Below are 57671 nucleotides of genomic sequence, written 5' to 3'. Positions count from 1 at the left end.
CGAGCACAAACCGGCCGTGCTGCTGGTCACCCACGATGTCGACGAGGCCATCGCCCTGGCCGACCGCGTGCTGGTGCTGAACAAGGGCAAGATCGCCGCCGAGGAGCACATCACGCTGGAGCGCCCGCGCGCGCCGGACGCCCGCTTCCAGGTCATACGCCGTCGCCTGCTCGGCCACCTGGGCGTCGAAGCGCCCGTTTCTCTGCAAGAGGCCCCGCACGAGGGCGCCCTGATCGCCTTCCCGACCGGCGAGGCCGTGCAGTGAGCACCGCCGCCGCCCGCCGCCTGGAGCCTTCCCCGCGCCTGCCCGACCTCGACGCGGTGCTGCCGGGCCTGACGCAGGCCTTCGCCGCCACCGCCGGCCGTCACGACCGCGAGGCCAGTTTTCCCTTCGCCAACTTCCAGGCCCTGCACGAGGCGGGCCTGCTGGTCCTGACCGCGCCCGCGCGTCTCGGCGGCCTGGAAAGCGACCTGCCGACCGCCCTGAAGGTGGTCTCGGCCGTCGCCCGGGGCGAGCCGGCCACGGCCCTGGTGCTGGTCATGCAGTACCTGTTCCACGCCTCGGTCGAGGGGCGTTCGGGCTGGCCCGAGCACCTCAAGCAGCGGGTCATCGGCGACGCCATTGACCACGGGGCCCTGATCAACGCCCTGCGGGTCGAGCCCGATCTCGGCACGCCGGCCCGCGGCGGCCTGCCGGCCACCATCGCCCGCCGCACGCCGGAGGGCTGGCGGATCAGCGGCCGCAAGATCTACTCCACCGGCTCCAGCGCCCTGACCTGGTTCGTGGTCTGGGCCCGCAGCGACGATGCGGAACCCCTGGTCGGCGGCTGGCTGGTGCGCGCCGACAGTCCCGGCGTGGTCATCGAGGAGACCTGGGACCACCTGGGCCTGCGCGCCAGCGCCAGCCACGACGTGGTGTTCGAGGACGTGCTGGTCCCGCTGGACCACGCCCTGGACCCGCAGCCCCCGGGCGCGCCGCCGCCCTACTCGGCGGTGTTCGGAACCTGGTCGTCGGTGCTGACGGCGGCGATCTATGACGCCGTCGCGCGCTCGGCCCGCGACTGGCTGGCCGACTTCCTGATCAGCCGCAAGCCGGCCAACCTGGGCGCCAGCCTCTCGACCCTGCCCCGCTTCCAGGAGGCCCTGGGCGAGATCGACGGCCTGCTGCTGTCCAATCGCGTGCTGCTGGACAGCGCGGCCAGGGGCGACACGGCCGCCGGCGAGAGCGGCCTGGTCAAGCACCTGGTCACCGAGAACGCCATCACGGTGGTCGAGAAGGCCCTGAAGCTGACCGGCAATCCGGGCCTGACCCGCGCCAATCCGCTGGAGCGCCATCACCGCGACGTGCTGTGCGGCCGCGTGCACACGCCCCAGGCCGACGTGGTGCTGACCGGCGCCGGCAAGCTGGCCTTCGCTTCACGGGAGACCGTGGCATGAGCCGTCTCGTCGTCGCCAGCCAGCTGCCCGAGGTGTTCAACAGCGTCTTCGCCCAACATGCGACCGACGCCGAGATCATCGCCGTGCCGTCGGGCCTGACCGCGCCGCTGCCGCCTGCGGCCAAGGTCCTGGTGGCCGCGCCGTTCCGCAAGGCCGGCGGCGTGCTGCCCAAGACGCCGCCGCCGGGCTGGCCGTTCGACGTGCGCTGGGTGCAACTGGTCTCGGTGGGCATCGACTTCTATCCGGACTGGCTGTTCGACGGCCCGGTGGTGACCTCGGCGCGCGGCTCTTCGGCCGTGGCGCTGGCCGAGTTCGCCCTGGCGGCGATCCTGGCCGAGGCCAAGCGCCTGCCGGAGATCTGGATCGACAAGGCCGAGCGCTGGACGCCGCAGCCGCTGAAGCTGATCTCCGGCACGACCCTGGGCCTGGTGGGCTTCGGCGCCATCGGCGAGGCCCTGGCCCCGCGCGCCCAGGCGCTGGGCCTGAACGTCATCGCCACGCGCCGCTCCGACAAGCCGATCCCGGTGGCCGGCGTCGAGCGGGTGGCCGACCTGAAGACTCTGTTTTCCCGCAGCGACCACGTGGTGCTGGCCGCTCCGGCGACGCCGCAGACCGAACGCCTGATCGGCCGCGAAGTGCTGGCCCACGCCAAGCCGGGCCTGCACCTGATTAACATCGCCCGCGGCGCATTGATCGACGACGACGCCCTGCTGGCGGCGCTGGAGGACGGCCGCGTGTCGCGCGCCAGCCTGGACGTCACCTTCCCCGAGCCGCTGACCGACGGCCACCCGTTCTACGGCCACCCGAAGGTGCGCCTGTCGCCCCACACCTCGGTGCACACGCCCGACACCCGCATCAACCTGGCGACCAGCTTCGCCCAGAACCTCGCCCGCTTCCGCGCCGGCGCGCCCCTGGCCGACGTCGTCGACCTGTCGCGCGGCTACTGAGAACAAGGACCCTTCGCGATGACCGCGATCCCTGCGCCCCGCGGCTTCGCCGCCACGGGCCCCCACCCCGCCAAGATCGAGACCGTGCTGCCGCCGTTCGGCGCGCGCGAGATCCCCCAGCAGCCGACGCTCGAGCTGGAGCGGCTCTATCGCAAGCAGCGCCTGGCCGCCGGCTATCGGCTGTTTGGCCGCCATGGCTTCGACATGGGCGGCGCGGGCCACATCACCGCGCGCGATCCCGAACTGACCGACCACTTCTGGGTCAATCCGCTGGGCGTGCACTTCTCGCGCATCAAGGTTTCGGACCTGATGCTGGTCAGCCACGCGGGCGAGATCGTGCAGCCGCCCGAGAGAGCGCCGGCCCGCCTGAACCGCGCCGCCTTCGCCATCCACTCGCAGCTGCACGAGGCGCGGCCCGACGTGGTGGCGGCGGCCCACTCGCACTCGCTGTACGGCAAGGCCTGGTCGGCGCTGGGCCGGCTGCTGGACCCGCTGACCCAGGACTCGGCGGCCTTCTACGACGACCACGCCCTGTTCGAGGAGTTCTCGGGCGTGGTGCTCGACACCAGCGAGGGCCAGAAGATCGCCAAGGCCCTGGGGCCGAAGAAGGCGGTGATCCTGCAGAACCACGGCATCCTGACCGTCGGCCAGTCGGTGGAGGCGGCCGTCTGGCGCTATCTGGCGCTGGAGAACGCCTGTCAGGCCCAGCTTCTGGCCGAAGCCGCCGGCCCGACCAAGCCGATGCCGCCGGAGGTCGCCAAGCATACCGCCAGCCAGGTCGGCACGGAGCTGGGCGGGATCTACGCCTTCCAGCCCTACTGGGACATCGTCACCGAAGAAGAGCCGGACCTGTTCGACTGATGACCGGCCTTTCCCTTTCCCGCCGCGACCTTATGTCGGGCGGCCTTTCGATCGCGGGCCTCTCCATGGCCGGCCTGACTACCGTCAACCTGGCCGCCTGCTCCCCAAAGGGCGACGACAAGGCCGGCTCGCTGGACGACCTGACGCTGCGGGTCGCCACCTATCGCGGCAATCCCGAAAGCTTCTTCGGCGAGGCCGGGATAGAGGCCCCGCCCTACAAGCTGGCCCGCACCCAGTTCGCCGGCGGCAACCTGATCGCCGAGGCGATCAATGCTCGCGCCCTGGACTTCGGCGGCATGAGCGAGATCCCGCCGATCTTCGTCGCGGCCCAGCCCGGCAACCAGGTGCGCATCGTCGGGGTGTTGCAAGGCGACGTGAACAACCAGGTGGTCCTCGTGCCCAAAGGTTCGCCCACCAGGGACTTCAAGGACCTGAAGGGCAAGCGCGTCGGCTATGTGAAGGCCACGACCTCGCACTACATCCTGTTGCGCCTGTTGCAGGAGGCGGGTCTGGCCTGGAGCGACATCCAGCCGGTGGCGCTGAGCCCGCAGGACGGACTGGCGGCCTTCCAGAGCGGGGCGCTGGACGCCTGGGTGATCTATGGCGTCATCGTCTACCAGGCGCGAGAGGCCGGGGCGCGGGTGCTGCGCACGGCGCTGGGGATCCTGTCGGGCAACTATCTGATCACCGCGGCCAAGGAGGCGCTGGACGATCCCGTCCGCTTCCAGGCGCTGGGCGACTATGTCAGCCGCTACAAGCGGGTGTTCGACTGGATCAACGCCGACGGCGACCGCTGGGCGCGGGTGAGGGAGAAAGCCACGGGCGTGAAGGCCGACTACTACGCGCAGGAGTTTCGCGAGAAGTCGTCGCCGAGCATCCTTGGCCCGATCAGCGAGGCGGCGATCGCTTCGGAGCAGGCAGTGGCCGACACCTTCGCCGCCGCCAAGATCATCCCTTCCCGCGTCGACGTGCGCCCGCTGTGGGATGATCGCCTCTCATCATTCCTGAAATAATGTCGAGCGCCGCAAATATATCCGATGACTTCGGACGATATGAGCAGAGCTATCCGCTCGATCATTTTATATTCGTTGAGATAAGCGGCCTCACGACGACAAATCCCCATCGAACAAGTCGGGGATAAAGACGTGCAGACCTTCAAGCTTCAACTTCTCGCCTTCACTTCGGGCCTCGCTGTCGCCGGCGGGGCCTTGGCGGCCGAACCGGCGCCGGCCGTCAATACCGACGACAGCGGGTCCGCCGCCGTCGAGCAGGTGATCGTCACCGCCGAGCGCCGCGCCACCGACCTGCAGAAGACCGCCATCGCCATCTCGGCCTTCGGCCCGCAGGTGCTGGCCGACCGCAAGGTCGACAACATCCGCGACCTGGCCGGCCAGATCCCGAACCTGTCGATCAGCCGCGTCACCATCAGCCACACCACCCAGACCTATGCGCTGCGGGGCGTCGGCGAGGCCGATCCGATCCAGGAACCGGTGCTGGCCGTCTATGTCGACGACGTCTACGTGCCCCGCCAGATCGGCTCGATGATCGAGTTCAACGACCTGGAGCGCATCGAGGTGCTGCGCGGCCCGCAGGGCACGCTGTACGGCCGCAACTCCAGCGCCGGCGCCCTGCGGATCATCACCCGCGATCCGGGCGACGCGTTCCGGGCCAAGGCCGAGGTGGGCCTGGGCAGCTACGGCGCCGTCGACGTCCGGGCGCTGATCGAGGGCCCGATCGTCGAGGGCAAGCTGGCCGGCAGCCTTTCGTACATCCACCACAAGCGCGACGGGGTGACCTTCGACCCGACGCTGAACCACGACGTCAACCGCATCGACCTGGACGCCTACCGCGCCAAGCTGCGCTGGACCCCGACCGAAAAGCTGGACGTGCTGTTCACGCTGAACGCCCTGCGCGACCGCAGCGACACCCGCAGCTACATTCCGGTGAACCAGCCGGGCGGCGGGTTCGACAAGCGCCGCTCCTATTCCGAGGTCGAACCGACCCAGGACCTGGACCAGATCAGTGGCTCGATCCGCGTGCAGTACGCGCTGAACGACAATCTGAAGATCAAATCGATCACCGCCTATGGCGGCTTCAACCTCAACCCCGTCAACTACGACAACGACGGTGAGGCGGCGCTGATCCAGAAGAACCTGATCCACTACAACGACCAGTACGTCACCCAGGAAGTCCAGCTGAACGGCGACTACGGCCGCCTGACCTTCACCAGCGGCCTCTTCTACCTGCACGAACGGTTCTTCGTGGAGCGCGACGGCTACAGCCGCCGCAACGCGCAAGCGACCAATCCGGTGACCACGCCGGGCAACTACAACTTCGCCCGCGCCCACAACATCACCAACACCGACGCCTACGCCCTGTTCGGCGAGGCGACCTATGCGGTGACCGACCGCTTCAGCCTCACCGGCGGCCTGCGCTGGACCAACGAGGAGAAGGAATTCACCTTCGACAACAAGGTGCTGAACCTGGCGGGCCAGGTGGTCGGCCAGTCGATCGCCGGCACGGCGAACAAGACCTGGTCGGCGATCACGCCCAAGCTGACGGCCCAGTACCAGTGGACGCCGGACGTCTCGCAGTACGTCAGCTATTCCAAGGGCTTCAAGTCGGGGGGCTTCGACAACCGGGCGACGCGCCTTGATCTGGCCACCCTGCCCTTCGCCCCCGAGGACGTGACCACCTTCGAGGCCGGCCTGAAGACGCAAGCCTTCGACCGCCGGCTGCGGGCCAACCTGGCGGCGTTCTACAACGACTACCAGGACCTGCAGGTGTCGTTCTACGACCCGGCCTATGTGGGCAGCCGCCGCGGCAACGCCGGCCAGGCCCATACCTACGGCGTTGAGCTGGAGACCGAGGCGCGGCCGACCGAGCGGGTGGGCCTGAACTTCAACGTCGGCTGGCTGTACGCGGTCTATGACGACTACAAGGGCGCCGGCGGCGCGGGCGTCAACGCCGACGGCAACCGCCTGCTGAACTCGCCGCGCTGGAACCTGTCGGGCGGGATCACCTGGGACGTGCCGGTCGAGATCCCCGGCGCCGTCCGCGCCGGCCTCGACGCCCAGTGGCAAAGCGGCGTGGTCAGCAGCGCCACTCCGGCCGCGGGCGGCCAGAACAACATCCCGTCCCAGGGCTTCCTGAACGGCACGATCACCTGGACCGCGCCGGATCCGCACTGGGCCGTGCAGCTGTCGGCGCGCAACATCCTCGACAGCGACAAGCCGGTGACCTCGACCTACACGCCGTCGACCGGGGTCTACTACCTGAACTTCCCCGATCCGCGGACCTGGCTGGTCACGCTGAAATACGCGCTGTGACGTCATGAGCGGCGCGCCCAACCTTCCCCGCCTAGCCAGGTTCGTCGGAGACCTCGGCGCCCTGCTCGACCGCACGGGCGAGGAAGCCGAGATCCTGCGCGAGGGCCAGGCCCTGCTGGCCGACCTGATCGCCCAGGACGACTGGCTGCCGGACGCCTACGCCCAGCCGAACCCGGCCCGCTACCAGCAGTACCTGCTGCACTGCGACAGCCGAGAGCGGTTCAGCGTGGTCAGCTTCGTCTGGGGCCCGGGCCAGGCCACGCCCGTGCACGACCACACGGTCTGGGGCCTGGTGGGCGTGCTGCGCGGGGCCGAGCTGTCGCAACCCTATCGCCGCGACGGCCAGGCCCTGGTTCCCGACGGCCCGATCCATAGGCTGGAGCGCGGAGAGGTCGAGGCCGTCTCGCCCACGGTCGGCGACGTGCACCAGGTCACCAACGCCTTCGACGACCGCCCCTCGATCAGCATCCACGTCTACGGGGCCAATATCGGCGCGGTCCGCCGCGCCACCTACGACGCCGAGGGACGCAGCAAGCCCTTCGTCTCCGGCTACTCCAACGACACCCTTCCCAACCTGTGGGACCGGTCCCGGCCGGTCCCCGCCGAGGCCGCGCCATGACCCTGCCCGTCGTCACGCCCCGCGAAGTCCGCCAGGACCTGATCGCCCGCCGCGAGATCGCCCTCCTGGACCTGCGCGAAGAGGACCCCTTCGCCAAGGCCCACCCCTTGTTCGCCTCGCAGCTGCCGCTCAGTCGGCTGGAGGTCGAGATCCTCGACCGCGTGCCCCGCAAGGAGACGCGGATCGTGCTGTACGATGACGGCGAGGGCCTGGTTTCGCCGGCCGGCAAGCGGCTGGCGGCGCTGGGCTACACCAACGTCCGGGCGCTGGCAGGCGGGCTGCAGGGCTGGACGGACGCCGGTTACGAGCTGTTCCAGGACGTGAACTCCTACAGCAAGGCGTTCGGCGAGCTGGTCGAGGCGCGGCGCCACACCCCGTCCCTGCCCGCCCAGGAGGTGCAGGCCCGCATCGACGCCAAGGCCGATCAGGTGATCCTCGACGCTCGCCGGTTCGAGGAATACGCCACCATGAGCATCCCCGGCGGGGTCAGCACCCCGGGCGCCGAGCTGGTGCTGCGGGCGCGGGAGCTGGCGCCGGATCCCGCCACGACCATCATCGTCAACTGCGCGGGCCGCACCCGCAGCCTGATCGGTGCCCAGTCGCTGGTGAACGCCGGCGTGCCCAACCCGGTCTTCGCCCTGCGCAACGGCACCATCGGCTGGACCCTGGCGCAGCAGAACCTGGAACACGGCCAGAGCCGCAAGTTCCCGGACGTCTCGACCCAGACCCTGGACGAGGCCCGCGCCAAGGCTCGCGACGTGGCCTACCGCGCCGGCGTGCGCCGCATCGACGCCGATGGGCTGGCCGACCTCGCCACCGACCGCAAGCGCACCCTCTATCGCTTCGACGTGCGCACGCCCGACGAATACGCGCGAGGTCACCTGCCCGGCTTCCGCAGCGCGCCGGGCGGCCAGCTGGTGCAGGAGACCGACGTCTTCGCCCCGGTGCGCGGCGGCCGCATCGTGCTGGCCGACGACCTGGGGCCTCGCGCCGACATGACCGCCTCGTGGCTGGCCCAGCTGGGCTGGGAGGTCTATGTGCTGGAGGGCGGGTTCGAGGGCGAACTGGCGACCGGCGCCTGGCGGGGGACCGAGCCGCCGCACCTGCCGGTGGTCGAGACCATCCTGCCGCGCGCCCTGGCCGAAGCTCTCGCCGACGAAGCCGTGGTGGTGCTGGACCTCGCCCCCAGCCCCGCGCACCGCAAGGGCCACATCCCGGGCGCCTGGTTCGCGATCCGGGCGCAGCTGGCCGAGGCGTTGGAGCGGATTCCCGAGGGCAAGCCGATCGTCCTGACCTCGCCCGACGGGGTGCTGGCCCGCCTGGCCGCGCCGGAGCTGGAGGAGATCGCCGACCAGCCCGTGCGGGTGCTCGACGGCGGTACGGCCGCCTGGATCGCCGCTGGCCGGGCGCTGGAGACGGGCCTGCCCCGCGCCGCCAGCGACCCGACCGACATCTACAAGCGCCCGTACGAAGGCACCGACAACGCCGCCGAGGCCATGCAGGCCTATCTCGATTGGGAGTTCGGCCTGGTCGACCAGCTGGCCCGTGACGGGTCGCACGGCTTCTACGTGATCTGAGGTCCCGCCATGACCCTGACCCTCTACATCGCCCCCGGAAGTTCCTCGCTGGCCCCGCTGGTGGCCCTGGAAGAGATCGGCGTCGCCTATGACGTACGCCGGCTCGATCTGGCCGCCGGCGACCAGCGCAGACCCGAATACCTGCGGGTCAATCCCAAGGGCCGGATCCCGACCCTGCTGGTCGGCGCAGAGCCGGTCACCGAGGTGCTGGCGATCCTGACCTACCTCGCCCACCGCTACCCGCACAGCGAGCTGCTGCCGCTGCTGGAGCCGCTGAAGCTGGCCCACGCCTACGAGGTGATGAGCTGGTTCGCCAGCACCGTGCACGTGGCCTTCGCCCAGATCGCCCGGCCCGAGCGCTACGCCGACGACGAGGCGGTGAAGGCCGCGCTGGCGACGCCCGGCGAGGCCCGCTTCGCCCGCACCCTGGCCGACATCGAGCGGCTGGCCCAGGGTCCGGGCCCATGGCTGCTGGGCGAGCACTTCAGCGCCGTCGACGCCTACGCCCTGGTGATCTGGCGCTGGGCCGAGCGCCGCCAGATCGACCTTGCCGCCTATCCCGCCTGGAGCGCCAAGGCCACCCGCGCCTTCGCCCGCCCCTCCGTCGTCCGCGCCCTGCGCAGGGAGACGGCCCAGGCGCCGACCCACGCCCACTGATCCCTTTCATCCGCACATCGAGGAACATCCCATGAGCGTCGAATTCATCGGTATCATCCACACCCAGAACGTCTCGGAGATCCATCCGCCGGCCGGCCCGGTCATCGACGTCGACTATGTCGAGAAGATCGCCCGCGCCCATGACGAAGGCGGCTTCGACCGCGCCCTCGTCGCCTTCCACTCGACCGGCCCGGAAAGCCAGCTGGTGGTGGCGCACGCGGCTTCGGTGACCAAAAACCTGAAGTTCATGATCGCTCACCGGCCGGGCTTCACCCAGCCGACCCTGGCGGCGCGGCAACTGGCGACGCTGGACCATTTCACCGGCGGCCGCGTGGCGGTGCACATCATCACCGGCGGCTCGGACGAGGAACTGGCCAAGGACGGCGACCACCTGACCAAGGACGAGCGCTACGCCCGCACCAGCGAATATCTCGACATCGTCCGCGCCGAATGGACCAGCGAAAAGCCCTTCGACTACAAGGGGCAATACTACCAGGTCGACCAGGGCTTCGGGGCCGTGAAGCCCCTGCGCACGCCGCAGATCCCGGTCTATTTCGGCGGCTCTTCGGAAGCAGCGATCCCGGTCGCCGGCAAGCACGCCGACATCTTCGCCCTGTGGGGCGAGACCCAGGCCCAGGTGGCCGAGACCATCGCCCGGGTGCGCCACGCCGCCGCCAAGCACGGCCGTCAGGTGAAGTTCTCGCTGTCGCTGCGCCCGATCATCGCCGACACCGAAGAGGCCGCCTGGGCCCGGGCCGACGAAATCGTGGCCCGCACCAAGGCCCTGCGCGAGGCCGCCGGCCTGCCGACCAGCGGCCACCGTCCGCCCAACGCCGGCTCGCAGCGCCTGCTGGACGCGGCCGCGCAAGGGTCGCGCCTCGACAAGCGCCTCTGGACCGGCGTCGCCGCCGTCACCGGCGCGGCCGGCAACTCGACGGGCCTGGTGGGCACGCCGCAGCAGGTGGCCGAGGCCCTGCTCGACTACTACGACCTGGGGGTCACCACCTTCCTGATCCGCGGCTTCGATCCGGTCGAGGACGCCATCGCCTACGGCCGCGACCTGCTGCCTCTGGTGCGCCAGCTGGTGGCCGAGCGCGAGGCGCAAGCCGTAGCGGCGGCGAGCTGACGCCGTGGCTCCGTTCGACGCCGGCGCGCCGGTCCCGCAGCCGGAGACCGATTTCCGCGACGTGCTGGCCCATCTGGCCAGCGGCGTCGCCATCGTCGCCTGCTGGGACGGCGAGGCGCCGAGGGGCCTGCTGGTCAGCTCGATCACCGGCCTCTCGGTCGCCCCGCCCCGCTTCCTGTTCTGCGTGCGCAAGGAGGCGGGGTGCCACGATGCCCTGCTGCGGCGTCCCGATCTGTCGGTGGCGCTGCTGGGCGCGGGCGACGAGGAGGAAGCCCTGCGCTTCGCCTCGGGATCGCGGGCCCACGAGCGGTTCGACCCTGGCCGCTGGCGGCTGCATCGCCCGACGCCGCCGGTGTTCGGCGGCGGCGTGGCGCGGGCCGTATGCCGGGTGGACACGGTGGTCGACGCCGGCAGCCACTCGATCTTCATCGTCGAGACCGAACACGTCGGGTTCTCGCCGGGGCCCGCGCTGGTGGCGTGGAACCGAGGGCTGACGACGGTGGGGTGAGAGCTTCGAAATGCTCCCCCTGAAGGGGGAGCTGTCGCGGAGCGACTGAGGGGGAAGTGATGGCTGGCTTTGAGGCGCACTTGTCTCTTCAGACACTTCCCCCTCCGGCCCTTCGGGCCACCTCCCCCTTCAGGGGGAGGATCTCTAAGCCGCCGCCCGGATCCTGCGCAGCGTCGCAATCGCCCCCAGGCACGCCGCGGCGGCTTCGCGGCCCTTGTTGGCGGCGTCGTCGCGACTGCGGACGATGGCCTGGTCGTCGTCGTAGGTGGTCAGCACGCCGAAGGTGATCGGGGTCTCTGTCGCCAGGCCCGCCTGCATCAGGCCGATGCTGGCGCCCAGGCTGATGAACTCGAAATGGGCGGTGTCGCCCTTGATCACGCAGCCCAGGCAGACGACGCCGTCGTAGCGGCCGGTGCGGACCAGCGCCTGGGCCAGCAGCGGCAGCTCGAAGGCGCCCGGCGCGTCGATGACGTCGCTCTCGGCCACGGGCGCGCCGCCTTCCTGAAGCTGCGCCAAGGCGCCGCGCAGCAGGCCGCCGGTGACCTCGGGGTTGAAGCCGCTGACGACGATGGCGATGCGGGTTTCGGGTTGGGTCATGAAGACATCCAGGTCAGGAGGCGCGGGCCAGGCCGTGGCCCAGCTTGTCGCGCTTGGCGGCGAGATAGGCGGCGTTGTGCGGCGTGACGGGGGCCAGCAGCGGAACCTGCTCGACCACCTCGATCCCGCCGGCGCGCAGGGCGGCGGCCTTGCGCGGATTGTTGCTGAGCAGGCGGACGCCGCCCACGCCCAGCGCCTTCAGCATGGCCACGGCGGCGGCGTAGTCGCGCGGGTCGTCGGCGAAACCCAGGGCGTGGTTGGCTTCGACGGTGTCGAGCCCCTCGTCCTGCAAGGCATAGGCGGCGATCTTGTTGGCGAGGCCAAGGCCCCTGCCCTCGTGGCCGCGCAGATAAACGAGCGCCCCGCCCTCCTCGCCGATGCGGCGCATGGAGGCCTGCAACTGGGCGCCGCAGTCGCAGCGCTGCGAGCCCAGGGCGTCGCCGGTCAGGCATTCGGAATGCACCCGCACCAGCGGCGCGTCGCCCAGCGGCCCTTTCAGCAGCACGATGTGCTCGACGCCGCTGGTCCGATCGCGGAAGGCGCGGACCTCGAACTGGCCGCCATGGGCGGACGGCAGATGCGAGCTGGCGACCGGCTCGACCGCCTCGCCGCGCAGGTGCTCGACCAGCTCGGCGATGGTCAGGATCGGCAGGTCATGACGGGCGCCGAAGACCTCCAGGTCGTCGCGGCGGGCCATGGTCCCGTCGTCGTTCATCACCTCGCAGATGACCGCGGCGGGGGTCAGGCCGGCCAGCTTCATCAACTCGACGGAGGCCTCGGTGTGGCCGGCGCGGGCCAGCACGCCGCCGGGCACGGCCCGCAGCGGGAAGACGTGGCCGGGCGAGACGATGTCGGCGGGCCGCGCGTCCGGCGCCACGGCCGCCTGGATGGTCAGGGCCCGGTCGAAGGCCGAGATGCCGGTGTCGACGCCAACCGCCGCCTCGATCGAGACGGTGAAGGCGGTGCTGCGCCGGGTCCTGTTGTCGGCGACCATCGGCGGCAGGCCCAGGCGGTCGACGGCGTCCGGCTCCATGGCCAGGCAGATCAGGCCGCTGGCGGCCTTGGCCATGAAGGCGATGGCGGGAGCGTCGGCGAACTGGGCGCCGAGCACCAGGTCGCCCTCGTTCTCGCGGTCCTCGTCGTCGACGAGGATGATCATGCCGCCGGCCTTCAGGCGTTCGAGGGCGTCAGATAGGCGTGACATAGCCGCTCCACGTATTTGGCCAGCACGTCGACCTCGACATTGATCGGGTCGCCGAGCGCGGCGTGCTGTAGGTTGGTGTGGGTCCAGGTGTGGGGGATGATGGTGATCCCGACCGGGAAGCGTCCCCCCTCGTCGGCCGGACCGACGTGGTTGAGGGTCAGGCTGATCCCGTCGAGGGCGATCGAGCCCTTCTCGACGCAGAAGGCCCGCAAGGCGCCCGGCAGGCTGAGCGTCAACCGGCGCGAGCCGCCGTCGTCGATCACTTCGGAAAGGCGCGCGACGCCGTCGACATGGCCCTGGACCAGGTGGCCCGACAGCCGGGTCGACAGGGTCACCGCCCGTTCGAGATTGAGCACCGTTCCGGCGACGGCCGCGCCCAGGCTTGTGCGGGCCAGGGTCTCGGGGCTGACGAAGAAGTCGGCTCCGCCGTCCGGGTCATGACGCACGACGGTCAGGCAGACGCCGTTGACGGCGACGCTCTCGCCCAGGACCAGATCCGGGAAGCCGGTAGCCAGGGACAGGCGCAGGGCGCCGTCCTCGGGAGCGACGGCGACGACCTCGCCCAGGGTTTCGATGATGCCGGAGAACATGGGGCTCCTTCAGGCGGCTGGGCGGACGACCGGGACGCGCAGGGTCGTCTCGACGGTGTCGGGATCGCCGGCGCGGGCGGTCTTGGTGATGACGACGCGCTCGTCCCAGAGGCTGGCGGCGAGGAAAGCGGCCGACAGGGTCGGGCCGGCCTCGACCAGGGCTTCCAACGCCCCGCCTTCGGCCAGGCCGGCCAGCAGCGCGGGGATGTCGGCATGGACGGAAGGATCGAGGCCTCGCGCACGGGCGGCGGCAAGGTAGGCGGGCGGCACGCGGCCGCGACGGTCGAGGATGGCCAAGCGACGCGGCGCGCGGCGCGGGTCGGCCACGCGGCGGACGGTCAGCAGCGGGGCGTCGGCCAGGACCGTGCCCGAGCCGGTGATCACCGCGTCGGCGCGGCGGCGCAGGCCGTGGGCGAGATCCAGCGACGCCTCCGAGGTGAAGGTCCTGGCGCCCGGCGGCGGGATCATCGAACCGTCGGCCGTGAAGGCCTGCTTCAGGGTCAGCCAGGGCCGCCCCTGCGTGGCGTACATGGCGAAGGGAGCGATCAGGCGGGTGGCCTCGTTGGCCAGGGGCCCAGCGACAAAAGCGACGTCGAGGCCGGCTGCCGAGAGCCGCCGCGCCCCGCCGCCGGCGACGGCCGGATTGGGGTCGCGGGCGCCGATCCAGACGGCGCGGGCGGGGCTGGCCAGGATCGCCTCGCTGCACGGCCCGGTACGGCCGTGGTGGTTGCAGGGCTCCAGGGTGACGACCAGGGTATGGACCGCCTCCCAGCGGTCGCGGCAGGCGGCGAGCGCGGCGGCTTCGGCGTGCGGCAGGCCCGCGCCCTCATGCGCCCTTACCGCCAGGACGGAGCCGTCGGCGGCCAGCACGGCGCAGCCCACCGGCGGGTTGGGCGCGGTGGCGCCGGCCAGGGCGGAGGCGGCGTCGAGGGCCAGGCGGAAGGCCCGGGCAATGGCCGGCGGTGGAGGCGAAAGAGCCGTCATGCCAAGCAGTTAGGCCGCGCTCCTCAGCCTCGCCAAGCGTTGGTCGCTTTTCGAAACTCTTACATGTTAGAGCCCATGGGAAATGACGGCGGCGCGTTTTGCGCCTACGAGCGTGAGCATGCGCGCGCAGCCCCCGAGCCGGCCATGAAGGGCCCCCTGAACAGCGTCGAGCCCCATGGCGACTGGGCGCCGGGACTACAAAAGGCCCGCCTCTACGAGCTGATCCTACAGGACATCATCCTGGGCGAGCTGCCGCCGATGCAGGTGCTGGAGGAGAAGGCCCTGGCCGCCCGCTACGCCGGCGGGGTGGCCGGGGTGCGCGAGGCGCTGGGACGGCTGGCGATCGAAGGCCTGGTGGTGCGCCGACCGCGCGTGGGCACCATCGTCGCGCCGATGGACGTCACCGAGATCGAGCACGCCTTCGAGGTGCGGCGGATGCTGGAGGGACGCACGGCGGCCCTGGCCGCCCGCAATCGCCGTCCGGCCGACCTGGTGGCGATCACCGCCGCCTTCGAGGGGGCGGAAGCGGCGATCGAGGCCGGCGACTTCCGGGCCATGCTGGCCATGGATCACGCCTTCCACCGCGCAGTGGCCTTCGCCGCCCAGAACCCCACCCTCGCCCGCTTCGTCATCGCCCTGCAGAACGTCGCGACGCGGTTCTGGATCTGGCAGATGGAGAAGCAGACACCGGAGGAGCAGATGGCCGACGTGGTGCTGCACCGGGCGCTCGCCCAGGCCATCGTCGACCGCGATCCGGCCGCCGCCGAGGCCATCTGCGCCCAGCTGATCGGCGAGCCGCCCAGCGCCCAACGCGCCTGACATCACCCATGATGGGCGAAAAATGGGCCGACTACGGGTTGCGCATTGTTACGTTATAACATAGTTGACCTTCGACTATTATTAGATGGGGTCAGCGTTCCATGCAACTTCGAAGCATCCTTCTCGCCGCCGGCAGCCTGACGGCCCTGGCCGCGCCGACCTTCGCGCTCGCCGCGCAGTCGGGCCCCGGCGGGACCGACGTCGAGGGCGTGGTGGTGACCGCCGACCCGCTGGGCCGCTCGGGCAAGGAGGTGATCTCCAGCGTCGCGGTGCTGACCGGCGAGGAGTTCGTGCAGCGCCGCCAGGCGACGCTCGGCGAGACCCTGAACGGCCTGCCGGGTGTCAATTCCGACACCTTCGGCGGCGGCGCCAGCCGGCCGGTGATCCGCGGCCAGACCGCTCCGCGCGTGAAGGTGCTGAGCGAGGGCGCGGCCCTGATGGACGCCTCCGAGGTGTCGCCCGACCACGCCGTCTCTGGCGAGCCGCTGCTGCTGGAGGGCGTCGAGATCCTGCGCGGTCCCAGCGCCCTGCTCTACGGCGGCGGCGCGATCGGCGGCGCGGTCAACCTGATCGACCGCAAGATCCCGACGCAGGTCCCGCCGCTGGGCGGCGACGGCGTGGCCGAGGTGCGCTTCGGCTCGGGCGACAACGAGCGGGCCGGCGTGCTGGGCCTGACGGCGGGCGTCGGCCAGTTCGCGGTGCGGATCGAGGCCGCCGGCCGCAAGACCGACGACTACGAGGCCCCCGGCTTCGACAGCTCGACGGTCCCCGGCACCTTCAACCGCACCTCGACGGCGACCCTTGGCCTGTCGTGGATCGGCTCGCGCGGCTATCTGGGCGCGGCCTACACCCAGCAGGACAGCAAGTACGGCCTGCCTGGCCACAGCCACGAATACGAGTCCTGCCACCCGCACGGGACGACCCTGCACTGCGGCGGCCACGACGATCACGGCGACGAGGACGACCACGATCACGACCATGAGGGCGAGGAGCACGGCGCGCCGGTCGTCGACCTGCTGAGCAAGCGCGTCGACGTGCGCGGCGAGATCAACGACCCGTTCGCCGGCGTCGAGCGCGTCCGCCTGCGGGCCGGCTATACCGACTATCGCCACCACGAGATCGAGGACGGCGCCATCGCCACCACCTTCGGCAACAAGGGCTACGACGCTCGTGTCGAGGTGCAGCACGCGCCGATCGGCGGGGTGCGCGGCGTGGTCGGCGTGCAGGTGGGCAAGAGCGATTTCTCGGCCGTCGGCGAGGAAGCCTTCATTCCGGAAAGCCGCACCGAGACCCGGGCGCTGTTCGTGGTCGAGGAGTACGTGGCCGGCGACTGGCGCTTCGAAGGCGCCCTGCGCCAGGAGTGGCAGGACGCCAGCGCGCAGGGCCGGGTCGACACCGACCACAAGCCGTTCTCGGCCTCGGCGGCGGCCAGCTGGACCTTCACGCCGGGCTATGTGGCCTCGCTGTCGGTGGCCCGCTCGCAGCGCGCGCCCAGCGCCCAGGAGCTGTATGCCCGCGGCGTGCACCTGGCGACCAACACCTACGAAATCGGCTCGGCCGGCCTCGACGTCGAGACCGCCGCCTCGGTCGAACTGGGCCTGCGCAAGACGCAAGGCGCGACGACCTTCTCGGCCAGTGTCTATCGCTACGCGTATGACGGCTACATCTATGCCGACACCCTGGACCGCTACGAGGACTTCCGCCTGGTGCGCTACAGCCAGGACGACGCCCGCTTCACCGGCATCGAGGGCCAGGTGACCCAGAAGCTGAAGCCCTGGCTGTCGGTCACCGCGTTCGGCGACTACGTGCGGGCCAAGCTGAAGGACGGCGGCGGCGACCTGCCGCGCATCCCGGCCGGACGCCTGGGCCTGCGCAGCGACGCCAAGAGCGGCGCGTGGAGCGGCAATGTCGAGTACGTGCGGGTCTTCGACCAGGACCGCATCGCGGCCTTCGAAAGCGAGACCGCGGGCTACGACATGGTCAACGCCACGCTGGCCTACGACCTGCCGATGGGCCCGGTGATCGGCCAGGTGTTCCTGCGCGGCACCAATCTCCTGGACGAGAAGGCGCTGAACCACGCGTCGTTCGTCAGCACCTCGGCGCCGCTGCGCGGACGCAACGTGGTGATGGGTCTGCGGGCGCTGTTCTAGCCAGCCGCCAGCTTGAAGACGCCATCCCCTCCCCGGCGTCTCCGAAGGTTCGTCATCCCGGCCGCAGCGTAGCGGAGAGCCGGGACCCAGGGGCGGCCGCGTTGCGCGTGGCCCCTGGGTCCCGGGTCTGCGGACCGCTTCGCGGTCCTTCGCCCGGGATGACGAACTATTTGTCGACGCCCGGCGTGATCCGCACGCTGTGCACGGCCCACATCGGCTCGATGGCCTTGCTGGCGAAGGTGAAGCAGATGTCGCCCTTGCCGCGCGGCGGGGCGTCGACGACGATCTCGGTCAGGGCCGAGTTCTTGGCCGCCTGCGTCAGCGGCACGGTGGCCAGGCGCGGCCCCTTGCAGCCGAAACGCACCTCCAGCTCGCCCTCGGGCCGCGACGGCGGACGCACCGGCAGCGGCTCCAGCTTGTTGCCGAGCTGGAAGTTGAACGGCAGCTGGCCGACCGTGACCGTCAGCCTGGCGCCCGCCGAAAGGTCGGCGTCCTTCCAGATCCAGCACGGGTTGAGGATGTCGAGCAGGAAGGTGGCGCGCTCGCCCTTATCGTTGGCGCCATCGTCCTCGAGATTGAGGATCAGGCCCTCGGTGCAGCGGGTCAGCTGGTGCGAACGGCGCGTCAGGGCCGTATCGGCCGTAACGTTCCAGGCGCGTACGCGGCCCAGCGGATGCTTGCCCTGGAAGGTGCGGGCCTTCAGCTGCGCCCCGGCGCGCAGCTTCAGCGGCGCGGCGTAGCGCGGCGAGGCGGCGGTCGGCTCGGAACCGTCGGTGGTGTAGCGCACCTCACCGACCTGCAGGCCGGTGTCGAGGCTGGCGCCGATCTCGCCGCCCTTGGGCCAGTCGAACGCGGCCTGCGGCTCGAACGGCACCGTGTCGTAGGCCAGGCCCAGGTCGGACAGGCGGCCGAGCGTCGCCGGCAGGCGATCCTCGAAGCCGGCCCAGCCCTGCTTGTCGCGCGGTGTCCAGGCGTTTTCGGCCAGGGCCGCCAGGCGCGGGAACAGCATGGTCACCGCCCGCTCGTCGGTGCGGATGTGCTCGCTGAACATCGTGGCCTGCATGCCCAGCACGTGCTTGTGCTGCTCGGGCGTCAGCTCTGACGGCTCGGCGTCGAAGGCGTAGACGGTCTTCAGCGTCGAAAGCTTGCCGCGGCCGGGCGGCTCGTCGGGCGAGGTGCTCTGGCGATGGTCGAAATAGAGCACCGGCCCCGGCGCCAGCACCGTGTCGTGGCCCTGCCTGGCGGCGGCGACGGCGCCTTCCAGCCCGCGCCAAGACATCACCGTGGCGTTGGGCGCCAGACCGCCCTCGAGGATCTCGTCCCAGCCGACCAGGCGGCGGCCCTTGGCGTTGAGGTGCTTTTCGATGCGCTGGATGAAGTAGCTCTGCAGGGCGTGCTCGTCGGCCAGGCCCAGTTCCTTCATGCGGGCCTGGATCTTGGGGCTGGCTTCCCACTGGGCCTTCAGCGCCTCGTCGCCGCCGACATGGATGTATTCCGACGGGAAGATCGCCATCACCTCGTCGAGCACGTCCTCCAGGAAGGCGAAGGTCGCATCGTCGACGTTGAAGATGTCGGGATAGACGCCCCAGTCGGCCATCACCCGGTCGGCGGCCGGGCGCGTGCCCAGCTGCGGATAGCTGGAGATCGCCGCCTGGGCGTGGCCGGGCATCTCGATCTCGGGCACGACGACGATGTTGCGGGCGGCCGCGTAGGCGACGATCTCGCGCGCCTGATCCTGGGTGTAGAAGCCGCCGTAGCGGACTTCCTCGCCGGAAGCCTTGTAGCCCGCCGCCCCGGCCGGACGCCGCCAGGCGCCGTGGTCGGTGAGGTTGGGGTATTTCTTGATCTCCAGGCGCCAGCCCTGGTCGTCGGTCAGGTGCCAGTGCAGCGTGTTGAGCTTGAGGCTGGCCATGCCGTCGATGATCCGCTTGATCGTCGGCAGGCTCTGGTAGTGGCGCGTGCTGTCCAGCATCAGGCCGCGCCAGGAAAAGCGCGGGGCGTCCTCGATGCGCACGGCCTGGACGCGCACCGGCGCGCCGGCCTTCTCCTGACCGGCCAGCTGCCACAGCGACACCGCGCCATAGAACAGGCCCGCCTTGTCCTTGGCCCGGATTTCGGCGCGCTGGGACGAGACGTCGAGGGCGTAGGCCTCGCCCGCCGGACCGCCGCGCGACAGCACGACGCCGCCCGAGCCGGTCGGCGCGCCTTCCTTGATCGCCAGGCGCACGCCGCGCGTGGCCGCCAGGGTGTCGACCAGCCACTGGGCCGCGGCCCGCGCCTCGGCGTCGCCCGGCGCGACCCAGACGGCGTCGCCGGCGCGCAGGGTCAGAGCACCTTGCGCCGGCGCGATCTTGGCCGGGGCCGGGGTCACGGCGAAGGCCTGGGCGGCCAGGGCCGGCGCGGGCAGCACGGCGGCAAGCGCGACGGCGGCCAGGGCGGGTCGAAGGGTGAAAGGCATGGTCAGCTCCCAGCGGCCTCTTTTCAGAGGCTCTTGATCGTTATGTTTGAAATCCGGGCCGCGAAGCCCTTGCCGGCCGGCGAGGCGGCCATGACGCCGAGGTCCACAGCGTCCGGCATCGGCAGGTGGCCAAGGCGGGTGTCCACGAAGGCGCCCTCCCCCACGGCGTGAGCGCAGAACAGGGTCTGGCCCGAGCGCCGCAGCTTGACCCGCACGGACGGCGCGGTGGGGATCACGAGCGACGAGCCGTCCGACCAGTCGCGGGTGAAGACGGTGGCCGAGTGCAGCTCGCCGCCCAGCCGCTCGACGCCGGTCTTCATCCAGAGGTCGGGACCAAGGCGCAGCATCAGGCCGGTCTGGTCGGCGTCGGCGGCGTAGTCGCCCGCCAGCACGGCGGTCATCTCGAAGTCGCCGGACTGGCGGCGGAACCAGAAGTGGCCGTTGTCGATCAGCGGGCCGCCAGCGGTGCGCCGCCAGAAATCGGTTCCGGCCCTGGCGTCGCAGGCCAGGGCGTCGCCCTTCCAGGCCCAGGTGTCGGGCGTGTTCAGCCAGGACCAGCCGTCGGCGGCGCGGGCCAGGGCGGGCGTGGCGACGACGGCGGCCGCTCCGGCCAGGACTCCGCGACGATGGATGAGGCGATCAGACAACAAGGCTGAGCCCCAGCACGCAGATCAGGCCGACGACGCCGACGACGCTTTCCATCACCGTCCACGACAGCAGGGTCTCCTTCAGCGACAGGCCGAAATACTCCTTGAACAGCCAGAAGCCCGGGTCGTTGACGTGCGAGAACATCAGGCTGCCGGCGCCGATGGCCAGGACCATCAGGTTGGGGTCGACGCCGGTGGTGGCCATGACCGGCTGGATCAGGCCCGCGGCGGTAAGGCCCGCGATGGTGGCCGAGCCGAGCGCGACGCGGATGACCATGGCGATCAGCCAGCCCAGCACCAGCGGATGCAGCGGCAGCGAGCCGAGCCAGCCGCCGAGCGTGGCGCTGACGCCGCTGTCGACGAACACCTGCTTCAGGGCCCCCGCCCCTGCCAGGATCAGCAGGATCGAGGCCACGTCCTTGAGGGCGTCGCCATAGCGCTGCATCTGCACGGGGACGCCGATCCCGCGCAGCACGCCCAGGCTGAAGGTGGCGTAGATCAGGCAAAGGGTCAGGACCACGGCGGGGTGGCCGACGAAGCCGATCAGGTCGTGGGTCGGCGACGGGTTCCTGAAGGCGACCAGCAGCGCCGTGGTGGCGGCGATCAGCACCACCGGCAGCAGCGCGGTCGTGAAGCTGTTGATCGGCCCGGGCGGCTTGGCGTCCGGGGCCTCGTCGGCGGCGAAGGGCGAGTCCGCGGCCGGGCCGCCCAGCGGCAGCAGGTTGACGCGCTTGAGCACCAGGGTCAGCAGCGGGCCGCCGACCATCAGGGCGGCGATGCTGACGATCAGGCCGTAGCCGAGGGTCAGGCCCGTGTCGGCGCCGAACAGGGTGACGAGGGCGGCCGGCGACGGGTGCGGCGGCAGGTAGCCATGGGCCACCGACAGGCCCGACAGCAGCGGCAGGCCCACATAGACCGGCGGCAGGTCGGCCCGCTTGGCGATCGAGAAGATCAGCGGGATCATGACCACGAAGCCGACGCTGTAGAACAGCGGGATGCCGACGATCAGGCCGGTCATGGCCATGGCCAGCAGGATGAAGCGCAGGCCGACGGCGCCGATCAGGGCTCGGGCGATGCTCTGGGCGGCGCCGCTGTCGGCGATGGCGCGGCCGAACATGGCCCCCAGGCATATGATGGCCACCAGGCCGCCGAGCATGTCGCCAACGCCCTTCTCCAGCGACTTGGGGATCTGGGCCAGCGGCATGCCGAACAGCACCGCGCCGCCCAGCGCCACGACCAGGAAGGCCAGGAACGGCGGAACCTTGCCCCAGGCGATCAGCACGACCAGCAGCGCGATCAGCGCGACGACGGCGAGCACTATCATGGTCGGACCACCCTAAGCCCCGCGGACGACGTTTCGCTCCGCGGGTGGAAGGAAAGAGCGATTCCCCGGCGCCGTGGGGTTCGACGTGGCGCCGGGGAATCTAAAGCCGGACAAGGCAGGGGATCCGCCTTGGGGCTGAGGCCCGGCCGCTTACCGGGGAGGGAGTGGCTTCGCGGCCGGTGGTGGGCGCGCTCGCAGAAGCGCGCCCGAGCACGGCGATCAGAACCGCAGGCGCACGCCCGCGCGGTACATCCGACCGATGGTGTCGTAGAGGTAGGGGTTGACGCCCGGGCTGACGTTGGTGGTCGGCGCGGCGACCGGATCCTCGTCGAACAGGTTGTCGACCTTGAAGTAGGCGGTGACGTTGTCGTTGACGTCGTAGGTGCCGCCGAGGTCGACGTAGGTCGCCCCCTCCATGTGGTTGTTGTCGATGGTGCGGCGCTGCACGGTCGAGACCGGGCAGTTGGTCTGGCACTCGATGTATTCGTTGTTGTAGACGCCGTCGCTGATCCAGCGCTGGTAGAGGGTCAGGCTGAGGCGATCGAGCGCCCAGGTCTGGCTGAAGGTGGCCTTCCAGTCAGGGGTGTTGGACAGGTTCACGCCGGCGCTCTCGACCGGGATCGTGCCGAGCACGCCCGAGGTGGTCTTGAAGCTCATGACGTGGGTGGCCAGGGCCCGGATCGACAGCGTGCCCGGCAGGCCCCAGTCTTCCAGGTTCTTGCGGTAGATCGCCTCGAGGTCGACGCCCTTGGTGCGCATGGTGGCGACGTTGAAGGCCTGCACCCGCACGAAGTTGGTGTTGGGCTGGGTGCTGGTCAGCAGCATCGCCCCGCAGATCTCCTGGTTGCCGGCGACGCACAGGTCGACCAGGTCCTGGGCGGCCAGCGAGTTGATGGCGCCGTCGACCTTGATGTCGAAATAGTCGGCCGAGAAGCTGAAGCCCGGCAGCCAGGCCGGCTCGGCCAGGACGACGCCGACCTCGGTGTTGCGGGCGATTTCCGGACGCAGGTTGCTGTTGCCGACGATCTCCTGGAGGACGTTCACCGCCGTGCCGCGATAGAGGACGGTGGCGTTGGTCACCACCGGCGGCGCGAACAGCTCGCCCAGGTTCGGGGCGCGGATGTCGCGCGAGGTGACCGCCCGCAGGCGCAGGCCCTGGACCGGAGTCTTCCAGACGCCGCCCAGCTTCCACGTCGTGACGTTGCCCGAGGTGCTGTACTTGGTCTGGCGGACCGCGCCGTTGATGTTGGCCTCGCCGAGGGTTTCGGACTGCAGCACCGGCACGTTGGCTTCGAGATAGCCTTCGGTGACGCTGTAGGAGCCGTGGCCGCCGTGATAGTTGCCGGCGTACCAGTTGTTGCCCGCCGTGCGCAGCAGCGGATCGGCCTTGTAGTCGTCGGTGTAGCCGTTGTCGGCCGTCGCGCCGTCGCCATAGGGGTCGCCGATGGTGCGGTACTTTTCCTCGCGCCATTCCAGGCCGGCGGCGATGGCCACCGGGCCGGCCCACGACTGGAAGGGCTCGCCGGTGACGTTGAAGGCGGCGACGGACTCGTTCTGCTTGGAGCGCTGGCGCGGCCCGTTCTTGGGCATGACATAGGCCAGGGCGGCCGGGTCCTGGGCGACATTGCCGATGATGTTCAGCGGCACGCAGCCGGCGGCGCGGGCGATCGGATCGCGGCAGATCACCGTGCCGTTCGGGCCGGCGATGGCGTCGATGGCGGCGTTGTAGCGCGGCGTCAGGGTGATGTTGTCGACGTCGATGCTGATGCGGTTGACGCCATAGGCGTAGTAGGCGTCATAGCTCCACGACGTGCCCAGCACCTCGCGGCTGCCGGTCGCGCCCAGCACGAAGCGTTCCTGCTCGCGCTTGACGTTGACGTCGATGGGACCGAAGGCGCCGTTGCTGGTGCCCATCTGGAAGCTGGTGATGTTGTTGCTGACGCAGGCCGAGCGGATGGCGGCCGGCACGAACGGGTTCTCGCACTGGATGGTCAGGCCCGTGCGCTCGGCGCCGACGTTGGGCTGGTTGAGCGAGTTCACCTGGGCGAAGTTGGTGGTCAGGTAGATCTCGTCGTCGTCGCCCCACTTGTAGCTGACGCGGCCGTAGGCGACCTTGCGCTTGAGGCGCGCGGCCAGGGTCGGCGAGGCGCCGATGCCGCCCGACAGGTCGCCGCCGACGCAGAACGGGGCGAAGCAGCCGGTGACGCCGCCGGCGCCGTTGGGCGTGCCGCCCGAACCGTACTGGAACTGGTAGGGCGCGCCGCCCGGACCGAAGGCGATGCCTTGCAGCGGGCCGTTCGTGATCAGGCCGTACTTGGCGTACTGGATCTGCTGGGCGCCCTTGATGACGCGATACTGCGGCCGGCCGTCGGTGGTCGAGGCCAGGGGACGCACCTGGATGGCGGGGGTTTCGTACCAGTCACGGCCGCCGGCCTGCTGCTCTCCGAAACCGCCGGCCAGGACGCCGGCCTCGCGGCTGTATTCGACGCTGCCGATGACCCGCAGACGGTCGTCCATGAAGGCGTCGCCGAACGCGGCCTGGGCCACGAAGGTGTCGTTGTCGCGGTACTTGCTTTCGCCGCCTTCGAGGCGGGCCTTGAAGCCCTCGAAGGTCTTGTCGGTGACGAAATTGACCACGCCGCCGATGGCGTCCGAGCCGTACGAGGCCGAAGCGCCGCCGGTGACCACGTCGACCTGCTTGATCAGCAGTTGCGGAAACTGGCTGACGTCGGAGACGCCGTTGATGTTGGCGGGGGTGACGCGCTGGCCGTCCAGCAGGGTCAGGGTGCGGATGGGCCCAAGGCCGCGCAGGCTGAACGAGCTCAGGCCCTGCATGCCGCTGCTGGTGCTGTTGACGAAGACGGTCTTGCCGGTGCTGCCCTGCAGGGCCGGCATCTGGACGATGGCCTGGAAGACGTTGGGCTGCGAGGCCTTTTCCAGGTCCTCGGCGGTGACGGTGGTGGTCGGCGTCGGCTGGGTGAAGCCGCGCGAGGCGATGCGAGAACCGGTGACCACGACTTCCGAGACGGTGGCGTCGCCTTCGGCGGCGGACGCTTCGGCTTGCTGAGCCGCGTGGGCCATCGCCCCCCAGGACAACAGCGCCAGAGCCGAGACCGTGCCGGCATAGGTTCGGCGATTCAATTTCAACAACTTCCAGCCCCCTTGCTCAAGGAGCACGAGCCCGGGCGCACTGTTGGCGCTCACTGAACCCGACTCCAGATAAATGTTATTACTTCCCCACGAAGGCAGGGATGTTCTTTATATTTTTGAATGTCGGACAATTAGGCTCGGATACTGTTGCGAACCGGGCCACCGCCTTCAATTCCCGCCCTCTTGAGGACGCAGGAAGGATTGTCACAGGCCCTATATAACGTCAATCACAAAACATTCATTTATGTAGCAATCATAAAACGATTGCCTAAGGAGAGCGCCACACACCAGAAAAAGCCCTTGTTTTTCAGCGCACAAGGCGGCGCCCACAAATGCGGCGCCGATGAAAGATGCGCTATCAAGGCGACGCGAGCAGCCCCTGCCGCACACGCGGAGCGCATGAGACCGCTATCAAGAAAAGATCGAATTCCAAGCGCGGGAATAGGCGATATGCCGCCCCACCCAAGCATATGACGCCCCGGCGGCCAGAAGAGCCGCTCCAGCAACCGCTCGACCGGCTGAAGCCTCAGTCGCCGATGGGCTGCTGGGGCGCAATTCCGTGCAGCCAGGCGACACTGCCGCGAGCCCGACGCAGCATCTGGTGCGCCCGCTCGCCCAACGACACGGCCACGGCGTAGGCCAGCCGGTCGATGACGAACAACTGGGCGAAGCGCATCGGGTTGGGCTGGAACTCCTCGACGCCCGACGGCGACAGACCCACATGCAGGCAGACGTCGGCGTCGCGCCCCAATGGCGAATCCGCGTCGGTGATGGCGATGCAGGTCGCCTTGTAATGCTTGGCCAGCTCCATGCTTTCCTGCAGTTCACGCGGGCGACCGGTGGACGACAGGAACAAGGCCACGTCGCCCGGCGACAGGATCGCGGCCGACATGCGCTGGGCGTAGCCGTCGGTGAACACCATGGCCGGCACGTCGAGGCGGAACAGGCGGTTGTGGATCTCGCTGGCCAAGGCGGCCGAGCTGCCGCCGATGCCGTAGATCACCACGCGCGCGGCCTTGGCGATGGCCAGGGCGGCGACCTGCAAGTCCTTCTCGTTCAAGGTCTCGCGCGTGCGCCCCAGGGCGTCGATGATGGTGTCGAACAATCGGTCGGCGACCGCCGCGTCGGCGCCCAGAGGCGCCTGAGGCTCGGGCCGCGCCGGCGCCGGACGGGCCGCCCGCTCGCGCTGGTCGGTGACGGCCTGGGCGTGGGCCAGCTCCTGGATCAGGCGGAACTTCAGGTCCTTGAAGCCCTCGCAGCCGACCGTGCGGCAAAAGCGCAGGACCGTCGGCTCGCTGACCCCCAGGTCGGTCGCCACCGATTTGACGCTGGCGCGGACGAACTCGTGCGGCGACTTCAGGATCAGCTTGGCGATCTTGAGATCCGAGCGCGTCATCGCCTCCATCATCGCCTCGATGCGCGGAAGGATGTCGCCGTCGTCGACGGCGTTTTCAGACTGACTCATCCCCCGGTCCCTTCACCAAACGGCGCGCGCCCGACGACTGATACCGACAACGATGTCGCGCCGCAATCAAGGCCGCCGCCCCACCAGCATCAAGAATGATAGTTTTGCTACATTTTCGTTGACACCGCTACATCCGGCATGGCTCCTGAGCATCGGAACTCGACCTTGAGTCAGGAGAATTTCGTGTCCATCCAACGCATCGGCGCGGCCACCACGGGCACCGGCGGCAACGCCCTGCCCTTCTGCCAGGCCACGGTCGCCAACGGCTTCGTCTTCGTCTCGGGCCAGGTGCCGATGGACGAGAACGGCGTGCTGGTCGACGGCGGCGTCGTGCCCCAGACCCACAAGGTCATCGAGAACATCGTCGGCATCCTGGCCAAGGCCGGCTGCACCCTGAAGGACGTGGTCAAGGCCAATGTCTGGCTGGACGACGCCCGCGACTTCCACGCCTTCAACCGCGTCTATAACAGCTATTTCGGCGACGCCCTGCCGGCCCGCGCCTGCGTGCAGTCGCCGATGATGGTCGACTGCAAGGTCGAGATCGAAGTCATCGCCCTGGTTCCGCAGGCCTGACGCCGATGCTGTCGCCCGCCGATCTCGACGCGCTGGTCCTCGCGCCCGGAACCAAGGCCGTGCCGCTGGACGGCTCGGTGCGCACGCTCGGAGACTTCTCCGGACGCGGCCTCTCGCTGCTCGGCGGCGACATCCCGATGCCGGCCGCGGTGCTGAAGCGCGCCGCGATCGACAACAATCTGTCGGTCATGCAGGCCTATGTCGACGCGGCGGGCGCCAGGCTCGCCCCTCACGCCAAGACCACCATGTGCCCACAACTGCTGGCGCGGCAGATCGAGGGCGGCGCCTGGGGCCTGACGGCGGCGACCATGACCCAGCTGAAGCTGTGCCACGAGATCGGCGCGCCGCGCCTGATCCTGGCCAACCAGCTGGTCGGCCGCGCCGAGATCGAGTGCCTTCGCGACCTGACGACCAAGGCGCCCGACCGCCCGGTCTATGTGCTGGTCGACGGCGAGGCCGGCGTGCGCGCCATCTCCGAAATCTTCGCCGCCGCGCCCGAGGCGCCGCCCGCAAGACTGCTGATCGAGCTGGGCATGGCCGACGGCCGCTGCGGCGTACGATCGGCTGACGAGGGCCTGGCGCTGGGCCGCCTGATCCACGCCCTGCCGGGCGTCGAACTGCACGGCGTCGAGGGTTACGAGGGCCTGGTCTTCAGCGACCACGCCGTGCGCGACGCCGTCGAGGTCGACGCCTATCTCGACGGCCTGATCGGCCTGCACCACGCCCTGCGCGCCGAAGGGCTCTACGCCCCCGACGAGATGGTGCTGACCGCCGGCGGCTCGGCCTATTACGACCTGGTCGCCCGCGCCCTGGCCGGCGAGACGCCGGGCGCGACGATCGTGCTGCGCAGCGGCTGCTACGTCACCCACGACAGCGGCTTCTATCGCGAACTACTGAGCCGCATGGACGCCCGCGAGGCCGTCGGCGTCCCGCCCCGGCTGCGGCCCGCGCTGGAGGTCTGGACCCGGGTGATCTCGCGCCCGCAGCCGGACATGGCCATCGTCATGATGGGCAAGCGCGACGTCTCGTTCGACATCCACCTGCCGACGGCCCGCCGCTGGTTCCGCCCCGGCCTGCACGAGCGGGCGCAGGGCGTCGACGGGATCGTCACGGCCAAGCTGGCCGACCAGCACGGCTTCCTCACCATCGCCCCCGACGCCGACCTGGCGGTCGGCGACCTGCTCGGCTTCGAGATCTCCCACCCGTGCACGACCTTCGACAAGTGGTCGGTGCTGCTGGAGGTCGACGAGACCTACGGCGTGCTGGGCGGCCTGAAGACCTTTTTCTGAAGTGAGCGTTCCTTGAGCAGTCCGACCATGGCAAGCCCCCTCCCCGCCGCCGACATCGTCCTGAAGGGCGGCACGGTCATCGACGGAAGCGGCGGCGCGGCCTTCGTCGCCGACGTGGCCCTGGCCGGCGACACCATCGTGGCCGTGGGCGCCTCGCTGCCGACGGGCATGGCGCAGGTGATCGACGTCTCGGGCCTGGTGGTGGCGCCGGGCTTCATCGACGTGCACACCCACGACGACCTCGTCTGCATCACCCAGCCCGACATGCTGCCCAAGATCAGCCAGGGCGTGACGACGGTGGTGGCGGGCAACTGCGGGATCTCGGCCCCGATGCTGCGCTTCCACGAGGCCGTGGCCGAGCCCTTCAACCTGCTGGGGGCGCGCGAGGATTTCGCCTACGCCGCCTTCGCCGACTATCGCCGCGCCATCGAGGCGGCCAGCCCGCGCGTCAACGTGGCGGCCCTGGTCGGGCACTCCACCCTGCGCGTGCTCTGCATGGACGACCTGGAGCGTCCCGCCACGGCGGCCGAGCGCGAGGCGATGGACGCCCTGCTGCGCGACGCCCTGTCCGAAGGCGCCCTGGGCATGAGTTCGGGCGTGTTCTACGCCCCGGCCTGGGCGGCCGACATGGAAGAGCTTCAGGCGCTGGCCCGCACGGTGGCGCAGGCCGGCGGCGTCTACACCGCCCATATCCGCGACGAGCGCGAGGGCATCATCGAGGCCCTGCAGGAGGCCTTCGCCGTGGCCGCGCCCAGCGGCGCGCCGCTGATCCTGTCGCACCACAAGTGCGCCGGCGTGCGCAACTGGGGCCGAGCGGCCGAGACCCTGGGCCTGATCGACCAGACCCGCCAGAGCCAGCCGGTGCACCTGGACTGCTATCCCTACACCGCCGGCTCGACGATCATCCGCCCCGACCTGGCCGACGGCGAGGTCGAGATCCTGGTCAACTGGTCAGAGCCGCATCCGGAGATGGCCGGCCGCACCCTGGCGGCGATCGCCGCCGACTGGGGCCTGTCGCAGCCGGAGGCCGCCGAGCGGCTGATGCCCGGCGGCGCCAGCTACTTCCAGATGGCCGAGGCCGACATGCGCTCGATCCTGGCTCACCCCTGCTGCATGGTCGGCTCGGACGGCCTGCCGCACGACAAGCGCCCGCACCCGCGCCTGTGGGGCGCGTTCCCCCGCGTGCTGGGCCACTACGCCCGCGACCAGAAGCTGATCAGCCTGGAAGCGGCCGTGCACAAGATGACGGGCCTGGCCGCCGACACCTTCCGCCTGGCCGGCCGCGGCCGGGTGGCCGCGGGCATGAAGGCCGACCTGACGGTGTTCGACGCCGAGGCGATCATCGACCAGGCCACCTACGAGGCGCCGACGCGTCCGGCCAAGGGCGTGGAGCACGTCTTCGTCAACGGCGCCCTGGCCTGGAGCGACGGCGAAGTGGTCGGCCAGCGAGCGGGCCGCTTCCTGCGCTCGGCAGCCTGATCAAGGCCTCAGCGCGCGGTGTCGTGCTTGTCGCGGCGCCGCACGCCCATCAGCAGGCGCGCCTCCAGCCGCTTGCGCAGGGCCGCGTAGTAGGCGCTGAGGAAGTCGTAGTCGTCTTCCTCCGCCAGGCGCGTCCAGCCGACCTTGCCGGCGATGCGGTCGGCCACGGCGCGCATCGTCTTGCGATCGCGCTCGCGCAGCACGTCCTCGAGCACGTGAAGCTCCTTGGCGCCGTAGGCGTCGATCTGCTCCTGGGTGAAGGCGTAGCGCCGCAGGCGCTCGGCCCCCTCGTCTGCCATGTCGCGCATCAGCTTTCGCTTGGGCGCGCGCACGACCCAGGTGCCGCCGATCAGGTCGCCGGCCCGCAGCCGGTCCTTGTTGAACAGCGGAAACAGCACGAACACCCCCGCCCAGGTGATGCCCAGCAGGTACATCCAGCCCTCGACGCCGCCGCCTTCGACCCCGGCCGGGGCGAACAGCATGCTGATCGGAATGAAGATCTCCAGCTCGCGCATAGCGTTGCGGGCGAAGATCGCGCCGGGGCGCAGGCGACCGCCATCGCGGGCGGCGACGCGGATGCCCATGGCCCGCTTGCCCGGCGTGGCGGCCGCGGCGCTGAGCTCGAAGCCCACGAAGTAGAAATTGCGCAGCAGGAAGAAGCCGAGCAGCCACAGCACGGCGATGACTTCCGCCCCCTTCAGGCCGGCGGCCGCCAGGGCGCCGACGCCGATCAGGCCGATCAGGATCGAGGCGACGATGAGCACGGCCAGCATGATCGCCGCGTCCACCAGGAAGGCGCCGGCGCGCTGGCTGGCGTCGGCCAGTTGCAGGCGCAGGTCGACGCCCTCGGGCGTGACGAAGGCCCGCGTCAGCTTGAGCGTCGAGGCCTCGCTCATGCGCTGGCCCTCCGGCGCGGGGCGTAGAAGTATAGGCCCCAGATCAGGGCCGTGAACGCCGCCACGCCGTAACGGGCCGGGGTCCAGACGATCAGCTGGCGGCCAAAGCCCTCCAGCAGGCCGGCGAAGAACAGCATGACCACCACGCCGCCCATGACGGTGGCGGCGTGGCGGCCGGCCTCGGCCGCCGCGTCCAGGCGGCTGCGCTCGCCGGGGAAGGCCACGGTCCAGCCGATCTTCAGGCCGGCCGCGCCCGCCAGGCAGACGGCGAAGATCTCGGTCACCCCGTGGATCGCCAGCCAGCCGCCGGCCTCGACGCCCAGACCCCGGCTGGCGAACAGCGCGAAGAACACCCCCAGCATCACGCCGTTGTAGATCACCAGCATCGCCGTCGGCACGCACAGCGCGAAACCCAAAGCGAACGCCAGCAGCGCCACCTGGGCGTTGTGGGTGAACAGGAAGGTGGCGAACATCGAAAGGCCGCTGCCCGACTTGGCGCCGTCCAGCGTGGAGCGGAGCATCTCGGTGGTCGCGGCCGGATCGCGTCCGCCGGTCATCTCCCGGGGCATGAAGGCGTAGTACCACTCGGCGTCCTGACCAAAGAGCCAGGCGCCGACCAGGGCGCCGATCACCATCAGCCCGACACTGACCAGGGTCTCGCGCCACAGGCCGCGCACCGCCGCCGGCCAGCCGCCGGCGAAGAAGGCGCCAAGCTGGCTGCGCAGGGTCTCGCGCGAGCCGTAGACGAAGAAATAGGCCCGGGCGCAGAGCATCTCCAGATAGTCGATCATGCCTCGGTCGAGCGAAGTGGCGCGGGCCACCGACAGCGACGACAGGGCCGAGCGATAGAGCACCGGCGCGGCCAGGATCTCCTCCTCGGAGAGGCTGGCCATCGAGCCCTTCTCGACCTTCTCCATCAGCCGTTCCAGGCGTTTCCAGTCGGCCTCGCGCTCCTGGCGGAAGCGCTGGCTCTTCAGGCGGCCGTCGACCTTGACGTCGATCACAGGAGGTCCCTCCGCTTGAGGTCGACATAGGTGTTGATCAGGGCCGGGCCGATGCGGGCGGCCGGGGCCTCGACGATGTGCGCGCCCATGCGGCGCAGCCGGGCGACCACGGCCTCGCGCTCGCGCAGCAGGCCGGCCGAGACGACGGCGCGCGAGATGTCGGCCGGCTCGAACGGCTCGGCGTCGACCATGGCCTCCAGCTCCTCGTCCTGCATGACCACGAACAGCACCAGGTGGCGGCGCAGCAGATGGGCGCTGGCGTCGATCATCAGCTCGGCGGCTGTGGGATCGGTGAAGTCGGTGAACACCACCACCAGCGAGCGCCGGCCCAGCTTGGCCGCCAAGGTGTTGAGCGCCAGGGTGTAGTTGGTCTCCTCGGCGGAATAGTCGATGCGGCCGGCGGCGTGCTGCAGCTGGCGGAAGGCGTCCAGCCCGCTGACCACGCCGGTCAGCAGCCGCGGCGCGGAGTCGAACGAATAGAACCCCGCCCGGTCGCCGGCGCGCAGGCAGGCATAGGCCAGCAGCAGGCCGGCGTTTATGGCCCGATCGACCTTGGGCGCGCCGCCGACCGGCTCGCACATGGCCCGGCCGCCATCGATGGCCATGACGATGTGGTGGTTGCGCTCGGTGCGGAACTCCTTGGCCAGCAGGTGCAGGTGCCGCGCCGACTGCTTCCAGTCGATGGCGCGCGGGTCCATGCCGGTCTGGAACTCCTTCAGCGCCTCGAACTCGGAGCCCTCGCCGCGGTCGACCTGGGTCTTGCTGCCGATCAGGGCGTCGCGGGCCAGCATCCGCACGGCCTCCTCGCGCACGCCTTGCAGGTCGGTGCCGGCCGGCGCCTCGATGTCGAGTACGAAGGCCTGCTGCTTCCAGACCAGGCCCAGCGGGCCGGTCCAGCGCACCCAAAGGCGGTGCAGCCGGCCCTCCCCGCGCCGCTCGGGCGTCAGGGAGAAGTCGAAGGTGGCCGCGCGCCCCTCGACCTCGCCGCGGGCGAAGCGCGGTTGCAGGCCCAGGCGGTCGTCGGCGTCCAGCGCGGCCTCGGCGCGGCCGGGAACCGGCCCCTTGCCGAAGCGCGTGGTGAAGGCGATGGGGGCGGTGCGGGCCACCGACAGGAACGGTCGCTGCGGCTCGTCCAGGGCCAGGCGCGAGCGCGAGCCGCCCGACAGCGCGTCGGCCGCCATGGCCAGCAGCATGACGCCGATCCAGATCGGTCCGGCCAGCCAGCCGGCCGGCGCGAGCACGCCGACGACCAGCGCCGCCGGGATCCCGGCGGCGACGGCGACGACGGCGCGGCGCGTGGGATAGATCACCGGGGAGCCGCCACCCGCTCGACCAGGCCCGAGAGCACGTGGTCGACCTTGCGCCCCTCGATCTCGGCGGCGGCCGAGAGGATCAGGCGGTGGCGCAGGGCCGGCGCGGCCAGGGACTTCACATCGTCGGGGATCACGTAGTCGCGGCCGTCCAGCGCGGCGCGGGCCCGGGCGGCCACGGCCAGCATGGCGCCGGCGCGCGGGCTGGCGCCGGTCTCGATGTCGGTGGACTCGCGGGTGGCCCGCACCAGGTCGACGATGTAGCCGACGACCTCGTCGGTCAGGCGGACCTTGGCCACGGTGTCGATGGCCGCGTCGATCGCCGCGCGCTCGGCCACGGCCTCGACGCCGAAGCTCTTGGGATCCATCTGGCCCGTGCGCGAGCCGTGGCCGACGATGATCGACCGCTCCTGCTGGGCGCTGGGGTAGTCGAGCACATGCTTGAACAAGAAGCGGTCCAGCTGGGCTTCAGGCAGCGGATAGGTGCCCTGCTGCTCGATCGGGTTCTGGGTGGCGACCACGGTGAAGCGCGGGCTGAGCGGGTGCGACTTGCCGTCGATGGTGACCTGGCGCTCCTGCATGGCTTCCAGCAAGGCGGCCTGGGTCTTGGGCGGGGTGCGGTTGATCTCGTCGGCCAGCAGCAGCTCGCAGAACACCGGACCGCGCGTCAGACTGAAGGTCGAGGTCTGGAAGTTGAACAGGTTGGCGCCGATGACGTCGCCCGGCATCAGGTCGGGCGTGAACTGGATGCGGCCGTAATCCAACGCGACGGTGCGGGCGAAGCTCTGGGCCAGCAGGGTCTTGGCCGTTCCGGGCGGGCCTTCCAGCAGCACGTGGCCGCCGGCGAACAGCGCCGTCAGCAGCAGGTTGACGGCGTCGTCCTGGCCCACGACGGCCTTGCCGATCTCCGAGCGGATCCGCGCGGCGAGCGCCCCGACTTCACTGACGTCCACGGATGAGCTCCTGCTTCCAGATATGGAGATCGCGCGCCACGGCCATCAGGTCGGACGGCGAGGCCGTCAGCGCCCGATCGGCCAGCGCCGAATAGGTGTGGGTCGCGCCGACGGTGCGGCTGACGCGATCGAGAAAGTCGACGAGGTCCTGGCCGTCGAGGCCGCGCGGCGCGCCGATGGCGCGGGCGGCCGAGGCCTGGATGAGCCGGGCGTAGAGCTTGGCCATGCGATGCTCGCGACGCGCCAGGCGCACCAGGCCCGCGGTGTTGTCGGCCAGCGCCGTCTTGCCCAGGGCCACCGCCCGGCGCGAACGCAGCGGCGGGCCAAAGCGCGCGAAGGCCTGGGCGCCCGCCAGCAGGGCCAGGGCCACGGCGACCAGGGTCGCCCCCAGCAGCGGCGGCTCGACCACCAGGCGCATCAGGCTGCGCGTGCGCTTGAAGCCGTGCAGGGTGACGTCGAACACCACCGGCGAGCCGTCGTCGCGGATCAGGTTCAGCATGGCCACGGCCGTGCGGGCGCCGCCGGCGGTCTTCAGGCCCTGGGTGTTGAGATAGTCGGGATCGGCCAGGACATAGGTCCAGCTGTCGTCGCGCATGGCCATCACCACGCCGCCGTCCTGGTCGAGCAGCACCGGCGTCCAGCCCGGCCCCGCCAGCGTGCGCGAACCCGTGATGGCCACCGGCGCGCCGAACGCCTCACCGGACGGCCGACGCAGGCGCACCGTGCGCTTGCCCTTGGCCGCGTTCAGCTTGAGATCCTTGCGCAGCTTCGGCGGCAGCAGCTCCAGCGCCTGGGCGGGATTGTTGGCGCCGAAGGTGGTGACCCAGCCGCGATGCTTGGCGTCGGGCCGGACGTCCCACTTGGGCAGCACGACCAGGGTCGGGCCGATATGGTCGTTGCGCTCGAGCGGCACGGGCGACATGCCCGCCGACGGCGTCAGGACCAGCAGCCCTTCCTCGGCCGAAAGCGGCAGGTCGCCGCGGCTGGTCAGCACCGGCTCGCCCATCAGGCTGAGTAGGCGCGAGATGCCGCCGAAGCCGACGGACGAGCGCGACAGGGCGTGACCGCCGCCGTCGTCGCCCTTGCGCAGTTCGGGCGCGTAGGCCGACAGCACGGCCAGGCCGCTGAACGAAACGACGCCGACCAGGACCAGCACCAGCATGGTCATCGGCGAGAACATGCCTGAAGACTTGCCCGAGGATTGGGAAGCGCTCATCCGCGCCATCCGTCAGGCAGGGCGAAGGCCTCATAGGCCGCGCGGCATTCGGCGAAGTCCTGGGCGCCGACCGGGCGGCCGCCGAACAGGCCCCGCTCGACGAGGCGGGCGATGCCGACGAAGGCCCCTCGGGCGGAGTCGGGAATGGCGGGCAGAGCGGCGATCTCACGCGCGGTCAGCGAGATCTTCACCGATCGGGGACGGCGCTTCTCGATGTCCTGCACGCTGCGCAGCAGGATCAGGTGGGCGGCCTCGACGAAGAGGCCCTTGGCGGCCAGTTCGTCGGCGGCGGCCAGCAGATCGCGCGCGTCGGCCGCGTCGGGACGCCAGCCGGCCTCGGCGACCACCAGCGGCTTGATCGCCCGCGGCGCCGGCGCCCAGATGCGCAGCAGTTCACGAACGATGGCGTAGAGGATCAGCAGCACCAGCACGGTCACGCCGATCCAGAACACCCACTTCAGATAGGGCGCGATGAATTCGAGGAACTTGCCGACGTAGCGCAGCCACTCGGGGATCTTGGGCGGTACGAAGACCGCCTGGTCGAACTGGAAACCGGCGTCCTTCGCCAGCCGTGCGTGCGCCGCGACGACCGCGTCGTCCGACGCCCCTCTCGAAACTGTCACGCGCCGGAAACCCGCATTCGCCCCCTTCGCGACCAAGACCAGGCCCAGCCGCGAACACTCGACTCAACTCTACAGCGTGACGCGGTCTTGGCTAGCCGTAACCGGTGACAATCGACCGGTCAGGCGCCCCTGCCCTCGCGCTCAGCCGACGAAGAACTCCACGGGCACGAGCACCTCGACGGGATCGCCCGCCACGTCGTCGGGCGGCGGCGGCATGGGCGAGGCCCGGCGGACCGTGGCCAGGGCCTCCTCGTCCAGCAGCGGATAGCCCGAACCCTTGGCGATCCTCGCGCCCAGCACCCTGCCCGTCCGGTCGACCATGAAGGCGACGTGGACCACGCCCTCCTGCCCCGCGCTCTGGGCGCGGCGCGGGTAACGCTTGTAGGCCTTCAAACGTCCCAGGATCAGGCCGCGCCAGCTGACCGCCGCGTCGCGGGCGGCGGCGGCCGAGGTGCGCGGCGCGGCCATGACCGGCGCGGGGGGCGCCGGCACGGCGGGCGGCGCCGAAGCCTCGCGCGGCGTCGAGGCCCGCGCCGAGGCGTCCGCCTCCACCGCCTGGGCGACGGATCGCTGCTGGGGCGGCAGGACGCCGCGCGGATCGGGCGGCCGGTCGATGGCCTTGGGCGGCGCCGGCGCGGCGACGGCGGCCGGACTGGGCTTGGCCTCCGGCCCGGGCGGGCGCTCGTCCTTGGGACGCGGCGGCGCGACCGGCTCGACGGCGAACTCCACGGCGATCGCCTCGATCGGCGCGGCCTGAGGCATCTCGGGCCGGGCGAGCTTCAGATAGGCGCCCAGCAGCAGGGCCACGTGCAGCACCACCGCTCCGGACAGCGCAAGGCTCCAGCGGCGCTTTCGGCCGGCGGCCGCGAGCGGCTCGTACGGGATTTCCAGCACCGTCATGGGCAGGGCCTGCAACATCAGAACACCCGCTCCAGCTTCAGGCTGGCGGCCGTCTTCTCGTAGGAGAACAACCAGTCGATGCTGCTGGCCACCTTGGCGTACTGCAAGGTCAGGCTGGGCGTGAAGCCACCGGGCGTCTTCCAGCGCGGCGCGCGCAGGATGGCGGTGAAGGACTGCTCGTCGTCGCGGCGGCGCGCCTCCAGCGTCTCGTTGACGGCGTCCCAGCGCTTGCGCCGGGCCGAGGCGAACAGAGTTCCGTTGAAGCCCTTCATCGTCGGCGTCGCGGCCCCCAGCCGCAGGCCGGCCTGGCGATAGGCGTTGACCGCGCGATCGGCGTCCTTGTCGAGCAAGTCCATGCCGCCAAACACCGTCCATCCGCCGGCGAGGCCGCGCCAGGCGGTCAGGAACAGCGACGCCTGGTCGCCGTCCAGCGCGGCGAACGCGGTCCGGCTGTAGCGCATGGCCTTGTAGTCGCCCTCCAGCTTGACCAGGGTCGAGGCGCCGAGCGTGCGGCTGACCTCGGCGTGCAGACCGGGTGCCTCGTACAGCCGCTCGGCGCCCATGGTTCCGACATCCAGCGACGGCGCGACGCCAAACGCCAGCCGCGCGGTGCGGTAGTCGAACCCGGCCTGGGCGACGAAGGTGGCCTGGTTGTAGCGACCCTCCTCCGGATAGAGCTCGCCATAGGCCATGCCGCGGAAGGTCAGACCGCCGGAGCCCCGCAGCGGCAGGCGGCGATTGAGCACGGTCTCGAAGCTGACCGTCGCCGCGCCCAGCGGGTCGGGCGTCTTGCGGTCGAAGAAGCAGATCCCCTCCGGTCCCGGCAGCAGGCAGGCATAGCTGCCCGAGGCCTGATTGATGTTGGAGTTCCAGCCCGGACCCAGCGCGACTTGGCCGGTCCAGGAGCGGCGGCGCTTCAGGGCCGCCAGGAAGCTCTCGACGGTGCGGCGCACGCCGACGGCCCGGGCGTCGTCATTGGGCATGTCGGCCAGGACGGCGCGGAAGGCCGCCTCGGCCTCGCGGTCGCGCTGGTCCTCGAACAGCACGCGGGCCAGCTCGATCCGTCCCGGCATGAAGCCGGGTTGCAGGACGAGAAGCTGACGGTAGCTGCGTTCGGCCGCGCGCAGGTCGCCGTCCTGCCGCGCCAGTTGCCCTTGCGCGTAGCAGACCAGCATCGGGTCGCGCTCGGGCAAGGCCAGATAGGCCTTCAGAAAGCGGCGGGCGTCGGTCCACTGGCGGCGAGAAAGGGAAAGGTAGAGAGCCTTGCCGACGTCGTCGGCGCCCGGGCCCACGGTATAGGCCTGGCCGTCGATGACCAGCACGTCGGGGGCGGTCTCCTGCCGCGTCCTGGCCTCGCGCTCGGCGGCGCGGCGCGACAGGTCCTGGTCGAGGCGCAGGCGGGTGTCGTCGTCGACCTGGGCGCGGGCGGCGCCGGCCAGGGCCAGAACGACGAAAGCCGCGCAGCCGGCGGCGGCGCGGAGCGGAAAACGCTTGGGAACGGACGACCTGCTCATCGTAAGGGCTTGGGGCGAGGGCCAGCCGGCCCCCGCCCCTCGCATCCTCAGTTCTTCGTGCCGCCGAAGGCGGTGTCGTAGACGCTGTTGCCGCCGAAGGTGACCAGACCGGCCAGGGCCGCGGCGTTGGCGCCGAAGAACTTGCCGCTGACTTCGCCGCCCGAGGCCAGGGTGGAGGTCCCTTGCGTGGCCGTGGCGTTGGCCGTGGTGCTGGCGATGTTCAGGCCCGAGATGCCCACCGAGCCGATGTCGACCTTGTAGCCGGTCGAGGCGCTCTGGACGTAGCCGCCCAGCGTGCCGGCGGTGAAGTCGGCGTTGAAGGTCCCTTCCAGGATGCCGTTGGTGGCGTAGTCGCTGAGGCCCTTCACGGTGTAGCTGGCCGTGCCCGAGCCGGCGGTCGCGCCGGTGTCGTCGCCGACGTAGTAGACGGTGTGGGTGCCGTCATTGGCGTTGGCGGTGTCGGACCACTCGCCGAACCAGAAGTCGCCGGTGCTGACCTTGGCGAAGTTGAACACGCCCATGCCGTTGTGGCTGCCCGGCGCGGTCGACGGGTTGTTGATCGTGCTGACGCCGCCCGACGGCGGGGCCGAGGCCGAAAGGCCCTGGAAGTCGACATAGGCCGACAGACCGATCGAGGCGACGGCCACGCCGGCCTTGCCGGCGGTGTGCGGACCCGCGTTGATCACGCTGGCGCCCACCTTCAGGTGGGTTTCGTCGGTGGACTCGCCGACGATGCCGGCATGGGCGACGCCCGTCAGGGCGGCGGCGGCGATCGAGGCCAGGATCAGCGTCTTGAAGGTCGAACGGGACATCTCGTCTTCTCCGATGCTTAGTTGAATGGGCCTCTTCGATGGAGGCCCGGGCTCATCCAGCGGCGTCCGCCGCGTCGGTAGGGAGCCGACGCGCCGAAAGCCGTGAATTGGGGGTCAGTAGCGGGCGGTCATGCTGAGCTTCAGCGTGCGCCCGGGGGCCGGCTGGGCCGTGCGGGTCAGGGGATCGGTGTAGTAGCGGTCGTTGAGATTGGTCCCGACCAGCTCGAACCGGACCTTCTCGTTGAGCTTGAAGTTGGCGTAGGCGTCGACCGTGACGATGTCGTCCCACAGGTAGGGCGTGTTCAGCGCCCAGCCGTCGACGCGGGTGGCGGTGGCCCCGCCGATGAAGCGGTCGAGCTCGGGATTGTCGTAGCCGCTGTAGTAGACGCCGCGCACGCCGACCTCGAGCCGGCGCTCGAGGAAGCGGGCGCCGAGGTTCAGGTTGGCCGAGTTCTCGGGCGTGGCCTGGGTCAGCAGGTAGCCGCCGACGAAGCCGAAGTTCACGCAGTCGGGCACGATGCCGGTGTTGGGCGCCTTCAGGATCGCCTGCTGGCGGTCGCAGACCTTGTTCTTGAAGTTGTGGGCGGCGGAAAAGTCGGCGAACAGGCGGCCGTTGTCGTAGCGGGCCTGGAGCTCGATCCCCTCGATGATCTGCTTTTCCATGTTGGACAGCTGCAGCTGCGTGCCGCGCTCGATGACGTTGCTGGTGCGGTTGCGGAACCAGGTCAGCCTGACGTCGGCGCGCTGGCCTTCCGGCAGCGACAGCAGCGCCGACAGGTCGTGGATGTAGGCGACCTCCCAGGTGCGGGCGTGCTCCGGCTTCAAGGGCCGGGTCGGGTCGATGGCGGCCGAGAAGCCCACCGTGCTCTCGAACAGGCTGGGGAAGCGGTAGGCTTCGGCATAGCGAGCATAGGCCCGGGCGTTGGGCGTGAAGTTGAAGGTCGCCGAGACCGCGGGCGTCCAGCCGTCGCCGCGCTGGGTGCGGCTGACGGCGGTGACCGGCGCCTGGTTCAGCGACGCCACGCAATAGCCGGTGGCGTTGGCCACGCTATTGAGGAAGCCGTTGACGCAGGGGTTGGTGGCGCGGGTGAACTTGCCGGTGCTGTCGCGCTCCCAGGCGATGCGGTTGTTGACCGTGCGGCCGTTGACCAGGGTGCGGTACAGCACCGAGCCGTCGGTGAAGACGTAGTTGGTGAACACCACGCCCTTGGCCAGCTGCTCGGCCAGGAAGTCGTCGAACGCCCAGTAGTGCGAGTAGCGAGCGCCGGCGGTCAGGGTCAGCTCGCTGACCGGCCGCCATTCGAGATTGGCGTGGACGTTGTATTCCTCGCGCCGGCCGGCCCGGGGGTACTGGCGCCAGCCGTCGAACGTACCGCCCCAGACGTCGGGCGAGGTCAGCTTCTCGTGCTGCCAGTCGCCGGCGACCACCAGGTCGAGGGTCGGCGCCAGGCGCATCTTGTTGCTGGCCGACAGGCCGTAGCGATCGTTCTTGGCGTTGGCCAGCGCGGTGTTCTTGATGATCGGGTTGGCGGCGTTCTGGGCCCAGTTGGGGAAGCCGCCGGCGCTGTAGGTGTGGCTGTTGGTGCGGGTCAGCCAGACCGAAGTCTTCAGGTCCACCCAGCGACCGCCGGGCTTGAGCCGGTAATCGACGTTCCAGGCGGTGGCGTGGACCTCGCTGAGCGGCCACTGCACCTTGCCCATGCCGTTGTTGCCGACCGAGATGATCCGCGAGGGCATCACCTCGCCATAGGTCGAGACGGTGTCGCGCACGCCGAACTTCAGCTGCTGAGCATCGCTGATCTTCCAGACCAGCTTGCCCAGCCACGAACTCATCTCGCTGGAGGTGTTGGGGACCTCGTTGCCGGGCTGGTAGTTGAAGGCCAGGCGCTTGATCAGGTCCTGCGGGCCGGACGGCGTCGGCAGGCTGGTCTGCCTGTAGTAGTCAGCCTCGCTCTCGCCGGCGAAGTAGTTGCCGCGCTCGCGCCAGGCGTAGGCGGCCAGCCATTCGAAGTCGTCGCTGCGCCCCGCGATGGCCAGCCGTGCGGCCCGGTCGCCGAACGAGACGGTGTCGTTGTCACCCGAGGTGCGCGGCGTCACCTGCACGTAGGGATCGTTGTACGGGCTGTTGGGAAAGCCAGTGGTTCCGGTCGAGCCGGGAAAGCCCGGCACGTTGCGGTAATCCTGGCCGGTCAGCAGGGTCGGCAGGCGCGGCTTTGTGGAGTTGTTGCCGCCCTCGATGCGGACCTCGGCGCCGTAGCGCTCGCCCTCGCGCAGGATGTCGCGCGGCGAGAGGGTGTCGATGACCACCGCCCCGCCGACGGAGGTGTGGACGCCCGCCGTCAGGGACGGCCCCTTCAGCACCTGCACCCCGCCGACCAGGCTGGGATCGATGTAGCTTCTGTTGTTGGCGCCGTTGTAGCCGCGCCAGACGGTCAGGGCTTGCTCGCCGCCGTCGATGATCACCGGCACGCGGCCGGGCCCTTCGACGCCGCGGACGCTTGGGTCGAGCGCGCCGCTGTTGCGGGCGTCGCCGCTGAACACCCCGACCATGCCCTTGAGCACATCGGCGGGGCTGACGCCCTTGTAGCGCTCGACCTGCGCCTTACCGGCATAGGTGGAGGCGCCGTCCAGGTCGTAGACGCCGTCATAGCCTAGAGCGTCGCGGGCGCTGAGCGCCTCGCCGCCGCCGGTCGCGCCCTCGACCCGCAGGGCGTCGGTGACGACCGCTCCCTTGGCGCTGGGGGCGGCTTCAAGCGTGACGACGCCGGGGCGCACCTCGCGCCAGGTGACGCCGCTGCCGGCCAGCAGGCGCGACAGGATCTCGCCCTGGCTGAAGCGGCCGCGCACGGCGGGGGCGCGGCGGCCATACGGCGCCTCGACGGCGTAGACGATCTGGACCCTGGTCTGCAGCGAGAACTGGCTCAGCGCCTGGGGCAGCGGCTGGGCCGGAATGTCGACCGAGAAGGCCGCGCTTTCCTGGGCGGCGGCGGGCAGCGCGCCCAGGGCCAGCGGGCTGGCCGATGCCAGGGCCAGGCACAACGACAGCCGGCGGATACGAGGAAGCAGGCCGGGGCGGGTAACAGGCGTCGTCATGTCGGTGGTCGGTCTCGTCTCGTGGGTCGCTCATTATTGCGAGCGACACTCAATTGCATCTTATGATGGAGAGACGAAACCCGGCAGCGAGATCCCCTAGCGACCTCGTCGATTTTTTTGCGGAGACGTTACGAGCCGGTCAGTAGAGCAGGACGAAGCCGCCCATGCGGGCCGTACGAAGGTCCAGCGAAGCGGCCAGGGCGTCGATGGCGGCGTCGGGCCGCGCGACGTCGAACACCCCCGACACCGGTCGGGCGGCCAGGGCCTGGCCACGGACGAACACCTTGCCGCGCCTGTAGCGGCCGATCTCGTCGACCACCTCGGCCAACGGGCGGTGATAGACGACGAGGCGCCCCTGCCTCCAGGCGTCGACGGCGGCCGGATCTTCCAGCGCCAGGGCCTTGGGCGCCGCGCCATCAAGCCAGGCGCCCTGCCCGGCCCGCAGCACCGCCATCCCGCCGCCATGCGCCGGCTCGACCCGCACCGCGCCACGCAGCACGCTGACCCGGGCCTTGTCGCCCGCCAGGCGCACGTCGAAGGCCGTGCCCAGCACCCGGGCGCTGCCGGCCCGGCTCTCGACCACGAACGGCCGCGAAGGATCGTGAACCACGTCGAAGAACGCCTCGCCCTTGACCAGCCGCACGTGGCGGCCTTCGGGCCCGTAGCGGACGTCGAGCACCGCGCCGGTGTTCAGCGTCACGGCGCTTCCGTCGGCCAGCACCTGCCGGCGCACTTCGCCGACTTGGGCGACCAGACGGTTCGGATCGGCGGGCGCCAGGATCTCGAGCGCGACGCCCGTTCCCAGCGCCAGCACCAGGCAAGCCGCGACGGCCGCCGGGATCTTCCACGTCCGGCGGCGCGGAGCGGCGACGGCAGGGGCGCCTCGCCGTCGTCGCGGCTGGAACGTCGCGTTGACTTCAGGCGCCGTGGCCGCGCCGATGAGCGAGAGGATGTGGTCGGCCTCGGCCGTGGCTTCGGCCCGGCCCGGCCCCGCGGCCAGCCAGGCGGCATGCTCGGCGGCGTCGGCGCCATCGCGCAGGCGCAGCGTCCGTCGCGCCGCCGCGTCGAACAGCGCCTCGTCCCCGCCCGTGCTTTTGTCCTTGTCGCTCATGTGGGCTTTTGGTCCTCCCGATTGACAGGACGAACCGGCGCCCGCGCTTCCCCTAGTCTCATCCATCGCCGCGCGCTTCCTTCAGCCGGCGGCGGCAGTGGCTCATGGCCTTGGCCAGATGGTTTTCGACCGTGCGCGGCGAGATCCCCAGACGATCGGCGACCTGCTGCATGGTCAGGTCGTGGCCGCGATAGAGCAGGATCACCTGCCGGCACTTGTCGGGCAGTTCGGCGATGGCGGCCTGGACGATGGCGATCTCCTGGCGGCCGGCCAGCACCTGGAAGGCCGAGGGCGCGTCGCTGCCGGCGTCCAGCGGCAGCTCGCCCGGCGAGATCCGCCGGGCCTGGGCGGCCGCCTGGCGCTGGCGGTCGACCACGAGATTGGCGATGATCCGGCGCAGGTAGCTGAGCGGATTGCGCACGGCGGCGCCATCGAAGCCCGGCGCGCGGGTCAGGTCAGACAGCTTGAGCCAGGCGTCCTGCATCACGTCGTCGGCGAGGCTGGCCGAGCGGGCCTTGCGGGCGGCGAAGCGGCGGAGATCCTCGTAGTGGGCCTCCAGCAGGCCGGTCAGGTCGGAAGCCGTTCCCCTCTGGCCAGATCGCATCACGCCACCCCGAATGAGAACGATTCTCATTACCGCGCCATGATCTAGCGATCTCGTCGCCGCCCGTCAAAGGCGACCGCTCGGTCTAGGGCAGCGGAACGCCCCGGCTGGCGGTGAGGATGGCGTACCACTGGGCCCGGGTCATGTGGACGTGCAGGGCGTCGGCCGATGCCTTGATGCGCTCGGGCGTCTGGGAGCCGACGATCGGGATCGGCCGCGACGGGTGGGCCATGATCCAGGCCAGGGCGACGGCGGCGCGGTCGACGTGCTGCGGGCGGGCCACGGCGTCGAGCGCGTCGATCACCGCCCGGCCGCGATCGTCGATCCCCTCGCCCGTCAGGCGCCCGCCGCCCAGAGGCGACCAGGCCAGCACGGCCATGTCGCGCTCGAGCGCCTGGTCGAGCACCCCGTCCGATAGCGGCTCGATGGCCAGCGGCGAGAACTCCGGCTGGATGCTGGCCAGCGGGAACGGCAGGTGCGCCTGCAAGGCCGCGACCTGGCTGGGCAGATAGTTGGAGACGCCGATAGCGTCGATCTTGCCCTGCTCGCGCAGCTTGACCAGCGCCCCCGCCACCTCGGCCGGGTGAGCCAGAACGTCGGGGCGGTGGATCTGGTAGAGGTCGATCTTCTCGACGCCCAGGCGCTGCAGCGAGGCCTCGCAGGCGGCGACCAGATAGTCGGCGCTGGAGTTGTAGGGCACGCCCAGGACGATGCCGCCCTTGGAGGCCAGGACGAACTTCTCGCGCAGATGCGGGGCGTCGTGCAGCACCTTGCCCAGCAGCACCTCGGCCGAGCCGAAGCCGTAGGGCGTGTCGGCGCCGTAAATGTCGGCGGTGTCGAGCAGGGTGATGCCGCTCTCCAGCGCCGTCTCGACCAGGTGGCGGGCGTCAGCGACGGATTCGCCCTTGAAGCGCCACATGCCCCAGGCCAGCGGCGACACGGAAAGGCCGCTCTTGCCCAGCGGACGGTTTTCGTGGGGCTTGCGGTCGTCGAGCATGGAAAGCGCACTCTCGGTTCGGAAAGGACGCCGAGATGACCGGTGAGCGGCCTCGAGCGCAAGCTTTACCGACGGCAATATCCAGCATGAGAACACCGCGTTGGTCGGCGCGGCCCGGCGGCGGCTAGCGTCGAGCCGCCTTCACGAACGCGCCGAGGGGCCCGGCGCGCGGCGAGGCGCCCTCCCCGACCAACGACAAGAAAGACGACGCCATGCTTCGCCCCATCCTCCTGGCCACGGCCGCCGCCCTGACCCTGGCCAGCGCCGCTCCGGCGCTCGCCGCCAAGCTCGACGCCGCCGCCGTCCACGCCCGCACCCTGGTGCTGGACAGCCACGTGGACGTGCCCGCCGACCTGGGCGTGGGCGCGCACGAGGCCGCCGTCGACGGCGACGGCCAGGTCGACCTGCCCAAGCTGGAGCGCGGCGGGGTCGACGCGGCCGTGCTGGCGGTGTTCGTCGCGCAGGGGCCGCGTACGCCGGACGGCTATGCCCAGGCCCGCAAGGAGGCCGACGCCAAGCTGGCGGCCATCCGCGGCGTCGCCGAGCGCCACCCCGACCGCGCCGTGCTGGCCCTGACGGCCGACGACGTCGAGGCCGCCGCCAAGGCCGGCAAGCGGGCGATCGTGGTCGGCTTCCTCAACGCCTACCCGTTCGGCGAGGACCTTAAGCCGATCGACGCCTATTACGCCGGCGGCGTGCGCAGCTTCGGCTTCGTCCATGCCGGAAACAACGCCTTCGCCGACTCCTCGCGCCCCAGCGGCGGGACCAAGGTCGAATGGGGCGGCCTGTCGCCGTTGGGCAAGCAGGCGGTGGCCCGGCTCAACGACCTGGGCGTGATCATCGACGTCTCGCAACTGACGCCCGACGGCGTGAAGCAGGTGCTGGCGATCAGCCGCGCGCCGGTGGTGGCCAGCCACTCGGGGGTGCAGGGGATCGTCGACAACCCGCGCAACCTGTCGGACGCCGAACTCGACGCCATCGCCGCCAAGGGCGGGGTCGTGCAGGTCGTCGCCTTCGGCCCCTATCTGGTGCGACTGACGCCCGAACTGCGGCCGAAGGTGGCCGCCCTGCGCGCCCAGTACGGCCTGCCGGCCGCCTTCACGCGGGCCGCCGACGGAACCGAGGCGCTGTCGCCCGACAAGCGCAAGGACTACAGCCACGCGGTCACCGCCCTGCTGCCCAAGGCGACGGTCAAGGACCTGGTCGACTCCGTCGACTACGCGGTGGGGCGCGTAGGGGTCGAGCACGTGGGCCTGTCGTCGGACTTCAACCACGGCGGCGGGGTGGTCGGCTGGGCCAACGAGGGCGAGGCCGGCAACGTCACCGCCGAGCTGGTGGCCCGCGGTTATTCCGAGGCCGACATCGGCAAGCTGTGGGGCGGCAACTACCTGCGCGTCTTCCGCGCCGTGGAGCAGACCGCCAAGCGCTGACCAGCATGAAGAAAGCCCGCCAGACCTCTGACCTGGCGGGCTTTTTCGTCACTCGGCCGCGACGCGCAACCCTGCCGAGGCGGCCAGGGCCTGGTCGAGATCGGCCAGGATGTCGTCGATGTGCTCCAGGCCGACCGACAGCCGCACATAGCCTTCGGAAACGCCGGTCGCGGCCTGGTCCTCGGCGCTGAGCTGGGAGTGGGTGGTCGAGGCCGGATGGATGGCCAGGCTCCGCGCGTCGCCGATATTGGCCACGTGGTAGAAGAGCTTGAGCGCGTCGATGAAGCGCTTGCCGGTCTCGCGTCCGCCAGCCAGCTCGAAGCCGACCAGACCGCCATAGCCGCCCGACAGGTAGCGGTCGGCCCGCTCGCGGCGCAGGCCCTCCTGGGCGGTGGGATAGATCACCTGGATCACCTCGGGGCGCCCCGCCAAGAAGTCGACCACGCCCTGCGCGTTCTGCGAGTGGCGGGCGATGCGCAGCGGCAGGGTCTCAAGCCCCTGCAGGATCTGGAAGGCGTTGAACGGCGACAGCGCCGCGCCCAGGTCGCGCAGCAGCACCGTGCGGGCCCGCAGTATGTAGGCGATGGGGCCCAGCGGCTTGGCCGCCTGCGCCCAGACCGCGCCGTGATAGCTGGGATCGGGGGTGTTGAGCAGCGGCTGGCGTTCGGGATGGGCCTCCCAGTCGAAATTGCCGCCATCGATGATGACGCCGCCGATCGAGGTGCCGTGCCCGCCGATATACTTGGTGGTCGAATAGACGACGATCGCCGCGCCGTGCTCCAGCGGCCGAGCCAGCAAGGGGGCGGCGGTGTTGTCGACGATCAGCGGGATCCCATGCGCACGGCCGATGGCGGCGACCTCGGCGATGGGGAAGACCGTCAGCTTCGGATTAGGCAGGGTCTCGGCGTAGTAGGCCCGGGTGCGCTCGTCGGTGGCGCGGGCGAAGGCCTGGGGATCTTCCGGATCGACGAAGCGGACCTCGATCCCCTGGTCGCGCAGGGTGTTGGCGAAGAGGTTCCAGGTGCCGCCATAGAGGTCGGTGGAGCTGACGATGTTGTCGCCGGCCCGGGCCAGGTTCTGGATGGCGAAGGCCGAGGCCGCCTGCCCCGACGCCACCGCCAGGGCCGCCGCCCCGCCCTCCAGCGCGGCCAGGCGCTGCTCCAGGATGTCGATCGTGGGGTTGCCGATGCGGGTGTAGATATTCCCCAGCTGGCGCAGCGCGAAGAGGTCGGCCGCGTGCTCGGCGCTTTGGAACTGGTACGAGGTGGTCTGGTAGATCGGCGGGGCCACCGCGCCGGTCGTCGGATCGGCCCGCCAGCCGGCGTGCAGGGCCAGGGTTTCGGGATGGAGCTTGCGGTCGGACATCGGCTTCTCCTGAAGCTTTCTACGTCGATGTCGAAAACCTGACCCGTCCCGCCCTCCTCCGCACGACCGATATTCTCGCCGCGCGGGCAGAAAAACTCACCCCAGGATTGCGCGGCCGAGCCCTGGCGAGCCCGGCCGCGTCCTGTCCTAGTTCTGGCGCTCGACCTGGCTGACGTCGCGCACCGCGCCACGGGCGGCGTTGGTCGTCATGGCAGCGTAGGCGCGCAGGGCCGGCGAGACCTCGCGCTTGCGGTCCTTGGGCTTCCAGGCGTCCTTGCCGCGCGCCAACTGGGCGGCGTGACGCTCCGCCAGCACCACGTCGGAGACTTCCAGGTTGATGCCCCGGCCCGGGATATCGATCAGGATGGAGTCGCCCGTCTCGACCAGGGCGATCAGGCCGCCCTCGCCGGCTTCGGGCGAGACGTGGCCGATCGACAGGCCGGACGTGCCGCCCGAGAAGCGGCCGTCGGTGATCAGGGCGCAGGCCGCGCCCAGGCCCTTCGATTTCAGGTAGGTGGTCGGGTACAGCATCTCCTGCATGCCCGGACCGCCCTTGGGGCCTTCGTAGCGGATCACCACGACCTCGCCGGCCGTGACCTTGCCGCCCAGGATGCCGCTGACGGCGTCTTCCTGGCTTTCGAACACGCGCGCCGTGCCGCGGAAGGTCAGGATCGACTCGTCGACCCCGGCCGTCTTCACGATGCAGCCCTCAGGAGCCAGGTTGCCGAACAGGACGGCGAGGCCCCCGTCCTTCGAGAACGGGTGCTCGACCGAGCGGATGACGCCCTTCTCGCGATCCAGGTCCAGCTCTTCCCAGCGCGCGGCCTGGCTGAAGGCGACCTGGGTCGGCTTGCCGCCCGGGGCGGCGCGGAAGAACTCCTGAGCCGTGCCGCTGTTGGTGCGACCGATGTCCCAGCGGGCCAGGGCCTCGGCCATGGTCGCGGCGTGGACGGTCGGCTGGCTGGCGTCGATCAGGCCGCCCTTCTCCAGCTCGCCCAGGATGGCCGGCACGCCGCCGGCGCGGTGGACGTCTTCCATGTGCACGTCGGCCTTGGCCGGCGCGACCTTCGACAGGCAGGGCACGCGGCGCGACAGGCGGTCGATGTCGGCCATCGAGAACTCGACCCCGCCCTCGCTGGCGGCGGCCAGGAGGTGCAGCACGGTGTTGGTCGAGCCGCCCATGGCGATGTCCAGACTCATGGCGTTCTCGAACGCCTCGCGCGTGGCGATGCCGCGCGGCAGGGCCGTGACGTCCTCCTGCTCGTACCAGCGCTGGCACAGGTCGACGATCAGGCGGCCGGCCTCCTTGAACAGCGCCTCGCGGTCGGCGTGGGTGGCCAGGACCGAGCCGTTGCCGGGCAACGACAGGCCGAGCGCTTCGGTCAGGCAGTTCATCGAGTTGGCGGTGAACATGCCCGAGCACGAGCCGCAGGTCGGGCACGCGGCCTTCTCGATCGCCTCGACTTCCTCGTCGGTATATTTGTCGTCGGCGGCGACGACCATGGCGTCGACCAGGTCCAGCGAGCGGATCGCGCCCTTGATCTGCACCTTGCCGGCCTCCATCGGCCCGCCCGAGACGAAGACGACGGGGATGTTGAGGCGCATGGCGGCCATCAGCATGCCGGGCGTGATCTTGTCGCAGTTGGAGATGCAGACGATCGCGTCGGCGCAGTGGGCGTTGACCATGTACTCGACCGCGTCGGCGATCAGTTCGCGGCTGGGCAGCGAATACAGCATGCCGCCGTGGCCCATGGCGATGCCGTCGTCGACGGCGATGGTGTTGAATTCCTTGGCCACGCCCCCGGCCGCCTCGATCTCGCGCGCGACCAGCTGGCCCAGGTCCTTCAGGTGCACGTGGCCCGGGACGAACTGGGTGAAACTGTTGGCGACAGCGATGATCGGCTTGCCGAAGTCGCTGTCCTTCATGCCGGTGGCGCGCCAAAGGCCGCGGGCGCCGGCCATGTTGCGGCCGTGGGTGGAGGTGCGTGAGCGATAGGGAGGCATGGGAAAATCTCAGTGTCGGCTGTGGGGTTATTACCGCCGCTGACCGCGCGAGCAAAATATATTAAAAGGCGACCATTAGGTCGCATGAGATATCAGATGGACGTCCGGCAGTTCCGCCACTTCGCCGCCGTGGCCGAGACCCTGCACTTCGGCCGGGCCGCCGAGCGGCTGCGCATGACCCAGCCGCCGCTGAGCCAGTCGATCATGGCGCTGGAGAAGGAATTGGGCGCGGCGTTGTTCGTGCGCACAAAGCGCAATGTGCGGCTGACGGCGCTGGGCGAGCAGTGGCTGCCGCAGGTGCAGGAGGCGCTGGCGGCGCTGGACGCCCTGCCGGCCGCGGCGCGGCGGATGCGGGACGGCCAGAGCGGGTATCTGGCGCTGTCGTTCGTCAGCACCGCCGACTACAGCGTCCTGCCCTCGCTGGTGCGGCGCTACTCCCAGGCCTATCCGGAGGTGGAAATCCGGCTGTTCGAGGCGACCAGCGACGTGCAGCTGCCGGCGCTGGTCGAGGGCGAGCGGCACGCGGGCATCATCATCCCACCGACCGACCAGCCCCTGCCCGCCGCCCTCGCCTATCGCCGGCTGCTGCGCGAACCGCTGGTGGCGGCCGTGCCCAGCGCCTGGATCGACGAGGGCCGCATCGCCAGCGACGCGGTGCTGTCGGCAGAGGAGCTTCTGGGCTCGCCGCTGATCCTGTTTCCCAAGCACGTGGCGCCCAACTTCCACGACCTGGTGACCGGCCACTACCGCGCGCTGGGCGGCGAAGCGCGCATCGCCCAGGAAGCCATCCAGATGCAGACGATCATCAGCCTGGTGTCGAGCGGGCTGGGCGTCGCGCTCGTTCCCGCCTCGCTGCGCAACCTGGCGCGCACGGGCGTCACCTATGTGCCGCTGGCCGGGACCGCCCCCGAGCTGGAGACGGGCCTGGCCTGGCGCAAGGGCGAGATCAGCCCGACCCTGGCCAACTTCCTGAAGCTGACCGAGCCGGGCTGACCTGCCGTAGTCCCTAGAACTTCGCGCGGACGCCGAAGAAGACCCGCGACCCGAAGGTCTCGTTGCCGATGCGGCGGACGGCGTTGTTGTTCTCGATCCGCACTTCGTCGGTCAGGTTCACGCCCTCGAGGAAGACCGTGAAGTTGTCGTTGATGTTGTAGCTGGCCGAGGCGTCCAGCGAGCCGTAGGCCTCGTTGAACTCCGGCAGGCTGCCGCGGCCGGCGGCCGTGATCAGCCACTGGTCGCGCCAGTTGTAGGAGGCGCGAGCGCTGAACTTGTCGTTCTCGTAGTAGAGCGAGACGTTGTAGCTCTTACGCGACAGGCCCGGGAACGGCAGGATCTCGCCGGTCAGCAGGTTCGTGCCCTTGAAGCCCTTGTCCTTCTGGTAGGTGTAGTTGGCCAGCACCCCAAAGCCGTCGAACGGCGCGGGCAGGAAGTCGAAGGCGTACTGCCCGCCGATTTCCAGGCCGTTGATCGTCACCGCATCAGTGCCATTGACCGGACGGGTGATGTTGTAGGTCGTGCCGTCGATCACCTCGGCCGAGGCCTGGTTGATGATGAAGGACGAGATTTCCTTCCGGAAATAGGTCGCCGAGATGAAGCTGTCCTTGGCGAAGTACCACTCCAGGCCCGCGTCATAGGCGTTGGCCTCGAACGGCTGCAGGTCCGGGTTGCCGCGCGAGCCGGTCAGGCCGACGACGTCGATGCTGCGGCGCAGGGCCAGTTGGGCCGGCGCGGCGCGGGCCATCACCTTGCTGGCGGCGGCGCGGCCGATCAGCGTATTGGGGATCAGCTCGAAGCGCAGGTTCAGCGACGGCAGGGTCTTGGTGTAGCCGCCGTCCTGCGAGGCCTGGACGAAGTTCACCGTGCTGCCGCTCTGGACGCGGTTGTAGCCCGTCGAGGTGGTCTGGGTGTCGACCACGCGCACGCCGACCGAGCCGCTGACGCGGACCGGCAGTTCGGAGAAGTCGAAATTGGCCTGGACGTAGCCGCTCTTGGTCTTCTCCTCGACCGACCAGGTGTCGAGGAAGGCCTGGAAGCTGCCGGGGCCGCCGGCCGTCTGGGCGGTGTTGGCGTTCGGGTTGACCGCGTAGACGTCGTTGACCAGGCCCGCCGTCGCCAGGGTGGCGGCGTAGGTGGCCATGGTGTTGTCGTTCCACTGGCGGATGCCGCCCGAATAGCCCAGGTCGCCGGTCTTGAAGAACGGGATGCTGTTGACCACCGAGTTGATGTTGACGATCGACTCGAGGGTCGAGCACGGCGCAGCCACGGCGATGATCGCGCCGCTGCTGGCGTCGCCACGGCAGGTCAGGCGCGTGGTGCGCTGGTAGAGGATCTGGTCGGTCTCGAACTGGCGGGCCTGGGCGCCGGCCTTGATCGAGGTCAGCCAGGGAATGTTCGGCTTGTAGGTGATGTTGAACTGCTGGGCGGTCTCTTCGGAGGTGTTGTTGCGCGGGTTGAACAGCGCATCGATCCGGTTGACGCCCTGGCCGGTGGTGACGTCCAGGCCCGGGAACGAGAAGTTCGGGGCGCGCTGGCCGCCGGTGTAGTCGACGACGGCGCGCGGCACGCCGAACACCGTGGCGGTCGAGTTGATCTCGTTGTTCTGGACCTCGGCGTTGGAGTAGTCGAGGCGGGCGTCGAAGACCCACTGGCCGACCTTCCACTCGCCGCCCAGGGCCGTGGTGTACTGGGTGCGCTCGAGGTCGCCCAGGATGTTGCGATAGGCCAGATCCATCGGGAAGGCCGCGCTGCTGGTCAGCTCGATGTGGTTGACCGTGTTGTCGGCGCCCAGCGTGGTCTTGCTGTAGTCGATCAGGCCGCCCGAGGCGCCCAGTTGCAGGAAGGAACTGTTCACCTCTTCCTTGGCGGTGGCGTAGGTGGCGTCGAGATAGGCCTTGAAGCTGTCGTTCGGACGCCATTCCAGCACGCCGCTCAGCGCTTTGCGCTCGGTCTCGCGGCGGTCGATGATCAGGCGCGGGATCTCGGGGATCCAGTCCAGCGTGCCGTCGCCGTTGACGTCGGTGCTGCGGCCCGGGGTCGCGCCGGCGCCGGTGGCCGTGGCCGCCCGGCGAATCCAGCCGGTGGTGCGGGCGTTGTTGCTGTTGAGGTGGCGGTTCTCCCAGGTGCCCGACAGCAGGACGCCGACCGTGTCGTCGAAGAAGGTGCGGCTGCCGATCAGGGCGAGCTTGGGATCGTATTCCTTGGCCAGGTTCGAATAGACGCCCTGCACCGAACCGGCGACGAAGGGCTTCTTGCTGTCGAACGGGCGGCGGGTGATGACCCGCACGGTGCCGCCGATGCCGCCTTCGGCCATGTCGGCGGTCGGCGACTTGACCACGTCGAGGCGCGAGACGAACTCGACCGGGATGTCACGGAAGTCGACCGCGCGGTCGCCGCCGCCCACCGTCAGCGACAGGGCCGACGAGCCGTTGATCTCGACGCGGTTGAGGCTGGGATCGGCGCCGCGGATGCTGACGCCCCGGCCTTCGCCGTCCTGGCGGCTGATCTGCACGCCCGTCACCCGTTGCAGCGCTTCGGAGAGGTTCTTGTCGGGGAAGTCGCCGATGTCCTCGGCCGAGATGGTGTCGACCACCTGCAGCGAGTTGCGCTTGACGTCCATGGCGCTGCGCAGCGAGGCGCGGATGCCGGTGACGACGATCTCCTCGACGGCGTCGGGCTCGACGGTCTGGCCGGCGGCGGGCGCGGCCTGGGCATAGGCGATGGCGGGCGCCGAAAGCAGGACGGCCGCGACGGCGAGGCGCGAGGCGCTGGAGCGCAGGTGCGCGCTGATGGTGGTCTTCATGTTTCCTCTCCAGTTGCGACTTGTCGTTGCTCAGGGCCATCGGATGACGCCAAGGTCGACAAATTTCATATTATGGGATTAATTCCCTATAATCGGGACGATAACCGCGAAATCATGCGCATGTCGAGCGCCACACAGTGTTTCACGGAAGAAATGCCCGCCACCGTGTCCTTGCGGCGACGCTCGGCCCGGTTCGTTGACAAAGTCCCGCCCGGTCGCGATGATCCCAATAATTAGAAAATCGTTCTGATATATGGGAGTTGACGCCAATGAATCCGCTTTTGGGCGTTTTCTTCCATTGGCTGGGCGGCCTGGCCTCGGCCAGCTTCTACGTGCCCTTCCGCGGCGTGCGGCGCTGGTCGTGGGAGATCTACTGGCTGACCGGGGGCGTGTTCTCCTGGCTCTTGGCGCCCTGGTTCTTCGCTTCCCTCCAGACCCGCGACCTGCTGGGCGTGATGGGCCAGGTCCCGCCGCACATCGCCGGCCTGTGCATCCTGTTCGGCGTGCTGTGGGGCTTCGGCGGCCTGACCTACGGCCTGACAATGCGCTATCTGGGCCTGTCCTTGGGCATGGCCGTGGTGCTGGGCCTGTGCACCGTGTTCGGCACGCTGATCCCGCCGCTGGTGCGTGGGACCTTCGCCGACGCCCTGCTGAGCTCGACCTCCGGCCGGATCATCCTGCTGGGCCTCCTGATGACCGTGGCCGGCATCGTCGTCGTGGCCTGGGCCGGCGCCAAGAAGGACGGCGACCTGTCGCCCGAGGCAAAGCGCGCGGCCGTCGCCGAGTTCGACTTCAGGAAGGGCCTGGCCGTCGCGATCTTCTCGGGGATCATGTCGGCCTGCTTCGCCTTCGGCCTGGCCGCGGGCGAACCGATCAAGGACATCTCGGCCGCCGCCGGCACCGGCCCGCTGTGGACCGGCCTGCCGGTGCTGTGCCTCGTCATGTTCGGCGGCCTGATCACCAACGGCGTCTGGTGCGCCTTCCTGATCGCCAAGAACCGCAGCGCCGGCCAGTGGATCGGCCGCGCCTCCAGCGGCAAGGAATCCGCCGACAAGCCGCCGCTGCTGGCCAACTACCTGCTCAGCGCCCTGGCGGGCGTGGCCTGGTACTTCCAGTTCTTCTTCTACACCATGGGCGAAAGCCAGATGGGCAAGTTCGGCTTCTCCAGCTGGACCCTGCACATGGCCAGCATCATCATCTTCGGCACCCTGTGGGGCTTCGCCTTCAAGGAGTGGAAGGACGCTCGTCCGGCCGTGCGCAACATGGTCTGGGCCGGCGTGGCCCTGCTGGTCGGCGCCACCGTGGTCATCGGCTACGGCAACATGCTGGGGGCGTAAGGCCCCCTTCCCTCACGTCTTGACCGGCCCTCACGTCTCGATCGGCAGGAACGGCCTGGTGTTGGGATAGATCAGCTCGACCGGCGGCTCGCCCTCGCCCGGCTTCTTCATGCCGTAGCCGTTCACCGGCTGCGAGCGGTTGATCCAGGCGGTGTAGTAGAGGTGGTCCGAGCGTGGGTCGTCGGTGTTCGGATGCAGCAGGATCGTCAGCCCCAGGCTGTTGAGCTGCAGCCACGGCAGGATCACGTGCAGAAGGTCGTTGGTGAAGCCGAAATAGAACGACGGCGTCACGTGCGGGCCGCGCGGGGTCAGGTTCCAGTCGCCCAGCTCGACGACGAAGCGCTCCGACACCCAGCGCCGCAGCAGGGCCGCCTTCTGCGAGGTGTCCTCGTCGAAATAGACGTGGGCGTGATAGCTCTTGATGTCGGTATAGGCGCGCGGATGCTGCGGCAACGGCGCCTCGCCGGGCCGGATCGAGACCGGCTGGGGCGTGGCCTGCTTCCAGGTGTCGTAGCCCCAGGGACTCTTGCCGCCGGCCGGCGCGCGCGGCTGGCGCGCGGGCGGCGGTACCTGGGAGCCCTCCTGCGCCTTGGCTCTGCCCGGCGCGACAATGCCGGCGGCGGCGGCCGCGACGCCGCCCGCCAGCAGCAGGTTTCGGCGCTGGATCTCAGGCTCGTCGTGCGTGGCGACGCGGGCGGCAGGGGTTGGATGGGTCATCGGGAAACTCGCACGGACGAAGCTTGGCCTTCGTCCCATCAGGCCTCCTGGCGAGCGCCGCCACAATTCAGATCAATTCAATAGGAATTCAGAAAAGCTGACGGTTGCTTGACCCCGCTTGCCGTTACGCACGAGTTTGCGCCCGCCCGTTCGACCACCTCCCCAGGACCGCCCGTGCCAGTCAGCTTTCCCTTTCCCGCCACGACGCCGACGACTTTCCCCCGGGAGCCGGGCGCGTGACGAGGCTGAGACGTCGCGGCCTGGCCTCGATCAATTCCGAGGTTCGCGACGGCATCCTGCCCGCCGCCGACGGCGTCACCCGCGCGCCCGGCGCGCCCGAGCAGGATCTCGCCAAACGGCCGCCCTATCGCCTGGTCGCCGTCATCATCGCCTGCGCCCTGTTCATGGAACAGATGGACGCCACGGTGCTGGCCACGGCCCTGCCGACCATGGCCCGCGACTTCGGCGTGCCGGCCACCAGCCTGAGCTCGGCCCTGACGGCCTACCTGCTGGCCCTGGCGATCTTCATTCCCGCCAGCGGACGCCTGGCCGACCGCTTCGGCTCCAAGACCGTGTTCCGCCTGGCCATCGCCGTCTTCGTCGGCGGATCGGTGCTGTGCGGACAGGCGACCAGCCTGCCGTTCCTGATCTTCGCCCGTTTCCTGCAGGGCGTGGGCGGGGCGATGATGATCCCGATCGGACGACTGGTGCTGCTGCGCTCGGTGGCCAAGCAGGACATGGTCTCGGCGATGTCGTGGCTGATCATCCCGGCGCTGATCGGCCCGATCCTGGGCCCGCCGATCGGCGGCTTCATCGTCACCTATCTGGACTGGCGCTGGATCTTCTATCTCAACATCCCGATCGGCGTGCTGGGGATCGTGCTGGTCACCCTGTTCATCGACGAGGTGCGCGGCGAGACGCCGGTGCGGGCCGATCCCGTCGGCTTCCTGCTGTCGGGCGTGTCGCTGGGCTGCCTGCTGTTCGGCTTCGAGATGACCAGCCGCGACGGCGAGCTGCCCATGGCCCTGGCGCTGATCGCCGTCGGACTAGTCGCGGGCGGGCTCTATCTGCGTCATGCGAAGCGCCGCGCCGACCCGATCCTGGACCTGTCGCTGATGGCCGTGCCGTCCTTCAGATTGTCGGTGATCGGCGGCTCGCTGACCCGCATCACCCAGGGCGCCCAGCCCTTCCTGCTGCCGCTGATGCTGCAACTGGGGTTCGGCATGACCGCGGCGGCCAGCGGCACGATCACCATCGCCGGCGCCATCGGTTCGCTGGCGATGAAGAGCCTGGCCCCGCGCATCCTGCGCCGGTTCGGCTTTCGCAACAGCATGATCGTCGGGGGTCTGGCGGCCAGCGCCGGCTACGCGGTCTGCGGCCTGTTCCGGCCCGGCTGGCCGACCTGGCTGATCTTCCTGACGCTGATGATCAGCGGGTTTTGCATGTCGTTCCAGTTCACCGCCTACAACACCATCGCCTATGACGAGATCCCGCCCGAGCGGATGAGCGCGGCGACCAGCTTCTACGCCACCTTCCAGCAGCTGATGCTGTCGCTGGGAGTGTGCGCCGGGGCCCTGGCGCTGCATATCGGCATGCTGGCGGGAAGCCACGCCACCCCGAGGCTGGCGGACTTCTCCCTGGCCTTCCTGATCGTCACGGCGATCTCGGCCTCGGCGACGATCTGGAACCGGCGGTTCGCGGCGGACGCCGGCGCCGACCTCTCGGGCCGGCGCCGGGACCAGGACTAGCCGCAGGCCTGGCAGGCGGCTTCGGGCCGCCGGCGAGCCTCGCCGCGACGCACGGCCAGCACCAGGATCACCCCCGCCAGCGCGGCGGTGACGGCGTAGCCCGGCGCGCTGAGCGGACCCAGGCGGTCGACCAGCAGGCCGCCCAGCACCGCGCCCAGCGCGATGGCCACCTGGAAGGTCGAGGTCAGGAGACCGCCGGCCAGTTCGGCCTGGTCGGTCGCCGCCGAGGTCGCCCAGGCCTGGAAGCCGACGGGCAGCATGGCGAAGGCGAAGCCCCCGAGGGTCAGCGCCAGGCCTGCGACCCAGCCGACGCTGCCCAGGGCGACGATCGCCGTGGCGGCGACGGCGATCAGGCCCGCGCCGCCCAGGATCGACAGCCGCGGGTCGCGGCCGACCAGCGCCCCGCCGGCCAGGTTGCCGAAGAAGCCGGCCACGCCGAAGGCCAGCA

Annotated in this window: 47 protein-coding genes and 1 pseudogene (2 of these 48 cut by a window edge); 21 read left to right on the top strand and 27 right to left on the bottom strand. The window is 70.2% G+C overall.

Features of this window, described 5'->3' with window-relative positions:
* From DDF62_RS20460 to DDF62_RS20410, 11 genes are all read left to right on the top strand, one after another.
* On the top strand, positions 1-265 hold the 3' portion of the coding sequence (locus DDF62_RS20460) for an ABC transporter ATP-binding protein (RefSeq protein ID WP_425267068.1). 584 nt of this gene lie to the left of the window's left edge; 265 of the gene's 849 nt are visible here — the last part of the coding sequence; its start codon lies beyond the left edge, outside the window; the stop codon is at positions 263-265.
* Positions 262-1437 carry an acyl-CoA dehydrogenase family protein gene (locus tag DDF62_RS20455; protein WP_116490808.1) on the top strand — a complete coding sequence of 392 codons (1176 nt, stop codon included), beginning with the start codon at positions 262-264 and terminating at the stop codon, positions 1435-1437. Before DDF62_RS20460 ends, DDF62_RS20455 begins: the two co-directional genes overlap by 4 nt.
* Positions 1434-2384: a D-isomer specific 2-hydroxyacid dehydrogenase family protein gene (locus tag DDF62_RS20450; RefSeq protein WP_116490807.1), complete on the top strand. Its 951-nt coding sequence runs from the start codon at positions 1434-1436 to the stop codon at positions 2382-2384. The genes DDF62_RS20455 and DDF62_RS20450 overlap by 4 nt, the downstream gene beginning before the upstream one ends.
* An 18-nt stretch (positions 2385-2402) precedes the next feature.
* Positions 2403-3245 (top strand): class II aldolase/adducin family protein, encoded by an 843-nt coding sequence (locus DDF62_RS20445; protein WP_116490806.1) that lies wholly within the window; start codon positions 2403-2405, stop codon positions 3243-3245.
* A complete protein-coding gene (locus tag DDF62_RS20440) occupies positions 3245-4258 on the top strand; it encodes an ABC transporter substrate-binding protein (protein WP_116490805.1) in 1014 nt (337 codons plus the stop codon). The genes DDF62_RS20445 and DDF62_RS20440 overlap by 1 nt, the downstream gene beginning before the upstream one ends.
* Before the next feature lie 132 nt (positions 4259-4390).
* Positions 4391-6574 carry a TonB-dependent receptor gene (locus DDF62_RS20435; RefSeq protein ID WP_116490804.1) on the top strand — a complete coding sequence of 728 codons (2184 nt, stop codon included), beginning with the start codon at positions 4391-4393 and terminating at the stop codon, positions 6572-6574.
* 4 nt (positions 6575-6578) lie between these two features.
* Positions 6579-7193 (top strand): cysteine dioxygenase family protein, encoded by a 615-nt coding sequence (locus tag DDF62_RS20430; RefSeq protein WP_116490803.1) that lies wholly within the window; start codon positions 6579-6581, stop codon positions 7191-7193.
* Complete coding sequence (locus tag DDF62_RS20425) at positions 7190-8770, top strand: rhodanese-like domain-containing protein (RefSeq protein ID WP_116490827.1); 1581 nt, start codon at positions 7190-7192, stop codon at positions 8768-8770. Before DDF62_RS20430 ends, DDF62_RS20425 begins: the two co-directional genes overlap by 4 nt.
* Before the next feature lie 9 nt (positions 8771-8779).
* Positions 8780-9427 carry a glutathione S-transferase family protein gene (locus DDF62_RS20420; protein ID WP_116490802.1) on the top strand — a complete coding sequence of 216 codons (648 nt, stop codon included), beginning with the start codon at positions 8780-8782 and terminating at the stop codon, positions 9425-9427.
* A 31-nt stretch (positions 9428-9458) separates the two neighbouring features.
* Positions 9459-10553 carry an LLM class flavin-dependent oxidoreductase gene (locus DDF62_RS20415; RefSeq protein ID WP_116490801.1) on the top strand — a complete coding sequence of 365 codons (1095 nt, stop codon included), beginning with the start codon at positions 9459-9461 and terminating at the stop codon, positions 10551-10553.
* A gap of 4 nt (positions 10554-10557) precedes the next feature.
* The gene (locus tag DDF62_RS20410) at positions 10558-11061 is read left to right on the top strand and encodes a flavin reductase family protein (RefSeq protein ID WP_116490800.1); all 504 of its coding nucleotides are present in this window, start codon (positions 10558-10560) and stop codon (positions 11059-11061) included.
* A 144-nt stretch (positions 11062-11205) separates the two neighbouring features.
* Here DDF62_RS20410 and ribH read toward each other — a convergent pair whose 3' ends face one another.
* Genes ribH through ribD form a run of 4 tightly spaced genes read right to left on the bottom strand, consistent with a single transcriptional unit; the run spans position 11206 to position 14436 of the window.
* Positions 11206-11658, bottom strand: a complete 453-nt coding sequence (gene ribH / locus DDF62_RS20405; protein ID WP_116490799.1) for a 6,7-dimethyl-8-ribityllumazine synthase — start codon at positions 11656-11658, stop codon at positions 11206-11208.
* Between the two features lie 13 nt (positions 11659-11671).
* Positions 11672-12862: a 3,4-dihydroxy-2-butanone-4-phosphate synthase gene (gene ribB, locus DDF62_RS20400; protein ID WP_116490798.1), complete on the bottom strand. Its 1191-nt coding sequence runs from the start codon at positions 12860-12862 to the stop codon at positions 11672-11674.
* Complete coding sequence (locus DDF62_RS20395) at positions 12829-13452, bottom strand: riboflavin synthase (protein WP_116490797.1); 624 nt, start codon at positions 13450-13452, stop codon at positions 12829-12831. Before DDF62_RS20395 ends, ribB begins: the two co-directional genes overlap by 34 nt.
* Before the next feature lie 9 nt (positions 13453-13461).
* Positions 13462-14436, bottom strand: coding sequence for a bifunctional diaminohydroxyphosphoribosylaminopyrimidine deaminase/5-amino-6-(5-phosphoribosylamino)uracil reductase RibD (gene ribD / locus DDF62_RS20390; protein ID WP_116490796.1), 975 nt, complete (start codon positions 14434-14436; stop codon positions 13462-13464).
* Positions 14437-14580: 144 nt separating this feature from the next.
* Between ribD and DDF62_RS20385 the strand changes: the two genes are divergently transcribed.
* The 3 genes and pseudogenes from DDF62_RS20385 to DDF62_RS26760 all read left to right on the top strand — a co-directional run.
* Complete coding sequence (locus tag DDF62_RS20385; RefSeq protein ID WP_101717941.1) at positions 14581-15255, top strand: GntR family transcriptional regulator; 675 nt, start codon at positions 14581-14583, stop codon at positions 15253-15255.
* 101 nt (positions 15256-15356) lie between these two features.
* Complete coding sequence (locus tag DDF62_RS20380; RefSeq protein ID WP_116490795.1) at positions 15357-17405, top strand: TonB-dependent receptor domain-containing protein; 2049 nt, start codon at positions 15357-15359, stop codon at positions 17403-17405.
* Positions 17406-17458: 53 nt separating this feature from the next.
* Positions 17459-17567, top strand: a pseudogene (locus tag DDF62_RS26760) (hypothetical protein); the annotation flags it as partial.
* Between the two features lie 4 nt (positions 17568-17571).
* Here DDF62_RS26760 and DDF62_RS20370 read toward each other — a convergent pair.
* The 5 genes from DDF62_RS20370 to DDF62_RS20350 form a co-directional block, all read right to left on the bottom strand.
* Positions 17572-19863 carry a beta-N-acetylhexosaminidase gene (locus DDF62_RS20370; protein ID WP_116490794.1) on the bottom strand — a complete coding sequence of 764 codons (2292 nt, stop codon included), beginning with the start codon at positions 19861-19863 and terminating at the stop codon, positions 17572-17574.
* A gap of 23 nt (positions 19864-19886) precedes the next feature.
* Complete coding sequence (locus tag DDF62_RS20365; RefSeq protein WP_165832321.1) at positions 19887-20510, bottom strand: DUF1349 domain-containing protein; 624 nt, start codon at positions 20508-20510, stop codon at positions 19887-19889.
* Positions 20503-21834: a GntP family permease gene (locus DDF62_RS20360; protein ID WP_165832320.1), complete on the bottom strand. Its 1332-nt coding sequence runs from the start codon at positions 21832-21834 to the stop codon at positions 20503-20505. The genes DDF62_RS20365 and DDF62_RS20360 overlap by 8 nt, the downstream gene beginning before the upstream one ends.
* A 219-nt stretch (positions 21835-22053) precedes the next feature.
* A complete protein-coding gene (locus DDF62_RS20355) occupies positions 22054-24975 on the bottom strand; it encodes a TonB-dependent receptor domain-containing protein (RefSeq protein WP_244286891.1) in 2922 nt (973 codons plus the stop codon).
* Between the two features lie 535 nt (positions 24976-25510).
* Positions 25511-26449, bottom strand: a complete 939-nt coding sequence (locus DDF62_RS20350) for a MurR/RpiR family transcriptional regulator (RefSeq protein WP_116490791.1) — start codon at positions 26447-26449, stop codon at positions 25511-25513.
* 183 nt (positions 26450-26632) lie between these two features.
* On the opposite strand from DDF62_RS20350, the gene DDF62_RS20345 reads away from it, so the two are divergent.
* From DDF62_RS20345 to DDF62_RS20335, 3 genes are read left to right on the top strand one after another with little or no spacing between them, the layout of a single operon-like run.
* The gene (locus tag DDF62_RS20345) at positions 26633-27022 is read left to right on the top strand and encodes a RidA family protein (RefSeq protein WP_058347523.1); all 390 of its coding nucleotides are present in this window, start codon (positions 26633-26635) and stop codon (positions 27020-27022) included.
* A gap of 5 nt (positions 27023-27027) precedes the next feature.
* Positions 27028-28311 (top strand): type III PLP-dependent enzyme domain-containing protein, encoded by a 1284-nt coding sequence (locus DDF62_RS20340; protein ID WP_116490790.1) that lies wholly within the window; start codon positions 27028-27030, stop codon positions 28309-28311.
* 27 nt (positions 28312-28338) lie between these two features.
* Positions 28339-29790 carry an N-acyl-D-amino-acid deacylase family protein gene (locus tag DDF62_RS20335; RefSeq protein WP_116490825.1) on the top strand — a complete coding sequence of 484 codons (1452 nt, stop codon included), beginning with the start codon at positions 28339-28341 and terminating at the stop codon, positions 29788-29790.
* An 8-nt stretch (positions 29791-29798) separates the two neighbouring features.
* On the opposite strand, the gene DDF62_RS20330 is transcribed toward DDF62_RS20335, so the two are convergent.
* From DDF62_RS20330 to DDF62_RS20270, 13 genes are all read right to left on the bottom strand, one after another.
* Positions 29799-30686, bottom strand: a complete 888-nt coding sequence (locus DDF62_RS20330) for an RDD family protein (protein ID WP_116490789.1) — start codon at positions 30684-30686, stop codon at positions 29799-29801.
* A complete protein-coding gene (locus DDF62_RS20325; protein ID WP_116490788.1) occupies positions 30683-31690 on the bottom strand; it encodes a stage II sporulation protein M in 1008 nt (335 codons plus the stop codon). Before DDF62_RS20325 ends, DDF62_RS20330 begins: the two co-directional genes overlap by 4 nt.
* Positions 31687-33000 carry a DUF58 domain-containing protein gene (locus DDF62_RS20320; RefSeq protein WP_116490787.1) on the bottom strand — a complete coding sequence of 438 codons (1314 nt, stop codon included), beginning with the start codon at positions 32998-33000 and terminating at the stop codon, positions 31687-31689. The genes DDF62_RS20325 and DDF62_RS20320 overlap by 4 nt, the downstream gene beginning before the upstream one ends.
* On the bottom strand, positions 32997-33953 hold the full coding sequence (locus tag DDF62_RS20315; RefSeq protein WP_425267067.1) for an AAA family ATPase: 957 nt from the start codon (positions 33951-33953) through the stop codon (positions 32997-32999). Before DDF62_RS20315 ends, DDF62_RS20320 begins: the two co-directional genes overlap by 4 nt.
* The gene (locus DDF62_RS20310) at positions 33940-35169 is read right to left on the bottom strand and encodes a hypothetical protein (RefSeq protein ID WP_244286890.1); all 1230 of its coding nucleotides are present in this window, start codon (positions 35167-35169) and stop codon (positions 33940-33942) included. The genes DDF62_RS20315 and DDF62_RS20310 overlap by 14 nt, the downstream gene beginning before the upstream one ends.
* Positions 35166-35792 carry a DUF4129 domain-containing protein gene (locus DDF62_RS20305; RefSeq protein ID WP_116490784.1) on the bottom strand — a complete coding sequence of 209 codons (627 nt, stop codon included), beginning with the start codon at positions 35790-35792 and terminating at the stop codon, positions 35166-35168. Before DDF62_RS20305 ends, DDF62_RS20310 begins: the two co-directional genes overlap by 4 nt.
* Before the next feature lie 141 nt (positions 35793-35933).
* Positions 35934-36710, bottom strand: coding sequence for an energy transducer TonB (locus tag DDF62_RS26520; RefSeq protein ID WP_208866909.1), 777 nt, complete (start codon positions 36708-36710; stop codon positions 35934-35936).
* Entirely contained in the window at positions 36710-38206 is a 1497-nt protein-coding gene (locus DDF62_RS20295; protein ID WP_116490783.1) for a surface lipoprotein assembly modifier, read from the bottom strand. The genes DDF62_RS26520 and DDF62_RS20295 overlap by 1 nt, the downstream gene beginning before the upstream one ends.
* 47 nt (positions 38207-38253) lie before the next feature.
* Complete coding sequence (locus DDF62_RS20290) at positions 38254-39018, bottom strand: Slam-dependent surface lipoprotein (protein WP_116490782.1); 765 nt, start codon at positions 39016-39018, stop codon at positions 38254-38256.
* Between the two features lie 114 nt (positions 39019-39132).
* Positions 39133-42111: a TonB-dependent receptor gene (locus DDF62_RS20285; protein ID WP_116490781.1), complete on the bottom strand. Its 2979-nt coding sequence runs from the start codon at positions 42109-42111 to the stop codon at positions 39133-39135.
* 139 nt (positions 42112-42250) lie between these two features.
* Positions 42251-43222, bottom strand: a complete 972-nt coding sequence (locus tag DDF62_RS20280; protein WP_165832319.1) for a FecR family protein — start codon at positions 43220-43222, stop codon at positions 42251-42253.
* Between the two features lie 58 nt (positions 43223-43280).
* Positions 43281-43826 carry an RNA polymerase sigma factor gene (locus DDF62_RS20275; protein ID WP_165832318.1) on the bottom strand — a complete coding sequence of 182 codons (546 nt, stop codon included), beginning with the start codon at positions 43824-43826 and terminating at the stop codon, positions 43281-43283.
* An 85-nt stretch (positions 43827-43911) separates the two neighbouring features.
* Positions 43912-44823, bottom strand: a complete 912-nt coding sequence (locus tag DDF62_RS20270) for an aldo/keto reductase (protein WP_208866908.1) — start codon at positions 44821-44823, stop codon at positions 43912-43914.
* Between the two features lie 212 nt (positions 44824-45035).
* Here DDF62_RS20270 and DDF62_RS20265 point away from each other — a divergent pair, with 212 nt between their 5' ends.
* On the top strand, positions 45036-46253 hold the full coding sequence (locus DDF62_RS20265) for a dipeptidase (RefSeq protein ID WP_116490778.1): 1218 nt from the start codon (positions 45036-45038) through the stop codon (positions 46251-46253).
* Between the two features lie 48 nt (positions 46254-46301).
* Here the strand turns inward: DDF62_RS20265 and DDF62_RS20260 are convergent, their stop codons facing one another.
* Together DDF62_RS20260 and ilvD are read right to left on the bottom strand one after the other, a co-directional pair.
* The gene (locus DDF62_RS20260) at positions 46302-47618 is read right to left on the bottom strand and encodes an O-acetylhomoserine aminocarboxypropyltransferase/cysteine synthase family protein (protein WP_116490777.1); all 1317 of its coding nucleotides are present in this window, start codon (positions 47616-47618) and stop codon (positions 46302-46304) included.
* 147 nt (positions 47619-47765) lie between these two features.
* On the bottom strand, positions 47766-49622 hold the full coding sequence (ilvD, locus tag DDF62_RS20255; RefSeq protein WP_116490776.1) for a dihydroxy-acid dehydratase: 1857 nt from the start codon (positions 49620-49622) through the stop codon (positions 47766-47768).
* Positions 49623-49718: 96 nt separating this feature from the next.
* Here ilvD and DDF62_RS20250 point away from each other — a divergent pair, with 96 nt between their 5' ends.
* On the top strand, positions 49719-50615 hold the full coding sequence (locus tag DDF62_RS20250; protein ID WP_116490775.1) for a LysR family transcriptional regulator: 897 nt from the start codon (positions 49719-49721) through the stop codon (positions 50613-50615).
* Positions 50616-50628: 13 nt separating this feature from the next.
* On the opposite strand, the gene DDF62_RS20245 is transcribed toward DDF62_RS20250, so the two are convergent.
* Positions 50629-53421 (bottom strand): TonB-dependent receptor, encoded by a 2793-nt coding sequence (locus DDF62_RS20245; RefSeq protein WP_116490774.1) that lies wholly within the window; start codon positions 53419-53421, stop codon positions 50629-50631.
* 269 nt (positions 53422-53690) lie between these two features.
* On the opposite strand from DDF62_RS20245, the gene rhaT reads away from it, so the two are divergent.
* Positions 53691-54758, top strand: coding sequence for an L-rhamnose/proton symporter RhaT (gene rhaT, locus DDF62_RS20240; protein WP_244286888.1), 1068 nt, complete (start codon positions 53691-53693; stop codon positions 54756-54758).
* A 30-nt stretch (positions 54759-54788) separates the two neighbouring features.
* On the opposite strand, the gene DDF62_RS20235 is transcribed toward rhaT, so the two are convergent.
* Positions 54789-55475 (bottom strand): DOPA 4,5-dioxygenase family protein, encoded by a 687-nt coding sequence (locus DDF62_RS20235; protein ID WP_116490772.1) that lies wholly within the window; start codon positions 55473-55475, stop codon positions 54789-54791.
* Positions 55476-55711: 236 nt separating this feature from the next.
* On the opposite strand from DDF62_RS20235, the gene DDF62_RS20230 reads away from it, so the two are divergent.
* Positions 55712-57223, top strand: a complete 1512-nt coding sequence (locus DDF62_RS20230; protein WP_208866907.1) for a DHA2 family efflux MFS transporter permease subunit — start codon at positions 55712-55714, stop codon at positions 57221-57223.
* On the opposite strand, the gene DDF62_RS20225 is transcribed toward DDF62_RS20230, so the two are convergent.
* Positions 57220-57671, bottom strand: partial view of an MFS transporter gene (locus tag DDF62_RS20225; RefSeq protein ID WP_116490771.1) — the 3' end only. Its footprint extends 790 nt past the window's final position; only the last 452 of its 1242 coding nucleotides appear in the window; the start codon falls outside the window, past its right edge — the gene reads right to left on this strand; its stop codon occupies positions 57220-57222. The two genes, DDF62_RS20230 and DDF62_RS20225, sit on opposite strands and share 4 nt — an antisense overlap.

This window comes from Caulobacter radicis (assembly GCF_003094615.1).
In the GTDB taxonomy this organism is placed as follows: Bacteria; Pseudomonadota; Alphaproteobacteria; order Caulobacterales; family Caulobacteraceae; genus Caulobacter; species Caulobacter radicis.
This window is presented reverse-complemented; position numbering and strand designations above follow the sequence as displayed.

Bases quoted from the DNA above. Each gene is read 5' to 3' on its own strand.
- DDF62_RS20450 (WP_116490807.1), top strand. From the start codon at position 1,434: ATGAGCCGTCTCGTCGTCGCCAGCCAGCTGCCCGAGGTGTTCAACAGC.
- DDF62_RS20445 (WP_116490806.1), top strand. From the start codon at position 2,403: ATGACCGCGATCCCTGCGCCCCGCGGCTTCGCCGCCACGGGCCCCCAC.
- DDF62_RS20440 (WP_116490805.1), top strand. From the start codon at position 3,245: ATGACCGGCCTTTCCCTTTCCCGCCGCGACCTTATGTCGGGCGGCCTT.
- DDF62_RS20430 (WP_116490803.1), top strand. From the start codon at position 6,579: ATGAGCGGCGCGCCCAACCTTCCCCGCCTAGCCAGGTTCGTCGGAGAC.
- DDF62_RS20425 (WP_116490827.1), top strand. From the start codon at position 7,190: ATGACCCTGCCCGTCGTCACGCCCCGCGAAGTCCGCCAGGACCTGATC.
- DDF62_RS20420 (WP_116490802.1), top strand. From the start codon at position 8,780: ATGACCCTGACCCTCTACATCGCCCCCGGAAGTTCCTCGCTGGCCCCG.
- DDF62_RS20415 (WP_116490801.1), top strand. From the start codon at position 9,459: ATGAGCGTCGAATTCATCGGTATCATCCACACCCAGAACGTCTCGGAG.
- ribH (WP_116490799.1), bottom strand. From the start codon at position 11,658: ATGACCCAACCCGAAACCCGCATCGCCATCGTCGTCAGCGGCTTCAAC.
- ribB (WP_116490798.1), bottom strand. From the start codon at position 12,862: ATGTCACGCCTATCTGACGCCCTCGAACGCCTGAAGGCCGGCGGCATG.
- DDF62_RS20395 (WP_116490797.1), bottom strand. From the start codon at position 13,452: ATGTTCTCCGGCATCATCGAAACCCTGGGCGAGGTCGTCGCCGTCGCT.
- ribD (WP_116490796.1), bottom strand. From the start codon at position 14,436: ATGACGGCTCTTTCGCCTCCACCGCCGGCCATTGCCCGGGCCTTCCGC.
- DDF62_RS20385 (WP_101717941.1), top strand. From the start codon at position 14,581: ATGAAGGGCCCCCTGAACAGCGTCGAGCCCCATGGCGACTGGGCGCCG.
- DDF62_RS20380 (WP_116490795.1), top strand. From the start codon at position 15,357: ATGCAACTTCGAAGCATCCTTCTCGCCGCCGGCAGCCTGACGGCCCTG.
- DDF62_RS20370 (WP_116490794.1), bottom strand. From the start codon at position 19,863: ATGCCTTTCACCCTTCGACCCGCCCTGGCCGCCGTCGCGCTTGCCGCC.
- DDF62_RS20360 (WP_165832320.1), bottom strand. From the start codon at position 21,834: ATGATAGTGCTCGCCGTCGTCGCGCTGATCGCGCTGCTGGTCGTGCTG.
- DDF62_RS20350 (WP_116490791.1), bottom strand. From the start codon at position 26,449: ATGAGTCAGTCTGAAAACGCCGTCGACGACGGCGACATCCTTCCGCGC.
- DDF62_RS20340 (WP_116490790.1), top strand. From the start codon at position 27,028: ATGCTGTCGCCCGCCGATCTCGACGCGCTGGTCCTCGCGCCCGGAACC.
- DDF62_RS20335 (WP_116490825.1), top strand. From the start codon at position 28,339: ATGGCAAGCCCCCTCCCCGCCGCCGACATCGTCCTGAAGGGCGGCACG.
- DDF62_RS20330 (WP_116490789.1), bottom strand. From the start codon at position 30,686: ATGAGCGAGGCCTCGACGCTCAAGCTGACGCGGGCCTTCGTCACGCCC.
- DDF62_RS20310 (WP_244286890.1), bottom strand. From the start codon at position 35,169: ATGAGCGCTTCCCAATCCTCGGGCAAGTCTTCAGGCATGTTCTCGCCG.
- DDF62_RS26520 (WP_208866909.1), bottom strand. From the start codon at position 36,710: ATGTTGCAGGCCCTGCCCATGACGGTGCTGGAAATCCCGTACGAGCCG.
- DDF62_RS20295 (WP_116490783.1), bottom strand. From the start codon at position 38,206: ATGAGCAGGTCGTCCGTTCCCAAGCGTTTTCCGCTCCGCGCCGCCGCC.
- DDF62_RS20290 (WP_116490782.1), bottom strand. From the start codon at position 39,018: ATGTCCCGTTCGACCTTCAAGACGCTGATCCTGGCCTCGATCGCCGCC.
- DDF62_RS20285 (WP_116490781.1), bottom strand. From the start codon at position 42,111: ATGACGACGCCTGTTACCCGCCCCGGCCTGCTTCCTCGTATCCGCCGG.
- DDF62_RS20280 (WP_165832319.1), bottom strand. From the start codon at position 43,222: ATGAGCGACAAGGACAAAAGCACGGGCGGGGACGAGGCGCTGTTCGAC.
- DDF62_RS20275 (WP_165832318.1), bottom strand. From the start codon at position 43,826: ATGCGATCTGGCCAGAGGGGAACGGCTTCCGACCTGACCGGCCTGCTG.
- DDF62_RS20270 (WP_208866908.1), bottom strand. From the start codon at position 44,823: ATGCTCGACGACCGCAAGCCCCACGAAAACCGTCCGCTGGGCAAGAGC.
- DDF62_RS20265 (WP_116490778.1), top strand. From the start codon at position 45,036: ATGCTTCGCCCCATCCTCCTGGCCACGGCCGCCGCCCTGACCCTGGCC.
- DDF62_RS20260 (WP_116490777.1), bottom strand. From the start codon at position 47,618: ATGTCCGACCGCAAGCTCCATCCCGAAACCCTGGCCCTGCACGCCGGC.
- ilvD (WP_116490776.1), bottom strand. From the start codon at position 49,622: ATGCCTCCCTATCGCTCACGCACCTCCACCCACGGCCGCAACATGGCC.
- DDF62_RS20250 (WP_116490775.1), top strand. From the start codon at position 49,719: ATGGACGTCCGGCAGTTCCGCCACTTCGCCGCCGTGGCCGAGACCCTG.
- DDF62_RS20245 (WP_116490774.1), bottom strand. From the start codon at position 53,421: ATGAAGACCACCATCAGCGCGCACCTGCGCTCCAGCGCCTCGCGCCTC.
- rhaT (WP_244286888.1), top strand. From the start codon at position 53,691: ATGAATCCGCTTTTGGGCGTTTTCTTCCATTGGCTGGGCGGCCTGGCC.
- DDF62_RS20235 (WP_116490772.1), bottom strand. From the start codon at position 55,475: ATGACCCATCCAACCCCTGCCGCCCGCGTCGCCACGCACGACGAGCCT.